The 55,073-nt window shown below is 68.2% G+C and carries 53 protein-coding genes (1 of these 53 cut by a window edge); 18 read left to right on the top strand and 35 right to left on the bottom strand.

Annotation, left to right across the window (positions count from 1 at the left end; all coding sequences use genetic code 11):
* The first annotated feature begins 112 nt into the window (after window positions 1–112).
* The gene (locus ABL844_RS24370; RefSeq protein WP_418129289.1) at window positions 113–1,438 is read left to right on the top strand and encodes a hypothetical protein; all 1,326 of its coding nucleotides are present in this window, start codon (window positions 113–115) and stop codon (window positions 1,436–1,438) included.
* A gap of 111 nt (window positions 1,439–1,549) precedes the next feature.
* Here the strand turns inward: ABL844_RS24370 and ABL844_RS24365 are convergent, their stop codons facing one another.
* Genes ABL844_RS24365 through ABL844_RS24345 form a run of 5 tightly spaced genes read right to left on the bottom strand, consistent with a single transcriptional unit; the run spans window position 1,550 to window position 5,760 of the window.
* Entirely contained in the window at window positions 1,550–2,506 is a 957-nt protein-coding gene (locus ABL844_RS24365; RefSeq protein ID WP_418131945.1) for a 2-hydroxyacid dehydrogenase, read from the bottom strand.
* Window positions 2,503–2,994 (bottom strand): type II 3-dehydroquinate dehydratase, encoded by a 492-nt coding sequence (locus ABL844_RS24360; protein WP_418131944.1) that lies wholly within the window; start codon window positions 2,992–2,994, stop codon window positions 2,503–2,505. The genes ABL844_RS24365 and ABL844_RS24360 overlap by 4 nt, the downstream gene beginning before the upstream one ends.
* Before the next feature lie 11 nt (window positions 2,995–3,005).
* The gene (locus ABL844_RS24355) at window positions 3,006–3,620 is read right to left on the bottom strand and encodes a glutathione S-transferase (protein ID WP_418131943.1); all 615 of its coding nucleotides are present in this window, start codon (window positions 3,618–3,620) and stop codon (window positions 3,006–3,008) included.
* 5 nt (window positions 3,621–3,625) lie between these two features.
* Entirely contained in the window at window positions 3,626–4,657 is a 1,032-nt protein-coding gene (locus ABL844_RS24350; protein WP_418129288.1) for an NAD(P)H-quinone oxidoreductase, read from the bottom strand.
* Window positions 4,654–5,760 (bottom strand): ABC transporter ATP-binding protein, encoded by a 1,107-nt coding sequence (locus tag ABL844_RS24345; protein ID WP_418131942.1) that lies wholly within the window; start codon window positions 5,758–5,760, stop codon window positions 4,654–4,656. Before ABL844_RS24345 ends, ABL844_RS24350 begins: the two co-directional genes overlap by 4 nt.
* Before the next feature lie 321 nt (window positions 5,761–6,081).
* On the opposite strand from ABL844_RS24345, the gene ABL844_RS24340 reads away from it, so the two are divergent.
* Window positions 6,082–7,341, top strand: a complete 1,260-nt coding sequence (locus ABL844_RS24340) for a flavin-containing monooxygenase (RefSeq protein ID WP_418129287.1) — start codon at window positions 6,082–6,084, stop codon at window positions 7,339–7,341.
* 126 nt (window positions 7,342–7,467) lie between these two features.
* Here the strand turns inward: ABL844_RS24340 and argE are convergent, their stop codons facing one another.
* From argE to ABL844_RS24320, 4 genes are all read right to left on the bottom strand, one after another.
* The gene (argE, locus tag ABL844_RS24335) at window positions 7,468–8,640 is read right to left on the bottom strand and encodes an acetylornithine deacetylase (RefSeq protein WP_418129286.1); all 1,173 of its coding nucleotides are present in this window, start codon (window positions 8,638–8,640) and stop codon (window positions 7,468–7,470) included.
* Window positions 8,637–9,629 carry a LysR family transcriptional regulator gene (locus ABL844_RS24330; protein WP_176662888.1) on the bottom strand — a complete coding sequence of 331 codons (993 nt, stop codon included), beginning with the start codon at window positions 9,627–9,629 and terminating at the stop codon, window positions 8,637–8,639. Before ABL844_RS24330 ends, argE begins: the two co-directional genes overlap by 4 nt.
* Window positions 9,630–9,696: 67 nt before the next feature.
* Complete coding sequence (locus tag ABL844_RS24325) at window positions 9,697–10,371, bottom strand: DUF1028 domain-containing protein (RefSeq protein ID WP_418129285.1); 675 nt, start codon at window positions 10,369–10,371, stop codon at window positions 9,697–9,699.
* A gap of 5 nt (window positions 10,372–10,376) precedes the next feature.
* Window positions 10,377–10,790: a RidA family protein gene (locus ABL844_RS24320; protein ID WP_019656931.1), complete on the bottom strand. Its 414-nt coding sequence runs from the start codon at window positions 10,788–10,790 to the stop codon at window positions 10,377–10,379.
* Window positions 10,791–11,104: 314 nt separating this feature from the next.
* On the opposite strand from ABL844_RS24320, the gene ABL844_RS24315 reads away from it, so the two are divergent.
* The 4 genes from ABL844_RS24315 (at window position 11,105) to ABL844_RS24300 (ending at window position 14,946) form a co-directional block, all read left to right on the top strand.
* Complete coding sequence (locus ABL844_RS24315; RefSeq protein ID WP_418129284.1) at window positions 11,105–12,133, top strand: ABC transporter substrate-binding protein; 1,029 nt, start codon at window positions 11,105–11,107, stop codon at window positions 12,131–12,133.
* Window positions 12,134–12,248: 115 nt separating this feature from the next.
* Window positions 12,249–13,097, top strand: a complete 849-nt coding sequence (locus ABL844_RS24310; RefSeq protein ID WP_418129282.1) for an ABC transporter permease — start codon at window positions 12,249–12,251, stop codon at window positions 13,095–13,097.
* 4 nt (window positions 13,098–13,101) lie between these two features.
* Window positions 13,102–13,917: an ABC transporter permease gene (locus tag ABL844_RS24305; protein ID WP_418129281.1), complete on the top strand. Its 816-nt coding sequence runs from the start codon at window positions 13,102–13,104 to the stop codon at window positions 13,915–13,917.
* A 210-nt stretch (window positions 13,918–14,127) separates the two neighbouring features.
* A complete protein-coding gene (locus ABL844_RS24300) occupies window positions 14,128–14,946 on the top strand; it encodes a class I SAM-dependent methyltransferase (RefSeq protein ID WP_418129280.1) in 819 nt (272 codons plus the stop codon).
* 70 nt (window positions 14,947–15,016) lie between these two features.
* On the opposite strand, the gene map is transcribed toward ABL844_RS24300, so the two are convergent.
* The gene (gene map / locus ABL844_RS24295; protein ID WP_418129279.1) at window positions 15,017–15,763 is read right to left on the bottom strand and encodes a type I methionyl aminopeptidase; all 747 of its coding nucleotides are present in this window, start codon (window positions 15,761–15,763) and stop codon (window positions 15,017–15,019) included.
* Window positions 15,764–15,965: 202 nt separating this feature from the next.
* Between map and ABL844_RS24290 the strand changes: the two genes are divergently transcribed.
* The 4 genes from ABL844_RS24290 to ABL844_RS24275 all read left to right on the top strand — a co-directional run bounded on the left by ABL844_RS24290 (window position 15,966) and on the right by ABL844_RS24275 (window position 18,139).
* On the top strand, window positions 15,966–16,592 hold the full coding sequence (locus ABL844_RS24290; protein WP_418129278.1) for a DUF938 domain-containing protein: 627 nt from the start codon (window positions 15,966–15,968) through the stop codon (window positions 16,590–16,592).
* 100 nt (window positions 16,593–16,692) lie between these two features.
* Window positions 16,693–16,962, top strand: a complete 270-nt coding sequence (locus ABL844_RS24285) for a hypothetical protein (RefSeq protein WP_418129276.1) — start codon at window positions 16,693–16,695, stop codon at window positions 16,960–16,962.
* Between the two features lie 197 nt (window positions 16,963–17,159).
* Window positions 17,160–17,447: an HU family DNA-binding protein gene (locus ABL844_RS24280; protein ID WP_125946996.1), complete on the top strand. Its 288-nt coding sequence runs from the start codon at window positions 17,160–17,162 to the stop codon at window positions 17,445–17,447.
* A 134-nt stretch (window positions 17,448–17,581) separates the two neighbouring features.
* On the top strand, window positions 17,582–18,139 hold the full coding sequence (locus ABL844_RS24275) for a C40 family peptidase (protein ID WP_418129275.1): 558 nt from the start codon (window positions 17,582–17,584) through the stop codon (window positions 18,137–18,139).
* Here the strand turns inward: ABL844_RS24275 and ABL844_RS24270 are convergent.
* The 13 genes from ABL844_RS24270 to ABL844_RS24210 all read right to left on the bottom strand — a co-directional run bounded on the left by ABL844_RS24270 (window position 18,136) and on the right by ABL844_RS24210 (window position 32,993).
* Window positions 18,136–18,834: a DUF2894 domain-containing protein gene (locus tag ABL844_RS24270; protein ID WP_418129273.1), complete on the bottom strand. Its 699-nt coding sequence runs from the start codon at window positions 18,832–18,834 to the stop codon at window positions 18,136–18,138. The genes ABL844_RS24275 and ABL844_RS24270 overlap by 4 nt on opposite strands.
* Window positions 18,827–19,483: an OmpA family protein gene (locus ABL844_RS24265; RefSeq protein WP_418117512.1), complete on the bottom strand. Its 657-nt coding sequence runs from the start codon at window positions 19,481–19,483 to the stop codon at window positions 18,827–18,829. Before ABL844_RS24265 ends, ABL844_RS24270 begins: the two co-directional genes overlap by 8 nt.
* Window positions 19,480–22,113, bottom strand: a complete 2,634-nt coding sequence (locus ABL844_RS24260) for a DUF802 domain-containing protein (RefSeq protein WP_418129271.1) — start codon at window positions 22,111–22,113, stop codon at window positions 19,480–19,482. The genes ABL844_RS24265 and ABL844_RS24260 overlap by 4 nt, the downstream gene beginning before the upstream one ends.
* Entirely contained in the window at window positions 22,110–22,826 is a 717-nt protein-coding gene (locus tag ABL844_RS24255; RefSeq protein ID WP_418129269.1) for a DUF3348 domain-containing protein, read from the bottom strand. Before ABL844_RS24255 ends, ABL844_RS24260 begins: the two co-directional genes overlap by 4 nt.
* 135 nt (window positions 22,827–22,961) lie before the next feature.
* A complete protein-coding gene (locus ABL844_RS24250) occupies window positions 22,962–24,254 on the bottom strand; it encodes an FAD-dependent oxidoreductase (protein ID WP_418129268.1) in 1,293 nt (430 codons plus the stop codon).
* An 85-nt stretch (window positions 24,255–24,339) separates the two neighbouring features.
* A complete protein-coding gene (locus tag ABL844_RS24245; RefSeq protein ID WP_418129267.1) occupies window positions 24,340–25,707 on the bottom strand; it encodes a DUF5666 domain-containing protein in 1,368 nt (455 codons plus the stop codon).
* Window positions 25,704–26,528 (bottom strand): DUF6502 family protein, encoded by an 825-nt coding sequence (locus ABL844_RS24240; RefSeq protein ID WP_126023409.1) that lies wholly within the window; start codon window positions 26,526–26,528, stop codon window positions 25,704–25,706. Before ABL844_RS24240 ends, ABL844_RS24245 begins: the two co-directional genes overlap by 4 nt.
* 144 nt (window positions 26,529–26,672) lie before the next feature.
* Window positions 26,673–27,188 carry a GspH/FimT family pseudopilin gene (locus ABL844_RS24235; protein ID WP_126023410.1) on the bottom strand — a complete coding sequence of 172 codons (516 nt, stop codon included), beginning with the start codon at window positions 27,186–27,188 and terminating at the stop codon, window positions 26,673–26,675.
* 20 nt (window positions 27,189–27,208) lie between these two features.
* Window positions 27,209–30,280, bottom strand: a complete 3,072-nt coding sequence (locus ABL844_RS24230; protein WP_418129266.1) for a pilus assembly protein — start codon at window positions 30,278–30,280, stop codon at window positions 27,209–27,211.
* A gap of 43 nt (window positions 30,281–30,323) precedes the next feature.
* The gene (locus tag ABL844_RS24225) at window positions 30,324–30,896 is read right to left on the bottom strand and encodes a hypothetical protein (protein ID WP_418129264.1); all 573 of its coding nucleotides are present in this window, start codon (window positions 30,894–30,896) and stop codon (window positions 30,324–30,326) included.
* Window positions 30,893–32,038 (bottom strand): PilW family protein, encoded by a 1,146-nt coding sequence (locus tag ABL844_RS24220; protein ID WP_418129262.1) that lies wholly within the window; start codon window positions 32,036–32,038, stop codon window positions 30,893–30,895. The genes ABL844_RS24225 and ABL844_RS24220 overlap by 4 nt, the downstream gene beginning before the upstream one ends.
* A complete protein-coding gene (locus tag ABL844_RS24215) occupies window positions 32,035–32,592 on the bottom strand; it encodes a prepilin-type N-terminal cleavage/methylation domain-containing protein (RefSeq protein ID WP_184641154.1) in 558 nt (185 codons plus the stop codon). Before ABL844_RS24215 ends, ABL844_RS24220 begins: the two co-directional genes overlap by 4 nt.
* A complete protein-coding gene (locus ABL844_RS24210; protein WP_418129261.1) occupies window positions 32,586–32,993 on the bottom strand; it encodes a type IV pilin protein in 408 nt (135 codons plus the stop codon). The genes ABL844_RS24215 and ABL844_RS24210 overlap by 7 nt, the downstream gene beginning before the upstream one ends.
* A gap of 218 nt (window positions 32,994–33,211) precedes the next feature.
* On the opposite strand from ABL844_RS24210, the gene ABL844_RS24205 reads away from it, so the two are divergent.
* The 6 genes from ABL844_RS24205 to ABL844_RS24180 all read left to right on the top strand — a co-directional run bounded on the left by ABL844_RS24205 (window position 33,212) and on the right by ABL844_RS24180 (window position 40,069).
* Window positions 33,212–35,287, top strand: coding sequence for a carbon starvation CstA family protein (locus ABL844_RS24205; protein ID WP_126023416.1), 2,076 nt, complete (start codon window positions 33,212–33,214; stop codon window positions 35,285–35,287).
* Between the two features lie 4 nt (window positions 35,288–35,291).
* Entirely contained in the window at window positions 35,292–35,498 is a 207-nt protein-coding gene (locus tag ABL844_RS24200) for a YbdD/YjiX family protein (RefSeq protein ID WP_124462312.1), read from the top strand.
* Between the two features lie 126 nt (window positions 35,499–35,624).
* The gene (locus ABL844_RS24195) at window positions 35,625–36,428 is read left to right on the top strand and encodes a class I SAM-dependent methyltransferase (RefSeq protein ID WP_418129260.1); all 804 of its coding nucleotides are present in this window, start codon (window positions 35,625–35,627) and stop codon (window positions 36,426–36,428) included.
* A gap of 241 nt (window positions 36,429–36,669) precedes the next feature.
* A complete protein-coding gene (locus ABL844_RS24190) occupies window positions 36,670–38,835 on the top strand; it encodes a TonB-dependent receptor (RefSeq protein ID WP_418129259.1) in 2,166 nt (721 codons plus the stop codon).
* Between the two features lie 120 nt (window positions 38,836–38,955).
* Window positions 38,956–39,384: a sel1 repeat family protein gene (locus ABL844_RS24185; RefSeq protein WP_418117498.1), complete on the top strand. Its 429-nt coding sequence runs from the start codon at window positions 38,956–38,958 to the stop codon at window positions 39,382–39,384.
* A gap of 163 nt (window positions 39,385–39,547) precedes the next feature.
* Window positions 39,548–40,069, top strand: a complete 522-nt coding sequence (locus ABL844_RS24180) for a lipocalin family protein (RefSeq protein WP_418129258.1) — start codon at window positions 39,548–39,550, stop codon at window positions 40,067–40,069.
* A 4-nt stretch (window positions 40,070–40,073) separates the two neighbouring features.
* Here ABL844_RS24180 and metC read toward each other — a convergent pair whose 3' ends face one another.
* The 4 genes from metC to ABL844_RS24160 form a co-directional block, all read right to left on the bottom strand.
* A complete protein-coding gene (gene metC / locus ABL844_RS24175) occupies window positions 40,074–41,285 on the bottom strand; it encodes a cystathionine beta-lyase (protein ID WP_418129257.1) in 1,212 nt (403 codons plus the stop codon).
* A 44-nt stretch (window positions 41,286–41,329) separates the two neighbouring features.
* A complete protein-coding gene (locus ABL844_RS24170; RefSeq protein ID WP_126023422.1) occupies window positions 41,330–42,349 on the bottom strand; it encodes a Bug family tripartite tricarboxylate transporter substrate binding protein in 1,020 nt (339 codons plus the stop codon).
* 59 nt (window positions 42,350–42,408) lie between these two features.
* Window positions 42,409–43,992, bottom strand: a complete 1,584-nt coding sequence (locus ABL844_RS24165) for a rhodanese-like domain-containing protein (protein WP_418129256.1) — start codon at window positions 43,990–43,992, stop codon at window positions 42,409–42,411.
* 88 nt (window positions 43,993–44,080) lie between these two features.
* The gene (locus tag ABL844_RS24160) at window positions 44,081–44,674 is read right to left on the bottom strand and encodes a hypothetical protein (protein ID WP_418129255.1); all 594 of its coding nucleotides are present in this window, start codon (window positions 44,672–44,674) and stop codon (window positions 44,081–44,083) included.
* Between the two features lie 108 nt (window positions 44,675–44,782).
* On the opposite strand from ABL844_RS24160, the gene ABL844_RS24155 reads away from it, so the two are divergent.
* A complete protein-coding gene (locus tag ABL844_RS24155) occupies window positions 44,783–45,661 on the top strand; it encodes a LysR substrate-binding domain-containing protein (RefSeq protein WP_126023425.1) in 879 nt (292 codons plus the stop codon).
* 5 nt (window positions 45,662–45,666) lie between these two features.
* Here the strand turns inward: ABL844_RS24155 and ABL844_RS24150 are convergent, their stop codons facing one another.
* From ABL844_RS24150 to ABL844_RS24115, 8 genes are all read right to left on the bottom strand, one after another.
* On the bottom strand, window positions 45,667–47,211 hold the full coding sequence (locus tag ABL844_RS24150) for a diguanylate cyclase domain-containing protein (RefSeq protein WP_418129254.1): 1,545 nt from the start codon (window positions 47,209–47,211) through the stop codon (window positions 45,667–45,669).
* Window positions 47,212–47,359: 148 nt separating this feature from the next.
* Window positions 47,360–48,178 (bottom strand): GNAT family N-acetyltransferase, encoded by an 819-nt coding sequence (locus ABL844_RS24145; protein WP_184641163.1) that lies wholly within the window; start codon window positions 48,176–48,178, stop codon window positions 47,360–47,362.
* Window positions 48,179–48,192: 14 nt separating this feature from the next.
* Window positions 48,193–49,290: a hypothetical protein gene (locus ABL844_RS24140; RefSeq protein ID WP_418129252.1), complete on the bottom strand. Its 1,098-nt coding sequence runs from the start codon at window positions 49,288–49,290 to the stop codon at window positions 48,193–48,195.
* Window positions 49,290–50,237, bottom strand: coding sequence for a methyltransferase (locus ABL844_RS24135; RefSeq protein WP_418129251.1), 948 nt, complete (start codon window positions 50,235–50,237; stop codon window positions 49,290–49,292). The genes ABL844_RS24140 and ABL844_RS24135 overlap by 1 nt, the downstream gene beginning before the upstream one ends.
* Window positions 50,234–51,136 (bottom strand): iron-containing redox enzyme family protein, encoded by a 903-nt coding sequence (locus ABL844_RS24130; protein WP_418129250.1) that lies wholly within the window; start codon window positions 51,134–51,136, stop codon window positions 50,234–50,236. The genes ABL844_RS24135 and ABL844_RS24130 overlap by 4 nt, the downstream gene beginning before the upstream one ends.
* Before the next feature lie 117 nt (window positions 51,137–51,253).
* The gene (locus ABL844_RS24125; protein ID WP_418129249.1) at window positions 51,254–52,084 is read right to left on the bottom strand and encodes an urease accessory protein UreD; all 831 of its coding nucleotides are present in this window, start codon (window positions 52,082–52,084) and stop codon (window positions 51,254–51,256) included.
* Window positions 52,085–52,220: 136 nt separating this feature from the next.
* Entirely contained in the window at window positions 52,221–52,754 is a 534-nt protein-coding gene (locus ABL844_RS24120) for a nucleoside deaminase (protein ID WP_184641168.1), read from the bottom strand.
* On the bottom strand, window positions 52,751–53,791 hold the full coding sequence (locus ABL844_RS24115) for an ABC transporter substrate-binding protein (protein ID WP_418129247.1): 1,041 nt from the start codon (window positions 53,789–53,791) through the stop codon (window positions 52,751–52,753). Before ABL844_RS24115 ends, ABL844_RS24120 begins: the two co-directional genes overlap by 4 nt.
* A gap of 346 nt (window positions 53,792–54,137) precedes the next feature.
* Here ABL844_RS24115 and ABL844_RS24110 point away from each other — a divergent pair, with 346 nt between their 5' ends.
* Window positions 54,138–55,073, top strand: the 5' portion of a protein-coding gene (locus ABL844_RS24110; RefSeq protein WP_418129246.1) for a Rieske 2Fe-2S domain-containing protein. It continues 150 nt past the right edge of the window; 936 of the gene's 1,086 nt are visible here — the first part of the coding sequence; the start codon lies at window positions 54,138–54,140; the stop codon falls past the right edge of the window.

Genomic DNA, 55,073 nt, shown 5'->3' with positions numbered 1-55,073 from the left:
CCTAAGGCAAAATTTGACTAGGTCATGATTAAGCCTATGGTCAGTACGGGACGCCTTCAAATAGAAAGACCGCCGTCTACCGTCAGAAGAATCAATGTGAGGCACCAAGAAGATGATTGCTGCTTTCTTGTCGGCTGCGGACGCATGGGTGTGCGACGGTTACTGGGTGGATATCCGGTATGTCGCTGAGAGAGCCTCGGCTGGAGTTGTCGTGTGGCAAGCATCAATTTCCTTCAGCCCAGTTCCGCCAAAGGTCGATTCGAACTTTCGAATCAGCACCGCTCGCTTGATTGCGGGGCAGCTACAAAGGGCCATCTCGAAGAAAAAACAAGCGTTAGATTTGCTTCGGGCAGCCGTTGATGGTCGCATTGAGGTTCATGACCAGAAGCTAGCGCTTCACGTCATTGATTCCTCTTCGGATATGAGTCTTCGGGACCGGTGGTACTCCATACTTCAACTGTCATTGATTTCGGATCGGTCTAATACGCCGCTAACCACTGACCTCGCGGAAATTGACAATGCATTGAGGACGCAAGTTCTCCCCTTCGATGGTTTGGCAGATCTTTGTGGGTGGCTTGGTTTACTCGCCCCTGGGTCTGGATCGGCCCCACAGATCCATTTGCAGGTCGGGCCACCCTGTGATCTTGTTTTAGGGCAGACCACACTGGCGCAGAACAAATTTCAGCTGACGTTCCATGCCCATCCGAAGTTTGATATCTCTCGAATGGATGCGGCGATCCGTGCGGCACCGGGCCGAGGACTGGACGCAAGAAAACAAATCACTGAAAAAATTCGCTGGCGCAGACCAAGGGATGGGCTGCGTATCGGCGTGGCCGAGGTCGACGTGTCCGAGGCTGATAACGCTCTTGCTATGTTGATGATCGGCGGGGCAATTGTGCGCCGTCATTGGTTTATTGATCCGGCCAAAGCTCGTAATGGCCGGCTGTTGACCATGCAGCATTTCGACAAGGATCTTCGAATGATCCGGGCTGCTGTGTTTGAAGCAACTGAATCCGCGAGATTTGAGAGGGGTGTTGCGGCACTCTTGTTCCTGTTGGGATTCACCGCAGCAATTCCATTGGAAACCGACTCTCCAGACATTGTGGTGACTACGCCTGGAGGAAGGGTCGTGCTTGTCGAGTGCACCATTCGAATCGCCGACTTCGCGTCGAAGGTCGGTAAGCTGGTCGATCGACGAGGTTCAGTGGTACGCGCGTTGACCGAGAGTGGGCATCCGAACCCAGTCTTGGCGGCACTTGTGTGCAGGGTTCCTCGTGGACAGATTGCGATCCAAGACCAGGTCCTTGGGCACGGTCTGCTGCTGATAACGAACGAAGATCTTGTCACCGCATTTGAGCGAGTTCGCACTCCGAGCGATCCCGACACCTTGCTCCAGGACGCGATGGCACGCGTGCCTGAAGGAGTGAATGCGCGCTAGCGAAAGCAGACCGAGGCCTTTAACGATGGCATCCCGTGGCCGAAACTGACAAGGTATTCGTTCGATCCCGAGGTTCTACGACACGCTCTGCCGGCCCCTCAATCCAAACCCTCAATACCCCCGCCCCGGATCAACCACATCCGTCGGCTCCTCCCCCTCCGCCACACGCAAGATATTCGCCGCAATCTGCCGCGCAGAAGAGGAGGGAATCGCAACCGAAGCCAGATGCGGCGTGATCAGCACCTGCGGCATGCCCCACAGCGGATCATCGGAAGGCAGCGGCTCACGCTCGAACACATCGAGCGTCGCGCTGCCGATGCGCCCGCTCTGCAGCAGTGCAGTCAGCGCCGCCTGATCGACCAACGCCCCGCGAGCCACGTTCACGAAGGCGGCGCCGGGCCGCAGGCGCTCCAGCCGTGCGCGGTCGAAAAGGCCTTTGGTCTGCGGCGTGAGCGGCAGCATCAGCACGACGATGTCGGCCTGGCCGAGCACGGTGTCCAGCGTCTCCATGCCCGAGACGCATTCCACGCCTTCGATAAGCCGCTGGCTGCGCGACCAGCCCAGCGTTCTGAAGCCCTGGCGCTGCACTTCGGTCGCGGCCATGGCGCCGAGATGGCCCAGGCCGAGCACAGCCACCGTGATTTCCTCGGGCGAGCGCGGGTGGCGGTAGGCCCATTCGCCGCGCCGTTGGGCCTGCTCGAAGTGGGGAATGTCGCGCGCATGGCGCAGCACGGCGAACAGCACGTAGCCGGCCATCATGCGAGACATGTTCGGATCGGTGATGCGCGTGATGGGAATGCCGGCCGGCAGGTCGCTGCGCGAGACCAGCGCGTCGACGCCGGCGCCCAGGTTGACGATGAGGCGCAGGTTCGGCATCTGCTGGAAGAAGCCCTCGGGCGGCTTCCAGACCATGGCGTAGTGCACGTCCTCGGGCCGCTCGAGCGCGCTGGAGTGGACCACCTGCAGGTCGGGCAGCTGCGCCTGCAGTGCCTTTTGCCAGGCGCTGAAATCGTCGAAGTCGCTGTAGAAGACCAGGGTGCCGAGGCGCTGCTGTTGTGCCATCTTCAGGCGCTCTTCTGCTGCTGTTCGCTGGCACTGCGAACCAGGCGTGCCACTGCTTCGATCGCGAACTCGTAGCCGTCGCCGCCCAGGCCTGCGATCACGCCATGGGCTGCCTTGGAGATGAAGGAGTGGTGGCGGAAGGGCTCGCGCTTCCAGATGTTGCTCATGTGGGCCTCGATGATCTTGCCGGGGAAGGCCAGCAGTGCGTCGAGGATGGCGATGGAGGTGTAGGTGAGGCCGGCCGCGTTGATGACGATGCCGTCGGCCACGCCGCGTGCCTCCTGGATCCAGTCGATCAGCTGGCCTTCGTGGTTGGACTGCAGAAAGCGCAAGCTCACGCCCAGCGACGCGGCCTTCTGCTCGCAGCGCGACTGCAGCACCGGAAAGCTGTCGCTGCCGTAGGTCTTGTTGGCATCCAGGCCATAGAGGTTGGCGTTGGGCCCGTTGAGGAACCAGACCGTGAGGCTAGGAGGAAGCGTGGTGGTGTTGCTCATCATGGGTGCTCTCAGGCTTCGTGGGGAATGGTGGCCTGCATTGCGGGCAGTTGCGCGAACTCGGCATGCCAGCGCGTTGCGGCGGGATGGCTGGCGCGCCAATCCAGTTCGGGAAAGCGGAAGTCGAGGTAGCCCAGGCCGCAGCCGATGGCGACTTCGCCGATCGTGGGGCCGGCCGTTGCCAGCTCCGGCGCAATGGCCTCGATGGTGCCCAGGCAGGCCGTGACCTTGGTCAGCAGGGCCTGGCGCCAGACGGGCCATTGCATTTCAGTGGGCCGCGCAGTGAGTTCGTAGCGCGCGAGCAGCGCAGCGTCGAGCAGGCCGTCGCCCATCGACTGTCGCGTGAGCGCCTTCCAGCGCGCAGGGCCGGACGGCGGAAAGATGCCGGCGCTGCCCAGGCTGTCGATGTACTCGCAGATCACGCGGCTGTCGTAGAGCGACTCGCCGTCGTCCAGGATCAGCGTGGGCACCTTGGCCAGCGGGTTGTGCGCCGCGATGCGGCTGTCGCGGCGCACCGGATGGGCGGCGCTGTCGAGCCACTCGATGCGTTCGGCCTGGCCGCTCAGGTGGGCACAGACCATGACCTTGCGCACGAAGGGCGAGGTGGGGGCATACAGCAGTTGCATGATGCTCAAGGCTCCAGGACGAGTTTGCCGAACACTTGGCCGCTCTCCAGCAGCGTGTGGGCCTGTGCGGCCTGGGCCAGCGGCAGCCGCGCATGCAGGCGCGGCGCGATGCGTCCACTGGCGAGCAGCGGCAGCACGTGGCGCGCGATGGCCTGGGCCATGCGCGTTTTCTCGGCATGGGTCTGCGGGCGCATGGTGGATGAATGCAGGCTCAGCTGGCGCTGCATCAACGTGAGCAGCTCCACCGTGACGGCGGAGCCCTGCATGAATGAAAGGCTCACGTGCCGGCCACCGAAGGCCATGGCCTGCAGGTTGCGGCGCACGTAGTCGCCGCCGACGATGTCCAGCACCACGTCCACGCCGCGCCCGCCGGTGAAGTCGAGGCAGGCCTGCACGAAGTCGGTGGTGGGCCAGCAGATTGCGAGGTCGGCGCCCATGGCTTTCAGCTCTGCGAAGCAGGCCTCGTCGCTCGCGGTCGCGATGACGGTGCAGCCGGCCGCATGCGCCATCTGCACCGCCAGCGAGCCGATGCCGCCCGTGACGCCGTGGATCAGCACGGTCTCGCCCATGGTCAGCCGGCCCAGCTCGAAGAGGTTGTGCCAGACGGTGAACAGTCCTTCAGGCAGGGCCGCGGCCTCGGCGTCAGTCAGCCGCGCTGGCACTGCGAACGAATGGTCCACCGCGGCCACGCACCAGGGCGCATAGCCGCCGCCGGGCACGAGCGCCATGCGCCGCGTGCCGCGCAGCGCGGTGTCGACGCCCGGGCCGCAGGCGACGACCTCGCCGCAGACTTCGAGCCCCAGCACGTCGGTGACGCCGGGCGCAGGCTTGGCGATGCCCTGGCGCTGCATGATGTCGGGCCGGTTGATGCCGGCGGCCAGCACGCGCAGCAGCACCTCGCCGGGGCGGGGTTGCGGCACGGGCCGCTCGGCCAGCACCAGCACGCTGGCATCGCCCGGTTCGCGGGCCACGATGGCCTGCATGGTGGAGGGCAGGGCTTCGGTCGTCGCTTCGGTCATGGGGCTCACGGCGCTCATGGCTGCGGGCTGAAGACGCTCACGCCCTCAGGAGCCAGCGCCAATCCTGCGACCGAACCCACAGGCCATTGCCGCATGGCCGTGAGGCCCGGGCTGCGCACGGTGACGATCTGGCGTGCCGTCATCGGCAGGTCCACGTCGACGAAGGTGTTGATGTGGTCGCCCTGGAACACATGGTTGACCACGGTGCCGCTGAGCACCGAGGCCGGGTGCAGGTTCTCCAGCCGCAGGTGCTCGGGCCGCACGTAGACGTCGAGCCGCTCGCCTTCATGCGAGGCGTGCACGAGCCGGTCCTGCGACAGGCTGATGAGCCCCGAGCCCAGGCGCAGCTGCACGTCGCCCGCGCCCTTGCCGTGGTAGTGGGCCGGCAGGATGTTCACGTCGCCCAGGAAGGACGCGACGAAAGGGTCCTGCGGGCTCTGATAGAGCTCGGCCGGCGGCGCGATCTGGCGGATCACGCCTGCCGACATCACCGCGATGCGGTCGGACATGGCCAGCGCCTCGCCCTGGTCGTGCGTGACGAACACGGTGGTCAGACCCAGGCGGCGCTGGATCTCGCGGATCTCCACCTGCATGGAGCCGCGCAGGCTCTTGTCCAGGGCCGAGAAGGGTTCGTCGAGCAGCAGCACCTTGGGCTGGATGACGAGCGCGCGCGCCAGTGCCACGCGCTGCTGCTGGCCGCCCGAGAGTTCGCGCGGCTTGCGGTGGCCCAGGCCGTCGAGCTTGACCATGGCCATGGCCTCGCGGATGCGCCTGGCCGCCTCGTCGGTGGGCACGCCCTGCATGCGCAGGCCGTAGCCGATATTGCGCTCCACCGTCATGTGCGGGAACAGCGCGTAGTTCTGGAACACCAGGCCGATCTTGCGCAGGTGCGGCGGGTCGCTGGTGACGGGTCGGCCTTCGATGAAGACCTCACCGCTGTCTGCCTCGGCAAAGCCTGCGATCAGGTTCAGCAGCGTGGTCTTGCCGCAGCCCGAAGGCCCCAGCAGAGTGAGGAACTCGCCGCGCCGGATCTTCAGCGAGACATCGCGCAGCACGGTCTGGTCGTGGTACTTCTTGACCACGCCTTCGATGCTGACGGCCACGTCGGACACATTGGCCATGTTGGCCGCATTGGCCGCAGCAGGGCCGTGCTCGGAAGGGACAGGATTCATGGCCGAAACGATAAGCCCATCGGCTGCCATCGGGCCTTTGCAGATATTGAGGCTGCCCCTCGGAAAAAACGAAACAGGCGATTCGTACAGCGCGATTGCGCCGCCTTCGCAGCGTTGCGGCCGCGCTTCGCTTTTTCCTAAGCCTTGCGTCTGAAAAACATGATTTTCAAACGCGGTGCCCTTCATCAGACTCGCCCCCCAATCGGTGCACTGGCAGTGCCGGCCCGCTCGGCCGAAAGCGCCGGCGCCGATCATCCTGAGGAACATCAAATGTCAGTGGAGTCAGTGGAGAAAATCAACACCCTCGTGGTCGGCGCAGGCCAGGCCGGCATCGCGATGAGCGAGCATCTGGCGGCCATGGGTGTTCCGCACCTCGTGCTCGAACGCAATCGCATCGCGGAGCGCTGGCGCTCGGAGCGCTGGGATTCGCTGGTCGCCAACGGCCCGGCCTGGCACGACCGCTTTCCGGGGCTGAAGTTCGAAGGCATCTCGCCCGAAGCCTTTCCGCCCAAGGAGCGCATGGCCCAGTACTTCGAGAACTATGCGGCCATGCTGAAGGCACCCGTGCGCACCGGCGTGGAAGTGAAGCGCGTGGAGCGCCATGTCGGCCGCCCGGGTTTCAAGGTGACGACTTCGCAAGGCGTGATCGAGGCGATGAACGTGGTCGCGGCCACCGGGCCGTTCCAGATACCGGCCTATCCCGCCATCGTGCCGACCGATGCGCCGGTCGCGCAGCTGCATTCGTCGGCCTACAAGAACCCGGGCCAGCTGGCCGATGGTGCCGTGCTGGTCGTGGGTGCCGGTGCCTCGGGCTCGCAGATCGCGGAAGAGCTGCGCCAGGCCGGCCGCAAGGTGTATCTCTCGGTGGGCGAGCATTACCGTCCGCCGCGCTCCTACCGCGGGCGCGACTACTGCTGGTGGCTGGGCGCGCTCGGCCTGTGGGACGAAGTGCGCATCAAGCCCAAGAAGAAGCACGTGGCCTTTGCCGTGAGCGGCTATGAAGGTGGCCGCACGGTGGACTTCCGGCGCCTTGCGCACGCAGGCATCGAACTGGTGGGCCTGACCGAGTCCTACGAGAACGGCGTGATGCGCTTCGCCGAAGGCCTGGCCCGCAACGTGGCCGAGGGCGACCAGGCGTACTTCGACGTGCTGCGCGAAGCCGATGCGTACATCGAGCAGAACGGCCTGCCGTTCCCGCCCGAGCCCGAGGCCTGGGAGCTGCTGCCCGACCCCGCATGCCTGACCGAGCCCACGCTGAGCCTGGACCTGCGCGAGGCCGGCGTCACCACCGTGCTGTGGGCCACGGGCTTCAAGTTCGACTACAGCTGGCTGCAGGTCAATGCCTTCCACGAGAACGGGGAGCCATATCACAAGCGGGGCATCTCGGCTGAAAGCGGCATCTACTTCCTCGGCCTGCCTAACCTGGTGAACCGCGCTTCGTCGTTCATCTACGGCGTGTGGCACGACGCCAAGTACATCGCCGACCACATCCTTTTGCAGCAGGGCTACATGTCCTACGAGAAGAGCTGATCGCGCGGGCTGCATGAATGCAGCATCAATGAGAAGGCCGCCGGATGCTGCGATCCGGCGGCCTTCGTCATTCGATGCGCGCCTGGGGCCGCAGCATCGTGCGGCGTGGCTGATCTATCTATCCATTCAGCGGCAGAGAAAGTCGACGAGCCCGGCCAGCATGCGGTCGCAAGCTTGCAGCTGCGACAGCTCCACGTATTCGTCGGCCTTGTGCGCCACGGTGATGCTGCCGGGGCCGCACACCAGCACGGGTGTCTGCTGCCAGCTCTGCTGGAACAGGCCGCCCTCGCTGCCGTAGTCGACCTTGGTGGTGGGCGTGCCCTCGGGCAGCAGCCCGCGCAGCAGGCCGATCGCCGGCGCATCTTCCGGTGTCGACAGGCTGGGGTAGCTGTTCTGCAGCGTGACCTCGGGCAGCGGTGCATCGGCATGCTGGGCCTCGCGCTTCACGCGTGCGGCCAGGTTCTGCAGGATGCGTTCGAGGATCTGCGCCGGCTCGTCCTGCGCGACGTTGCGGATCTCGAAGCTCAGCGTGCATTCGCTGGGCACGATGTTGAGTGCGCGGCCGCCCTGGATGGTGCCGACGTGCACGGTGGAGTAGGGCACACCGTAGCCTTCTTCGCGCGGGCCGCTCTCTGCCAGCTCGCGCTGCACTTCGCGCGCCGAGGCCACGAGGTCGCTGGCCATGTGGATGGCGTTGACGAACTGCGGCGCCAGGCCCGAGTGCCCGGCCTCGCCGCAGCAGACCGCGCGGTAGGCGGCCTTGCCCTTGTGGCCGGTGCCGATGCGCATCAGCGTGGGTTCGCCGACGATGCACAGGTAGGGCGCCGGAAGATGACCTTCGAGCCGGCGCAGCAGATGGCGCACGCCGACGCAGCCGATCTCCTCGTCGAAGGACAGCGCCAGCTGCAGCGGACGTTGCAGCGGCCGCCCGGCGGCAGCCACCATCGCGGTGACCGCGCAGGCGACGAAGCCCTTCATGTCGGCCGCGCCGCGTCCGTAGATGCGGCCGTCCCTGTGGGTGGCCTCGAAAGGCGACGAGGTCCAGGGCTGACCTTCCACGGGCACCACGTCTGTGTGGCCCGACAGCAGCACGCCGGGCACGCCCTCGGGGCCGACCGAGGCGAAGAGGTTGGTGCGGCGCGGGTCCTCGGGGTCCGGCGCGCGCGTGGAGGCGATGCCGGCGGCCGAGAGGATCTCCTGCACTGCGGCGATGAGTCCGTCGTTGGGCTGGAGCGAGACGGAGGGAAAGGCGATCAGCGTCTCCAGCAGGGAGACGCTGGCGGAAGGTGCAGGAGTCATGGTTGTTGCGCGGGTGGCGCGTCGGAGGCATCCGGCGCCACGGGATGGGGATCGAAGAAGCTGGCCGCGCTCATGCCCGGGATGTACTGGTCGGAGATGTAGGCGCGGCAGCGGTCCATGAAGGCCTGGGTCAGCCGCGACTGCTTCATGGGCTTGTAGGTGGCCAGCCCCAGGAGCATGGGGCGGTTCTTGCCGGCCAGCCGCACGCGCACCAGCCGCTTGCCGTCCAGCGAGAGGTTGGACTTGGGCCGCACGTTGAACAGCGCATAGCCGATGCCGTTGGCGGCCATGGAGCGCACCACCTCTTCGGAACGCGAACGCGCCACGATGTTGGGCGTGAGGCCGACGCTGGCGAACAGCGATGTGAAGTAGTCGCGGCTCATGGGCAAATCGAGCAGCACGAAGGGCTGCGGGGCGAGCTCCTCGAAGGTGACGGCCTTCTGCTGCGCGAGCGGATGCAGTTCGCTCACCAGCACGTAGGGCGGCAGCGTGGCCAGGCTCTCGAACTCGATGTCGTCGTCCAGGCGCAGGTCGTAGGTGAGGGCCACGTCGATCTCGAGCGACCGCAGCTTGTTCATGAGCACTTCCTGGTCGCCCTCCACCATCTGCATCTCGACCCGCTCGAAGGCACGTGCGAAGCCGAAGATGACCTCGGGCGCGATCATGGCCGTCAGCGACTGGAAGCTGCCCACGCGCAGCGGGCCCTGCATCACGTCGCCGGAGTCGGAGGCGATTTCGTAAAGGCGCGAGGAGCGTTCGAGCACGTCCTGGCACTGGTTCAGCACCAGCGTGCCGATGGCCGTGAGCCCCAGCCCCTTGGAGGGATGGCGCACGAACAGCTGGACGTTGAGTTCGCTCTCGATGTGGGCGATGGCCGCGGAGATCGAAGGGGAGGAGATATGGATCTGCGCGGAGGCCGCGGCGATGCTGCCGTGCTTGGCCGTCGCGACGAAGTACTCCATCTGGCGCAGGGAAACGCGGTTGAGCATGTCGGTACAGGAAGGCGCGCCACGCGCGGCGCGAAAGCGAGCGCGCCAGTGTAGCGACACCCCTGCGTCAGGGATTGCCGGGCACACCGAAGCTGGGGGCTGCGCGCGGGTCCAGCGCCCGCGTGATGTAGGCCTCCTGCTGTGGCGCGTAGATCTTCCAGGTGGCGTACAGCGCCTGCACGGGGTCGGATTCCACCCAGTCCAGCCGCAGGTCGACCACGGGCCAGTTCTGCGCTTCGTAGACCAGCAGCCCGGCCGAGTGCACCGGGCCTTCTTCCCCGCCGGCCGCCTGGCCGGCGAGCATGGCCTGCATCAGGCGCTCCGCCAGCGCGCCCTCGGCTTTCTCGAAGGCCGCCAGCATGGCCGCCGGCACTTGGCGGTTGCGCAGCATGTTGCCGGCGCAAGCCGCGTTCGTGCCGACCACGCTCGCCAGGGTGCCCAGCGCGTTGGCCCCGGTGAACACCACCGGCGGGTTGTGTGCGTCGATGGCCATGAGCTGGCGGTAGTCGATGAAGGGCCGTTGCTGCTGCAGTTGCGCCACGGCCTGCGCGGGCGTGTTGCCGGCGGCCATCAGGTCGAGCAGCATCGGCCCCAGGTCGGGGTCGGTGATGTTCTGGCTGGCGGCTGCCCCCACGCCCCGGCGGCCGCGCACGCAGCGCGATGCCACGGCAGGCGAAGAAGAGGCCACGGCCGCACCGAACTGGCCGGTGGCGGGGCAGCGCGCGACGATGGAGAAGGTCATGGCGTTCAGTCGGGAATGACGGCGGTGGCGTCGATCTCCACCAGCCATTCGGGGCGGGCCAGGGCCGAGACCACGATGCCCGTGGACACCGGGAACACGCCCTTGAGCCAGCGGCCGACGACAAGGTAGACGGCTTCGCGGTAGCGCGGATCGATGATGTAGATGGTGATCTTGCAGATGTCCTGCAGTTCGCCGCCGGCTTCCTCCAGCAGCATCGCGATGTTGGACATGGCCTGTTCGGCCTGCCCGGCGACGTCGCCGATGCACACGCTCTCGGAGGTTTCCAGGTTCTGGCCGATCTGCCCGCGCAGGAACACGGTGCGGCCGCGCGCGACGACGGCCTGGCAGAGGTCGTTGTCCAGCTTCTGTTCCGGGTAGGTGACCTTGGTGTTGAAAGGACGGATGCGGGTGTGCTTCATGGTCGCTGCAGGGGCTGGGGGCATGAGACGCCGATGGCGCCGGGACCGGCATGGTCGTTGGCGCCGGCCGTCGGCGCCATTTGTTTTTTCCGTGCGACCGTTTAGGAATTTCCGAGCGGCGCCCGTGCCGGGGCCCTCGGAAAATTTGAGCCACCTGTACGTAAAAGGCGATTAGGCCGCGGCAGTAAGCCATTCCTATGATCCGGCCCCGTGATGCAGGTGCTGCACACGCAGAAGGTGTGTTGCAGGTGTTTCAGGGCATCTGCAGCCGCAGTACCGGCAGATGTTCAACTTTTACGATCGAGGTTCAATCAATGTTTCGCAAGCTTCTGACTTTGTGCGCGCTCTCCGTCACGCTGGGCGGCACCACCGCCTGGGCACAGGACAACGCGCTTGTGGTGAGCACCTGGGGCGGCAGCTTCCGTGACCTCATCGACGACAACATCGGCAAGGAATTCACCCGCCAGACCGGCGTGCCCGTGAAGTACGTGACGGGCGGCACCATCGACCGCCTGAACAAGGCCAAGCTGGCCTCCAAGCCCGAGAGCGACATCACCTTCACGACCTCGCACGTGGGCTGGCTGTATGTGAACAGCAACCTGTTCGAGCAGATCGACACCGCCAAGGTCCCCAATTACGCCAACCTGGTGGACCGCGCCAAGATCAGCCCGTACCACATCGGCAGCTGGGCCTACGTCTACTCCATCGGCTACCGCCCCGACCTGGTGCCCGCCAGCATCAAGCTCGAAAGCTGGAACGACCTGTGGAACCCGGCGCTCAAGGGCAAGCTGAGCGCGCCCGACTTCGACCCCAGCCACATCATCACGGTGTCGGCCATGCTCTCGGGCGGCGACGCCGCCACCTGGGAGAAGGGCCAGGACAAGCTCAAGGCGCTCAAGCCCAACTTCAAGGCCTTCTATACCAACGACGCCAACGCCCAGCAATTGATTGCCACCGGCGAGACGCCTGTGGAGGTGATCCTGTCGATGAACGCGTACTACATGGCCAGCCAGGGCGTGCCGATCAAGGTCGTGATGCCCAAGGAAGGCGCCGTGCTCGGCGTGGACACGATGGCCATCATGAAGGGCACGACCAAGGCCGACCTGGCCTACAAGTTCCTGAACATCGCGCTGTCGGCCGACGTGCAGTCGAAGATCGTCGCCTCCAAGAAGGCCAGCCCGGTCGTCACCAACGCGAAGGTCTCGGCCGAGGACGCCAAGCTGCCCGGCGTGTTCACCACCAAGGAACAGTGGGACACCCAGGCCATCGTGATCGACAACAAGCTGCGCGCCGAGAAGACCGCCGAATGGCGCAAGTGGTTCACCGAGAACATCATGAACTGATCCCTCGCGGGAACATGCAAGCCGGGGAGACCGGCGCGGCCCTCGCCGCGCCGGTCTCCCCGCGACGATCGAGCATCTGAAGAAGAAGTTGTTGATGTTGTTGGGAAGGGCAGGAATGCGTTCCGATCTACGGGCCTGGCTGGTGTCCCCGGCCGTCATTGTTGCGGCGGGCATCGCCGTGTCGCTGTTGGCCGTGCTGCAGTTCAGCTTCCGTGCCTTCGTGCCCGGCTCGCTGGACGTGGGCGGCCTCACGCTGGAGAACTTCAGCGGACTGACCAAGTCGATCTATCTGGCCGCGTTCGCCAACACCCTGCTGCTGAGCGTGGAGACGACGGTGTTCTCGCTGCTCGTGGCCTATCCGCTCGCCTACGCGCTGGTGCGGGTGCGCAACCGCGCGCTCAAGTCCTTCATCCTCGTGGTGTCGATCACGCCGCTGTTCCTGGGCGAGATCGTGCGCACCTACTCCTGGATCGCGGTGCTGGGCAGCAACGGCTTCATCAACGGCGTGCTGCGCCATTTGGGCCTCATCGAGTGGCCGCTGGAGCTCATGTTCACGCACCTGGGCGTCCTCGTGGCGCTGGTGCACGTGACCATCCCGGTGGTTGTGCTGATGCTGGCCACGGCCATCTCCCACATCGACCGCGACTACGAGAAGGCCGCCCAGAGCCTGGGCGCGGGCCCGGTCAAGACCTTCCTCACGGTCACGCTGCCGCTTTCGATGCCCGGCATCCTGGCCAGCATCACCACGGCCTTCGCCTGGACCTTCAGCGCCTTCGCCACGCCGCAGATGATCGGCGGCGGCCGCGTGCCGACGGTGTCCACGCTGGTCTACCAGCTCGGCTTCTCGTCGATGAATTTCCCGCTTGCCGCGAGCCTGAGCGTGGTCGGCCTGCTGCTGACCGCAGCCGCGCTGCTCGCGCTGGGCCAAGTGACAAAGCGGCTGAAGGCCGTCGGAGGACACTGACACCATGAAGATACAGAGCGCCCTGCCGCTTCCGCTGCGCATCGCTGGCCCCTTGCTGATCGCCATTCTGCTGGGCTTCGTGCTGCTGCCGGTGGTGGTGGTCACCATCGCCGCGTTCAACGAGAAGGCCATCCTCAGCTTCCCGCCCGAGTCGTATTCGCTCCAATGGTTCGCGCGAGTGTTCAGCTACCCCGACTTCCAGCACGGCTTCAAGGCCAGCCTGGTCATCACCGGCTGGTCGTCGTTCCTGGCGCTGGTGATCGGCACCTGCCTGGCCATCGCAGCGAAGCGGATGGAGTTCAAGGGCAAGCAGACCCTGCTGGCCATCCTGCATTCGCCGCTGGTGGTGCCGCACTTCACGTTGGGGCTGGGGCTCCTGATCCTGGTGTCGCAGGCCTCGGTGCAGCGCGGCTGGGGCATCGCCATCCTGTGCCACGTGATGCTGGTGCTGCCCTTCGTGATGCGCAGCGTCTACGTGTCGATGGAGAACCTGGACGAGCGCCTGGAGCAGGCCGCGGCCAGCCTGGGCGCATCGCCGCTCAAGGTGCTGCTGACCGTGACGGTGCCGCTGCTGGCGCCGGGGCTGTTCGGCGGCTGGCTGTTCGCGGCCATCATGTCCTTCAGCGAGTTCACGGCTTCGCTGTTCGTGACCACGCAGGACACGCAGACGCTGCCCGTGGCCATGTACAACTACGTGCGCGAGTTCGCCGACCCGACGCTGGCGGCGCTGTCGGTGGTCTACATCGCGGTCACGGCCACCGTCCTGGCCCTGGCCAACTACTTCCTCGGCCTGGGCAAGATCCTGAACATCGAAGAGTGACGAAGGCCCTTGCGCACGCGGCTGGGCCGTGGCGTTGACTAGGCCTGCGAACAGGGCCACCATGATGTGGCGCCGCCGATGCCCGATACGGTTGCGCGCCTGTCGAGGCCGCACGGCTCGCACCTGAACTGGGTAACTCGAACAGGGCACCCAAGGGCGCTCAAGGGCTTCCTGCGTACCAGGCAGGCCCAGCTTTCAAGGAGCCATTCCATGACCGAAAGCGACAAGCTCTTCGCAGGCTCGATCCCCCGGCTCTACGACACGCTCATGGTCCCCTTGATCTTCGAGGCCTACGCTGCCGATACGGCCGAGCTGGTCGCGGGGTTCTCGCCAGGCGCCGTGCTCGAGACAGCAGCCGGCAGCGGGGTGGTCACGCGGGCGCTGGCGACCAGGTTAGGTAGGGGTACGCGCTACGTAGTGACCGACCTCAACCAGCCCATGCTCGACTACGCCGCCACCCGCCAGGGCAGCAGCAGCGATATCGACATCGAATGGCGGCAGGCCGACGCGCTCAAGCTGCCATTCGAGGACGCCTCGTTCGACGTCGTCCTCTGCCAGTTCGGCGCGATGTTCTTTCCCGACCGAACAGCCGGCTATGCCGAGGCGCGCCGCGTGCTGAGGCCGGGCGGGCGCTTCGTGTTCACCGTGTGGGACCGCATCGAGGACAACGCCTTTGCCGACGAGGTCACCAGCGCCGTCGCCGAGATCTTTCCGCAAGACCCTCCACGCTTCCTGGCTCGTACGCCGCACGGCTATCACGACGTGGCGCTGATCCGCAGCGACCTGAGCCGCGCGGGCTTCACAAGCATCGAGATCGAGACGCGCGAGAAGACGAGCCGCTCACCCTCGGCGCGCGACGTTGCCACCGCCTATTGCCAGGGAACGCCGCTGCGCAACGAGATCGAGGCGCGCGATGCCGATGCGCTCCAGGCGGCGACGGACCGGGCGGCGCAGGTCATTGCCAGCCGGCATGGCGAAGGCCCGGTGGCCGGCAAGATCCAGGCGCATGTGATCGTGGCGGCGGGGTAGCGGAGTAGCGGGGCAGGGCGGGAGGCGAGGGCGCCGCCTTCAGCGCGGGGGCCGCCGATCAGCCCATCAATCAATGCGTCGTGACGACGATGGGCGCGCCCTTGGTGATGATCATCGTGTGCTCATACTGCGCCGACAGGTTGCCTTTGACGCCCGCAAGCGTCCAGCCGTCGGAAGTCTCGGTCACGATGCGGCTCTTGGTCGACAGGAAGGGCTCGATGGTGATGACCATGCCTTCGTGCAGCGTGCGCGTGTCCGAAGGATCGAAGTAGCCGGGAATGTGCTCGGGCTCCTCGTGCAGCGCGCGGCCGACGCCGTGGCTCGCGAGGTTCTCGATGATCTTGAAACCGTACGCCTTCGCAGTGCGCTCGATGGCGGCGCCGATACGGTTGATCGGCTGCCCGGCCCTGGCGGTCTTCATCGCTTCGGCCAGCGCAGTGCGGGTGGCGTGGCACAGGCGGGTTTTCTGCGGAGTGGTGGGCGGCACCACGGTGGTTCCGCCGGTGTCGGCGAAGTAGCCGCCGAGCTCGGCCGACACGTCGACGTTCAGCACGTCCCCGGCGCGAATGACGCGGTCACCGGGAATGCCGTGCGCGGCCTCTTCGTTGATGCTGATGCAGGTCGAGCCCGGAAAGTTGTACGTGAGCTTCGGCGCAGACCGCGCACCGTGCTCCTCCAGCAGCCGCTGGCCGATCAGGTCGAGCTCGCGCGTGGTCATGCCGGGCTCCGCCGCGTCGAGCATCCGCTGCAGCGTCAGCGAAACGATGCGGCCGATGCGCTGGAGGGCAATGACGTCGTCTTGTGTTTCGATGGTCATGTCTGTCGGGTCCTTGTGAAAGATGGGCGCGGGCTGATGATGGATGGCCCGCCGGGCAGGGGGCCGTCGATGCGGAGCGGGGCGGCTGCAGTGCATTGTTATATGCCGCATCGAATTTCCGGGCATCTTCGCCAGTCATTCGAATATTCTTGCTCGCTCCGGCGTACTCGCTCCCATTCACCCCGTTCAGGTGCCTTCCCAAATGCCAGACCTTCCCCACAGCCCCGCCGCCGAACGCAACAAGCAGCCCATCCTCGATGCACTGGCCGGCATCCTCGGCGAGCAGGGTGCCATGCTGGAGATCGCATCCGGCACGGGCCAGCATGCCGTCTGGTTCGCCACGGCGTTGAGCGGATGGACCTGGCAGCCTACCGACGCCGATGCGCGTGCGTTGCCTGGGATTGCCGCTCGAATCGAGCAGGCCGCGTTGCCCAACCTTCGCGCGCCGCTTCTGCTCGACGTGACGGCACCCCGATGGCCGTCGCAGGGGTTCGCCTTCGCTGAAGGAGATGAGAGGTTCGACGCGATCTACTGCGCGAACATGATCCACATCGCGCCCTGGGCCGCGTGCGTCGGCCTGATGCAAGGGGCTGCGCGGCATCTGCGTCCTGGTGGGGTGCTGGTCACGTATGGGCCTTACTTCGAGGATGGAGTGGCTACGGCGCCGAGCAATCTGGCGTTCGATGAGGATTTGCGTGGGCGCAATGCTGCGTGGGGGATACGGCGTATTGAGGACGTGGCTGCGCAGGCGCAGCGGGTGGGGCTTGTGTTGCGGGAGAGGCATGTGATGCCTGCGAACAATCTGCTGCTGGTGTTCGGTCTGCCCTGAATGCTTCACTGGCAATTCCTGGGAGTCGGGTAGCCTGCTTGATCTGTGATTGAGGCCTCAGAAGAGTGAACAATGCCCCAACAATTTCAGGGAGGATTCAGTGTCGACGTTTACGCAAGCGCGTGCCATGCACGCAGGGCTTCGATTTCTTTTCATTGCCGGCGGTGGATTGCTGCTTGGGCTCATCTCCAATTTCATGCTCGTCGCGATGGGCCATTGGTACGAGATGAACATGGCGCGCAGCGAGTACGACCTCTCCGATGCCTTCATGATTGCGCTGCTCGTGCAGGCCCTTTGTATTGTCGTCGGTGGATTCATCGGCAACTGGCTGTATCGGCGGAGACGCAGCAAGAAGAGCAGCGAGATCTGACGGGCAATTGGTGGCTGTCTGCTTTGCCAACAGCTGCCGAAGTTTCGCCCACCCCCGTGCATCGATCACGATGTTTCACTTTTGAAACGCATCGGCGCTCCATCGCTTCCCGCGAGCGCGATTACATTCAAGCCCGGTGCGCATTCGCGCCACCGTTTTTTTCCACCGTTTGATCCAAGCAAGAAAGACCATCCGTTTTGAACAAGACCGACCTCATCGCCGCCATCGCCACGGACACCAACCTCAGCAAGGCCGATGCCGCTCGCGCGCTCGACTCCGCCATCGACAACCTGTCGCGTGCCCTGGCAAAGGGCGACACGGTGCAACTGATCGGCTTCGGCACTTTCGCCGTTGCCAGCCGCCCCGAGCGTGAAGGGCGTAACCCCTCGACGGGCGAGAAGATGACCATCAAGGCCAGCAAGGCTCCCAAGTTCACCGCCGGCAAGGCGCTGAAGGACGCGGTCAACGCGCCTGCGGCCGAGTAAGCCTTCCGTCTTCCTTCCCTCATTCCCTCCGTGGCGCCCGCGCAGCAGTGCGGGCCGCGGAGGGCCGGCATCTTCAGGAAACCGCGGCATTCCGCGCTAGAGTTTGTGCACGTTCACAAGCCCAGCCCTCTGACATGCACGACCACGCGCCTGCTGTGCCGACAACGCCGACATCTTTTTCTTCTTCCTCCTCCGCATTGCAGCGCTGGCTGCTGCGTCTTCTCTCTTCCATCGGGTTCTGTCTTCTCATCGTGGGCTGCGCCGGGCCATCGGGGCCACGTCAGGGCGGTGCGACAGGGCCCGCGGTCAGCAGCTCGCTGACGCCCGAACAATCGAACAGCATCGCGATCCATGCACTGGGCCTGGTGGGCACGCCGTACCGCTACGGCGGCAACACGCCCGACGGCGGCTTCGACTGCAGCGGTCTCATCGGCTACGTGTATCTCAACAGCGTGGGCGAATCGCCGCCCAGAACCGTGGCGCGCATGACGGGCTTCGGCAGCCCGGTGCCGGTGTCGGAGCTTCGCACCGGCGACCTCGTGCTCTTCGGCTTGTCCACACCTTCACATGCGGGCATCTATGTGGGCGGCGGCCGCTTCGTGCATGCGCCTTCGACCGGCGGCGTGGTGCGGCTGGATCGGCTCGATGGTGTGTACTGGTCGCGCCAGACGGTGCAGGCGCGGCGGCCTTAGCCCGATTTGCTTCTGCTGCTCTTCTTCGCGGGCTCGCCGCGTGAGCCTGTCGCGCTCGCTGGTGTCGCTGCAGCAGCGCCACCGCCAGCGTTCAGCTGATCGACCCACGACAGCGCATCGACATACGCCATGAACCGGTTGAGGTATTCCGGCGACAGGTTGTGCATCAGCGTGAGCGAGCGGTGCACGAGGTGGTGCGAGTTGAGCGGGCCCGCGTTCTCGGGCACTTTCGACAGCGACTGCGTCAGGCGCCGGTCGGCGCTGAGCTTGGACCAGGTGCTCTGGAAGTAGCGGATCGATTTGAGTTCGGGCGCGGGAGGCGCAGCAGAGGCCTTGGTGGTGGCTCCGGCCTTTGCTGCAGCAGCAGGTGCAGCCGGGGCGTTGCCGGGCATCGGTGCATGGCGCGCGATGTGCTCGGCGAGTTCCGCGAACGGGCTGGGCTCTGCAGCGGTCTCCTGCTCCGCCGTGCTTGTAGGCTGCGCCTTCGCACGATCCTCGTCGTAAGCCGCAAGAAGCGTCGCCACCTTGTCGTCCAGCATGCGCCGCGCCTCGCCGCCATGCGCGGTGGCACGCTTCGCCATCGCCTCAATGAAGCGGAAGCGCACGGGGTCGAAGCGCTGCTCGCCGCGTGAGAGGGCGGCAGCGACCATCGCGCCGATGTCGCGTGCGGCTTCGCTGCCTTCGGCCTCAGTCACGGGGCTTCGCGTTCGCGCTGCTGGAGGGGCGCGGCGTGGGCGCCATTTCCACGCGCCGGTTCTTCGACCGGCCGTCGGCGTCGGCATTCGATGCGACGGGCTGCTCGGAGCCGAACGCAGCCGCGAAGATCGACGACGACGGAACGCCGGATTCGATCAGCGCGCGCGTCACGGTCAGCGCGCGCTGTGCGGAGAGCTCCCAGTTGTCGGCGAACTGGCGTGCGTTGTCGCGCATCTGCCGGTCGTCGGTGAAGCCGCTCACCATCAGGATCTCGTCGCGCGACTTGAGGTAGCTGGTCAGCGGCGCTGCAAGGCTCTTGAGCAGTTGCCGGCCTTCGGGCTGCAGCTCTGCGGAGTTGAAGGCGAAGAGCACGTTGCCGCTGATGCCGATGCGGCCGTTGTTCAGGGTCACTCGGCCCGCCGCGAGCGGCGCAGCCAGGGCCTGCTCGAGCGTCTGCAGGCGCTTGGCTTCGGCCTGCCGTTGCTTGACTTCGGTTTCCAGCTTCGAAGCGAGTTCGAGCTGCATGCCGATCGCGCACACCAGTATCAGCACGAAGGCGCCGAGCAGGCCGGCCATGAGGTCGCCGAACACGGCCCACACGGGCACGCCCGGTTCGTCGAAGCCGGCCTCGATGTCGTCGCGGATCATGCTTCGCTGTCCGCGGGCGCTTGCTGATGCTGCAGTTGCTGCTGCCGGTTGGCGATCTGCTGCATGTCTTCGACGATCTGCTTCTGCGACATGATGCTCAGGTCGATCACCTCGCGCGCCTGCGCGACGTAGTAGGCCAGCTGCTCGTCGCTGCGCGCGATGGACTTGCCCAGCGCGCCTTCGATGCGCTGCAGGTGGCCCGCGAGCTTGTCGTTCGACTGGCTGAAAAGCTGCACCGCAAGGCCGAAGGCTTCGCCCAGGCTGGCCACCTCGACGGCGCTGCCGGTGATCTGCGCGGCAACGGAGGCCATCTTCTCGGACTCGGCATCGGCCCGCTCGGTGAAGCGGCTGCCCACGCGCTCCAGCATCTCGGCCGACGCCGACACCAGCGTGTCGATGGCGGTGCGCTGCTCGGTGGAGGCGTGGTTCACCGCGTCGAGCAGGGTGGAGAGCGTTTCGAGGATGCGGCTGCGCTCTTCCAGCATCGCGTTGTCGCGGGCCATGCCGTCGGCGAGCTTCTGGCGCAGTTCGGTGATCACTTCGGCCGCGGCGCGCGGCGCTTCCGCTGCGGCCTGCAGCAGCTGGGCGATTTCGGCGACGGTGCTCTTCGCATGCGCCTCGGACTGGGCCGACATCTCGCGCGCGGTCTGCGCCATGGTGTCGACCAGCTGCTTCTGCTGGCTCGCGCTGTGCTCGCCGGCCTGTTGCCATTCCTGGCGCAGCGAGGCTGCCATGTCGGTGAGCGACTGCGTCCAGGCCGAGAGGCGTTGTTCGTCTCGTGAAGTCATCTGCGACACGATCTCGGCAGCGGCGCGCGGTGCTTCGGCCGCCGCCTGCAGCAGTTGCGCGATCTCGGCAATGGTGTTCTTCGCGTGCGCTTCGTGCTGGGCCGACATCTCGCGAGCGGTCTGCGCCATGGTGTCGAGCAGCTGTTGCTGCTGGCTCGCGTTGTGCTCGCCGGTCTGTTGCCACTCCTGGCGCAGCGACGCGGTCATGTCCGCGAGCGACTGCGTCCAGGCCGAGAGGCGCTGTTCGTCGCGCAGCGTCATCTGCGACACGATCTCGGCCGCGGCGCGCGGCGCTTCCGATGCGGCATGCAGCAGCTTCGCGATTTCGGCGATGGTGTTCTTGGCGTGCGCTTCGGTCTGCGCCGTCATGTCGCGCGCGGTCTGCGTCATGGCGTCGAGAAGCTGCTGCTGCTGGCCTGCGCTGTGCGTGCCGGCCTGCTGCCATTCCTGCTGCAGCGATGCGGCCATGGCGGTGAGCGATTGGGTCCAGGCGGCAAGGCGCTGTTCGTCGCGCGATGCCAGTTCGGCCTGCAACTTCGCGTGCGATTGATCGACGGATTGAAGCAGCGATGCGGAGTGCTGTTCGAAGGCGGCCGCAGCGGTCGACAGGGCCTGATGCGCATCGCCGGAGAGCTTCTCGCTGACCTGCTGATGCCGGGCCAGGGCGTTGTCCCAGGTGCTGGAGACCTTGCCGACGGCGCTTTCGAGGCGGGCGGACACGGCGTCCACCAGCGCGGTCGAGCGCTGCTCGAAGCTCTGGGCGAACTGGTCGTGCGAGCCGCGCATGTCGCCGGCAAGTGTTTCGCTGGTGCGCTGGTGCTCGGCGAGCGCGCTCTTCCAGGTGTCGGCCACGTGGGTGGTGGTGGCCTCGAAGCGGCCGGAGAGACCGTCGAGCTGCTGCTGCACCGTCTTCGAAATGGTGTCGTGCAGCGCGACGGTTTCGCGTGCGATGCCGGCCATGGTGGCTTCGACCACGGGCTGGATCGCCGCGCCCGCGACGCGCGCGCTCTCGGTCAGGCTGTGCTTCAGCGACTGGTCGACGGAAGCGGCGAGGTTGCCGTAGACGGCTTCGGCCTTGCTGTGGAAGCTGTCCTGGCCGGCGACGAGGCGCTCGTTCAGCGCCTGGCTCTGCCGCTCCATCGCCAGCATCATGGCCTGCAGCTGGCCGACCAGCTCGGGCATGGCGTGGGCCTGCTGCTGCAGCAGCTTGAAGGATTCGTCGCGCTGGTGCGTCTGCGAGAAGACGCGCAGCACGGTGGCGATCTTCGTGTCGAGCAGTTGCGCGGCCTGCAGCCTTTCGCGGCGGCTCAGGGCCGAGGCCAGGCCCAGCATGGCCGATGCGGCCACGCCGGCCACCGAGGTGCCGAAGGCCAGGCCGAGGCCCTTGACGGGGGCCGAGAGCGAATCGCGGATGGTCTGCAGGTCGGTCGAGCTTTCGAGCGCGATGCCGGTGCCCCGGAGCGTGACCACCATGCCGACGAAGGTGCCCAGCATGCCCAGCAGCACCAGGAAGCCGGCGAGATACGGCGTCAGCGCCGGGCCGGGCAGGCCCACGCGCTCGCCCTCGATGCGCAGGCGCACGGCGTTGCGCAGCGAGGGATGCAGGCGGTCGAGCCACGCGCCCAGGTTGTCGGGCGGGGCGGACAGGCCGGAGACGGCCCCGGTCAGCGTGGAGGTCGCCTGCTGGAAGCGGTGCAGCTCCAGCGCGCCCATGATGTAGAAGGCGCCGACGATAAAGGTGACGGCCAGCGCCAGCGTGTTGGTGCCGATGTATCCGGCGCCCACCCAGCCGACGACGGCCAGGCCGGCGGCAAACACAGCGTATTGAAGGAATCGGGTCATGGGGTCCTGGTGGCCTGGGTGCGAAGGGCATCGAGCAGCCCTTCGACCGGTTGGAATCGAAAATCAAGTTCGGCGAGCAGCACGTCCTGCGCGTCCTTGCGGAACACGTCGAGCCATGCGTCGGGGGGCGGGGCGGCGGTGTCCGGCGTTTGCGCTTCTTCTGCTGCCGGCGCTTCGCCCGCTTTGCGCAGGCGCTCGAAATGCCGCTCCAGCAGCCCCGGCACGGCCGAAAGCAGGCTGTGCTCGCGCGCTTCCAGCACCTGCGCCATCACCACGTCGACCGAGGCCAGCCGCGCCATGGCGGGCGACCTGGCAGCCATGGCCGAGCGCAGCCTGCTGCGCAGCGAGCCCACGCCGGCTTCCATGGCCTGCTGCCGGGCGAGGTAGCGGCGGCGGTAGGGGGCGAAGTCCGAAGTGGCGTCCTTGCCGGCGCCGAAGGTGTTGTCTTCGACGATGGCGTTGGCCAGCGCGCTTCGCACGCGGTTGCATTCGCTTTCTTCGGTGTTGCGGGGAGCACGAATGCTGGCCTGCGCCGTTGCGGGCGTGCCGTCGAGCGCGGCTGAAAGCGAGATGGCGTCGGTCCAGCCGAACCACTGGCTCAGCCGGTCGGCGGTGGGGTTTGCGGGTTCGCGGACGTCAGCCTCGGCCAGTCGGGAAAGCAAGCGAATGAGCGCCGAGCTGTTGAAACCTGAGCGCTTGAAAACTTGCCCCATAACCTCCTGGATCCGCCTGAACGCGCCTCTTCGAAAAACCCGGCAGTCTACAACAGCGCCCTCTGTCCGGGCCCCTCCGGACGACAGCTCAGGACGCCGGCTGTGTAACGAAATGCCAGTTTTTCATTGCCGTTTTCATTGGGGCGTGCGCGGCGAATTCGGCGACCGGACATGCTCCGGCCGCACGCCCAGCCCTACGGCCCTTGCCGGCAGCCGGCGCAAGAGCGGCCAGCGCGCCAGCAGCCGCAGCGGCAAGGGCAGGCGACGCCCCGGCCTGGCCGTAGCCGCGCCGTCGAGCACGGCCATGAGCACGCGGTCCTGTATGAAGCGCTGCACGGCCTGGGTGACTTGCACCGGCCACTCCCTGCGGCGCTGCAGCTGGGGCAGCAGGGCGTCGATTTCCTTGTCGGTCGCTTCGCCGGCCAGGGCGGGGGCCAGCAGGTTGGCGGCAGCCACCGCGTCCTGCACCGCGAGGTTGATGCCGACGCCGCCCACGGGCGACATCGCATGCGCGGCGTCGCCGATGCACAGCAGGCCACGGCACGACCAGCTTTCGAGCCGGTCGACCGTCACTTCGAGCAGCTTCACCGAATCCCAGTCGGGCAGCGCCGAAGGCAGCCTTTCGGCGAGGAAGGGCGCGATTCGGCCGATTTCTTCGTGGAAGGCGGTCATGCCCCGCGCCTGCAGCGCATCGTGGCCGCCCTTGGGTATGACGAAGGCGCATTGCCAGTAGTCGCCACGGTTCAGCGTCACCAGGATGTGGCCGCCTGCGATGTGGCCCGCGGTGGCGTCGGGGTCGCTGGCCAGCCTCGGAACGGCCATCCACAGCACGTCGATGGGTGCGCCGTAGCTGATGTGCGGCAGCGCCGCCGCATCGCGCAGCGCGGAATGCCGGCCGTCGGCGGCCACCACGAGCGAAGCATGCAGCTCGACCTCGCGCGGCTGGCCGGCGCGGCGGTCGCGACGCACCTTCACGCCGTTGACGCGGCCTTTTTCCTGCAGCAGGCCGATGGCCTCGGCGTCGGTCCACAGCTCGAAGCCAGGGTAGCGCCGGGCCTCGTCGTACATGAAGTCCAGGAACTCCCACTGCGGCATCAGCACGAGAAACTTGCTGTGCGAGGGCAGGTGGGTGAAGTCGGCCACCGGCACGGTGCGGCCCTCGTAGCTGGCGCGCAGCTCGTCCACGCGGTCGTGGGGGCGCTGCAGGAAGGCGTCGAGCAGTCCCAGTTCGTGGAGGATTTCGAGCGTGGACGGGTGCACCGTGTCGCCGCGGAAGTCGCGCAGGAAGTCGAGATGCTTCTCCAGCACGACCACCGGCACGCCGGCACGGGCCAGCAGCAGGCCCAGAACCATGCCGGCAGGGCCACCACCTGCGATGCAGCAGCGTGGCGTCGGGGATTCGCTCGCTTGGGCGGTTGGCGTTTCCATGGCTCCGATCGATCGATCCGGTCGCGCCGCGGACGACGTGGCCTGTGTTGCGCGGCGCCGCCCGGTTTACCGGGCCCAGCCCGGCTCAGGGCTGCGCGAAGGTGACGCGCTGGGCGATGAGCACGCCGTCGACCACGCGGTTTCCGACGACTGTCACGCGCTTGCCGTTGCCCAGGTCCGCGGGGGTGCCGTTTTCGAAGATGGTAGCGGAGTCACCGGCGTTCACGTGCTGGCCGCGCACGATGAAGTCGGAAACCGACTGGTAGCCGGCGACGGGGCCGATCACCGTGAACGAGGCTGGCCCGCCCGTGCCGGGCACGTAGCGGATGCGCAGCTTCTTCGCCACGAGTACCTGCCCCGAGAGGAAACCGTCGACCTCGACCTTGACGCCGTTGCCGATGGAGCCGGCCGGGCCGCCGGTGATCTGCGCGTTGCGCGCGTCGATCTTGTTGCCGAGCACGCGGAAGTCGCCGAGCGAGGCGAAGTCGGTGGCGACGCCCGCGAGCTGCAGCGCGATGCCGTCGGCGGTGGGGATGGCGTACCAGCCCTTCACCGTGGTGGCGGTGAAGCGGCCTGCCACCGGCGCCACGGTGCCGCGCACGCGGACGATGGCGCCTTCGGCCAGGCTGGCGGTGTCGACGCCGGGGCCGAAGTCGACGGTGAGCAGGCCGAGCGTGAACTGCCGGCCGACGAGGTCGAGGTTCTGCACGGTGCCGGTCGCCAGCGGCTCGGCGGAGGCGGGCGTGACGTTCACGCGCGTGGCGCGCAGCGTGCCCGGCGAGGCGGGCAGGCCCCAGACCTGGATCACCGCGCCGTCGCGCAGGTCGGCCGGGCCGCTGGCGTCGCCCCAGACGGTGGCGGTGTCGGTGGTCACGCGGCTGCCCATGACGGTGAAGCTGCCGTCCGCGAGGTTGATGGCGGAGACGGCGCCGCGCAGCTCGGCGGCCGAGACGACCTGCGTGGCGACGCCGCTGGTGAAGTCGGCGTCGACCTTGCCGGCGACGCGCGCGCTCATGCCGATCTGAAGTTCGCTGGTGTCTTCGAGGCTGAAGGCGGCGCTGTCGGTGTTGTAGCGCAGGCCGTTGAGGATGATGCTGCCCAGGCCGTCCGCCGCGCCGATGCCGGCCGCGTCCGCGCTCACGCCGGTGCCGCCGGAACCCACGCCGGAGCCGTCGCCGTTGGTGTTGCCCGCGGTGCTGGTGCCGTCGCCGCCGCTGCCTGCATTGCCGCTGGACACGCCGGAGGCGCCGCTGTTGCCGCCACCGCCGCCGCCCGTTTCCGTGGCGGTGCCGGAGCCGGATACGCCTGAAACGCCCAGGCCGGACGCGCTGCCTGCGCCACCGCCGCCGCCTCCGCAAGAAAGAAGCATGGCCATGCCGCCCGCAAGCAGCAGGCCGCGAAGGAGGCGCTGCGCGAGCCGGAAGGAACGCGGGAGGGTAAGGATCGTGTTCATCGTGAGGGCGGCCCGCTCTTCTTCTGCGCGGCTTCGTCGTCTTCGTAATAGGTATAGATGCCGACGCGGATGCGGGCCTTGCTGTCGGCGGGCGCGCGATCGACGGCCTCGGTCATCTCGCGGGCCAGTTCGTGGTGCAGGGCGGTCCAGCGCTCGCGCGCGAGAAGCTGGATTTTCTCGCAATCTTCCAGCGTGAGGCCGCGCGCGTACACCGAGCGCTCCAGCATGCGGGGCGTTTCGCCCAGGGTGTTGGAGACGGCGGCCAGCAGGTGGTCGCGGCCGTTGTCGCCCAGGAAGGCGAGCATCGACTGCAGGTCTTCGACCGGCACGAAGCCGTCGGCCATGAGCTCGGCGGTGCCGTTGCCTTCCGCGACCATGTTCAGGCGCACCAGCTCATCCAGGATGGTGCGATGGTGGATGTTGCCGCGGCTGGCCAGCCGGGCCACGCGCTCGAAGGAGGGCGCCTCGTCCTCGGTGGTGACCGGAATGCGGCGCAGGTCCTCGTTCTCGACCGTCATCTGCAGCCAGAGCGTGAAGGTCTTGGCGGCGGCCGAGAGTTCGGTGTGGGGCAGCGGATCGACGGTGGCTCGGACCTTGGCGGTGACGGCCTTGCGGTTCAGGCCGGTGGTGACCGAGATCTGGCTGAGGTTGGGCCGCTTCACGCCCTGCTGGCGCCAGGAGCGCTGCGCCTCCTCGATGAGCAGGTCGCGCAGCAACTCTTCGAGGTGGGGGTGCTTGACGCCCATGGCGAGCGCCAGCCGGACCACCGGACGAAGGATGCGAGCGCAGGCGGCAAGGGCCCAATCCAGCCGGTGTTCCATGAATGCGGTCGTTGCTCCTGGTTCTGTGCGTGCGGGACAAGAGGAAGGATGGAGAAGGGGGCCGGGCCGCCGTCCGGGCTCCTTCGCAGCTGGCTATTGTCGTTCGTCCGCGAAGATGGCCTTTCCGGGGTATGCGGAGGGCGGCTAGGTCGCGGTGCAGGTACCGTCGTTCGACCTCGTGATGTTGGTGCGCCCGGTGGCGCTGATGCTCACGGCGCGCGACTGGTTGGCGCTCGGGGTGCTGCGGCAGATGGTGATCCGGCTCTGGCTGGCGCCCACGCCGGTGGCCTGGAACACGATGGCGCTCGCGCCGCCCGCTTCCCGCAGCAGGTAGCCCGTGGCCGCGGCGCTTTCCGCGCGCAGCACCTGCGTGCCGCTGAGCACGATCCAGCCGGCCTCCCACTGGCCGTTGGTGCTGCAGCTGCTGCCGTTGGCCGAGGCACAGAGGGTGACCGGCGCGTTGCGCTTGATGGCCTCGCTGCGGGCGAGCTGGCTGCCCGCCACCAGCGAGGTGGCGTAGTTGCTCAGGCGCATGGAAAGCCGGATGCCATCGAACGAAGGCACGGCGATGGCGACGAGCACCACCAGCACGGCCACGGTGACCATCAGCTCGATCAGCGTGAAGCCACGCGCGCGGGCGGTGCGGGGGCGGTTGCGCATGCTGCCGGTGCTCCAGGGGCTCACTTCTGGATGAACCAGTAGACCCGGCCCTTGGGCTGCTTGAACGCGGCCTTGGGCGAGGTGCCCTTGGGGCTCAGGAAGGAGTCGGGGTTGGCGCCGATCACCACGTCGCGCATGGTGCCGTTGTCGAGCTGGACGCGGCCCACCACGGGCGAGGGCGCGAGGCCGCCGCCCACCACGTTCTGGAAGCGGCCGCCGGGCCCCTGGGGCGCGGCATTGACGTACGACACGTTGTAGACGCGCGCGGTGCCGAGGTCGGCGCGGCAAGTCTGCGTGTTCGGGTTGCTCGGCGTGTGGGTGTTGAAGGTGGTGACACCGTAGGCGGTGACCGAACTGGTCACCACCTGCTCGCCGGCGGCAAGGGCGAGATACCAGCCCTTCTTGGTGGCAAGGTCGGAGGAGGTCGGCGTGGAGGTGTCGGTGATCGGCAGCAGCGAAGCCTGGCACAGCAGCCCGTTGCCGGCGCCGCAGTTGCTGGTTTCGCTGCTCAGCCAGGTGCTGTCGGTGGGCTTGTCGACCAGCATGTAGAAGCGGTTGGCCACGCCGAGCGCGACGTTGTAGTAGCGCAGCGGCTTCTCGCGGTCGCCCGAACCGAGCAGGATGACGAAGGAGCCGTTGTCCTCCACCACGTCGGGCGCGAACATGAACTTGCGGTTGGGCGTGCAGGTGGTCACCGTGTCGCAGCCCAGAGAGGCGATCTGCGTCATCGTCCAGGCCGAAGGTGCGCCGCTGCCGAGCGCGATGCGATAGACGTTGCCGCCCAGGTCGGCCGCGTAGGCGATGCGGGCGATGCCCAGGGAATCGGTGACGACGGTGACCTCGCCGGCCACCGGCCGCGCGGTAGGGAACATCTGCAGGCGCGCGCCGGTGTCGGCGTCGAGCACGTAGATGCCGCTGCCCTTGGCGGCGGTGCCGCAGGCCTGGACTGCGCTGTTGGTGTCGACGTCCTCGCACTTGTCGTAGCCGCCGCCGAAGATCAGCAGCGGGCTGTTGCCGCCGCCGTAGCCGCTGGCGCGCATCACCTTGGGAGCCGACCAGGTCTGGCCGATGCCCTCGAAGCCGCTGTCGCAGCCGGTGTCGTCGCCCTGGTTGGGGCAGCCCTTGCGCCACTTCAGCGTGGGCGCGGTGGCGGAGGAGACGTCGAAGGCGTAGATCAGCCGGCCGCCGCGACGCATGCTCGCGTAGAGCCAGGCGGTGCTGCCCTGGCGATAGGCCGAGACGGGGCCGTCCATGCCGTAGGGCTTGGGCGCCACCGCACCGATGGTGACCGGCAGGCCGGGGAAGTTGATGCGCGTGGTGTCGTCGTACAGCCGCTTGATGCTCCCGTAGAACTCCGGCGGCATGAAGGACCAGAGCTCGTCGCCCGCGGCGGCCGAGCCGATGGCGTCGGTGCGATTGCCGTTGACGGCGCGCAGCACGCCGTCGTTGCCGCCGTAGAACACCACCACCTGCGGCGCGGCGTCGGTGCCGTAGTTGATGGCCACCGGCCGCGAGTGCACCACGTCGCCGTGCACCGAGGGGCGCATCGAGTTGGAGGTGACGGGATTGCCCTGCGCGTCGGGCCGCTCGTCGCCCTTGTTGTCGAGGCCGCGCGCCCAGTTGATGAGCGTGGTGCGGTCGGTGTCGGCGGTGACGCCCAGCGCGGCCTTGGTGATGGCGGCGTTGCCGTCGGCGAAGGCGGTGAGGGCCGTGCAGCTGCCCGGCGTGCAGGTCTTCATGTTCCGGTTGGCGACGACCATGCGCCGCAGCATGTAGCCCTGCGCGCCTTTTTCCACCACGTTGCCGTCGGGGCTGTCGGCGGCTTCCTTGCCCAGACAGTCGCCGGAGGGCCGGAAGCTCCAGTACAGGTCGGTGTCGCTGGGCGCGGGCGTCCAGAAGCTGCGCGCGCAGGGCGCCACGAAGCCGGTCTGGTTGTTCACCGCGTTGTTGTCCGCTGCATCCTGCAGGATCAGCTGGTTGCTGCTGTCCAGCCCGAGCTTGTATTGCTTGAGGTTGCCGTTCCAGCGCGGGAAGGCATCCTGGTCGGGGCGGAACATGCCCACGAACACCTGGTTCAGGTAGGTGCCCTGGGTGTTCACGCTCACCGGCAGGCTCACCGAGGAGAACACGCTGTTGACCGACTGGATCTTGCTGAAGATGTCGTCCAGCGCCGCGCCGAGCGCGCTGCCCAGGTCGGGCTTGGCCGAGATGTCGTAGTACTCGCCCTTGCTCTGGGTGGCCATGCTCTTGAGCAGCGAGGTCCAGCCCGGGCCCTGGCCGCCGGTCGCCTTGGCGGCCTCGATGGTGTAGACCTTCACGCCCATGCTGGTCTGCAGGAAGCGCGACCATTCGTCGGCCGTGTTGTCCTGCGAGCCGCTGGGGCTCAGGGCGATCTGCGTGGTGTCGCCGCCCGCGGCGCGCAGGGCGGCGTTGGAGGTCTGGCTGTCGCTGGTGTTGTCCTGCGCCGCGCCGTTGCTGATGTAGATGACGTAGGTGCCGGTGCAGTTCTCGGTGCTCGGGCCGACGTAGGTGGTGGCGGAGAAGCCGCTGAGCGCGTTGCGCGTGAGCGCGTAGATGGCTTTCGAGGCCGTCGTGCCGCTCGTGTTGCCGCTGTAGTCGGCCTTGACCTTGCCGTTGCCCGCGATCGGCGTGCCGCTGGCCAGGTAGCGGTAGACCTCGGCCATGGTCTTGCCGGCCTTGCCGCCGTTGGACTTGTCGCCGAGCTTGTCGAGGCTGCGGATGAGCGCGCCGTACTTGATCTTGGTGCCGTCGTCCAGCGTGCGCACCGCTGCGCGCACGTAGCCGCCGTCGGAGTTGGAGTTGCCCTGGCCGGTCTCGGTGAACATCATCAGGCCGACCTTGAACTTGTTGGCCTTCAGGCTTTCGAAGGCCGAGGCGAGCGCGGTCATCTCGGCGGTGAAGGGCTGGTTCCAGTTGGCCGTGTTGTCCAGCACGAAGAGCACGTTCGGCGCCTGCGCCGCGCTGGGGTTGTAGCCCACGAAGAGGTCGATGTCCTCGGCGTGGGCCGGGCCCGCCGTCAACGCGGTGAGCGCGGCGGCCGTCCACAGCGAAGCGAGAAGTTTTCGGATCATGGTGCGGGCCTGTTCGTCGTCGGGTTGTCTTGAATTGGCATGCCTAGGAGGCGCAGAACGCTTCGAACTGCGCCTTGTTGAGCAGGGCGCGCACGCCTTGGCGCACGGAGGTGGTGGCGCCGTTGCCGTTGCGGGCGTCGGTGACCGTGGTGCTGATGTCCCACACGGAGTTGTATTGGTCGGGCAGCGTCGAGAGCCCCGAGCCGCTGCTCGATGCGCCGCCGGTGACGCCGCCCGGGCCGGTGCTGCCGCCGCTGCCGGTGTCGAGTGCCTTGGTGGCGCGCACGCAAACGGGGGGAGCGACGTCCACCCTGTAGTCGGCGATGCCGTCGTTGTCGATGTCGACCATGCTCACGGTCTGCTGTGGCGGCGCGAGCGTGGGGCTGCCGTCGCTGCCGGGCACGAGCAGGCTGGAGGCGACTTCCTCGATCGCGCGATTGGCGGCGGCCACCGCCTCGTTGCGCGTCTGCAGGTTGCCCACTGCCTTGAGGTTGGCGTTGCTCAGGTTGAAGGCCGCGGTGACCACCAGGGTGATCAGCAGCAGCATGATCATTCCGATGAGCAGGGCCGCGCCGCGCTGGCCGGCGCCGCGGGCGAACGGCACGCTGGTGTTCATGGCGTCTCCCTTCGGCCGGTGACGTTGCTCAGGCGCACGGAAGTGGAGAACGCGTGGCGCTTGTAGTGGTCGTTGAAAGGCCCGAGCGTGGCGCCGCCGAGCTGGTAGGTGCGCGTATCGGTGTGGCCGGGCGAGGCCTCGGAGCTGCGCGCCAGCACGAAGAGCTTGACGGCCACCACGTTGACGAGCTGGTCGGCGGTGCAGGCGGGGCTGGTGGTGCAGTGCACGAAGTTGCCGTCGGGGCTGCCGTCGCCCCGGTTGGCCGGCGTGGACTTGTTCGCCGGGTCGGCCCAGGCGATGGCAGCGGTGTAGTCGACGGCGGCGCCGGTCTTGCTCAACGTGTCGAGGCCGAGTTCGACGCGGAAGCCCTCGACGCCTTCGATCAGCGGCGTGGGCGGCTGCTGCGCCAGCGTGCCGCCCACGAAGTCGAAGCGCGAGCGCGCCAGCGTTGGAATGCCGTCGCCCACGGTGTCGGCGTAGTCGCGCACGTAGTAGATGTCGGCGACGAGCTTGCGCTTGGGCGAGGGGGTGGTGCAGTCCTTCTGGAACATGTTGCCGAAGCCGACGGTCGACAGGTCGAACGAGGAGGGCTTCTGCGTGCCGCACAGCGACGACTGGAAATACATCGCGCCGCTGGTGTCCGCCTCGCAGTTGGGCGTGCCGGGCAGGCAGGTCTCGGCGTGGCGCACCACGACGATGTCGGTGCCGGCCTTCTTGTTCTTCAGCAGGTCGGTACAGCTGGCGGGGACGCTGTCGTAGGTCTGCACCGGCAGGTCGAGCAGCTGGCGCTTGTAGTCGTCGGTCCAGTTCGCGACGGAGTAGGGCAGGCACGGGTCGGGCAGGGCGCCGGTGGGCACGTGCGTGGGAGCGCCGGTGACGGTGAGGTCGTCGAACTCGGGCATGTAGTTCTCCCAGAAGCCGGCATGGGAGAGCTCGTTCTCGAGCACGAAGACGCTGAGGCGGCCGCTTTCTATCTGCCGGTTGACCCGCTCCAGCTCGCGCTGGGAGTTGTTCACGTTGAGGAAGAGCGCGAGCAGCGCGGCCACCACGATGAGCGTGATGGTGATGGCCACCATCAGCTCGATCAGCGTCAGGCCGCGCTGGGCGTGCCGGACGTGCTGCAAGGCGCGCAGGCGGCTCATGAGAGCGATCCGATGCGCACCAGCGTGGTCACGGCGCGGCGGCACTTGTCGTCGGTACACGTGGTGCCGCTGTCGTACTGGCCCTTGCCGCAGGCCACGCCGGCCGGCGGCGCCGAGATCGGCCCCAGCCCCTGCCAGGCGACGGTGACCAGGTACTCGTTGTTGCCCATGTCCTCCACGCAGCCGCGCCCGCCGATCACGGTGCCGAGCTTGCTGCCGCCGGAGACCTCGGCGGCGCCCTGCAGTGCGTCGCACCACTCCTTGGCGTCCACCTGCTGCCGCGTGCCGGTGGCGGTGGGGCAGGCGGCGTCGGCGCCCAGCGGTGCGCTGGTGACGTAGCTGGCCGCGGCGCGGCGGTTGATGGCGATGCGGCTGGCCATGTCGTTCAGCAGGATCAGCGCCTGCGAGCGCTGGTACGACTCCATCTCGGAGGCCTGCATGCGGGCCTGGAGGCCGACGAGGCCGAACAGCCCGAAAGCCACGACGAGCAGCGTGACCAGCACTTCGATCAGCGTCGTGCCGCGCTGGCGGCGCAGGGGACGGTTTTTCACCATTTGCCGGACGGCGACTTCACGCCTTCGCTGGTGAGGGTGAGATCGCCGTCGCCCTGTTGCGCGCCCGTCGGTCTGAAGGTGAGCGTGTAGCCCGGCGCGCCGGAGGTCGAGAGGGTGACGTCGTAGCTGTAGTTCGCCGAAACCTCCGACGGCAGGCTGTAGCCGCTGGCGGTGAGCGCCGCCTTGTCGGCGTAGACGCGGTTGGCGATGAGGTACTGCTGCTGCCGGTTGGCGATGTCCATCATCTGCGCCTGGGCCGCCGAGCGCTTGGAACGGATGACGTACTGCTGGTAGCTCGGCAGGGCGATGGCGGCCAGGATGGCCACGATCGCCACCGTGACCATGACCTCGATCAATGTGAAGCCGCTGCTGCGTCTGCGTGCCTGCGAATGCTGGTTCATCGTGGCTCGAAAGGAATGTTTCACATTGTTAATTATGTGAATTTATCACATTTGAGCGAAATGCAAGGGCCGGAATGCGCCGGTGTGCGGTGCCCGCCACGGGTGGATCCAGGGTTTTCCATTACGCAAAGCCACGCGCCCGCCCTGCGCGGTCCGACGGATGCGCGGGCGCCCCCGCGCGGCAAAACTCCCGGGTTCAATTCCGAGGAGACATCCGCATGCACAGCATCCGCCGCCATCTGGTGTGGCTGGTCGTGGCCGTGGTCGGCGCGTTCGCGCTCGCCACCGTGGCCCTGACCCGCGGCGAAAGCGTCAACGCCCTCTGGGTGGTGGCCGCCGCGATCTGCACCTACCTGATCGCCTACCGCTACTACAGCCTCTTCATCGCCGACAAGGTCCTGGGCCTGGACGGCAACCGCAAGACGCCGGCGCACCGCCACAACGACGGCCTGGACTACGTGCCGACCGACAAGAACGTGCTGTTCGGCCACCACTTCGCGGCCATCGCGGGCGCGGGCCCGCTGGTGGGGCCGGTGCTGGCGGCGCAGATGGGCTACCTGCCCGGCCTGCTGTGGGTGCTGGCCGGCGTGGTGTTCGCCGGCGCGGTGCAGGACTTCATCGTGCTGTTCATCTCAACGCGGCGCGACGGCCGCTCGCTGGGCGACCTCGTCAAGCAGGAGATGGGGCCGGTGCCCGGCATGATCGCGCTGTTCGGCACCTTCATGATCATGATCATCATCCTCGCGGTGCTGGCGCTGATCGTGGTGAAGGCGCTGGCCGAATCGCCCTGGGGCACCTTCACGGTGGCCGCGACGATTCCGGTGGCGCTCTTCATGGGCGTGTACCTGCGCTACATCCGCCCGGGGCGCATCGGCGAGGTGTCGGTGATCGGCTTCGTGCTGCTGATGCTGGCCATCTTCGGCGGCCAGGCCGTGAGCCAGAACCCGGAATGGGCGCCGCTCTTCACCTTCGACGGCAAGGCGCTCACCTGGATGCTGGTGGGCTACGGCTTCGTCGCCGCCAGCCTGCCGGTGTGGCTGCTGCTCGCGCCGCGCGACTACCTCTCGACCTTCCTGAAGATCGGCACCATCATCGCGCTGGCCATCGGCATCGTGTTCGTGATGCCCACGCTGCAGATGCCTGCCGTCACGCAGTTCGCGCAGGGCAACGGCCCGGTGTGGTCGGGCAGCCTGTTCCCGTTCCTGTTCATCACCATCGCCTGCGGCGCCGTCTCGGGCTTCCACGCGCTCATCTCCTCGGGCACCACGCCCAAGATGCTCGACAACGAGCGCCATGCGCGCTTCATCGGCTACGGCGGCATGCTGGCCGAGTCCTTCGTCGCGGTGATGGCGCTGGTGGCGGCCTCGTGCATCGAGCCCGGCATCTACTTCGCGATGAACAGCCCCGGCGCGCTGGTCGGCACCACCGCGCAGCAGGTGGCGGCCACGGTGTCGGGCTGGGGCTTCGTGATCACGCCCGAGATGCTGCTGCAGACCGCCAGGGACGTGGGCGAGACCACCATCCTCGGTCGCACCGGCGGCGCGCCGACGCTGGCCGTGGGCATGGCCCACATCCTTCACCAGGCGATCGGTGGGCAGGCCATGATGGCCTTCTGGTACCACTTCGCGATCCTGTTCGAGGCGCTCTTCATCCTCACGGCCGTGGACGCCGGCACCCGCGCCGGCCGCTTCATGCTGCAGGACCTGCTGGGCAGCTTCGTGCCCGCGCTCAAGCGCACCGACTCGCTGCCGGCCAACCTCGTCGCCACCGCGCTGTGCGTGGCGGCCTGGGGCTACTTCCTGTACCAGGGCGTGGTCGATCCGCTGGGCGGCATCAACACGCTGTGGCCGCTGTTCGGCATCTCCAATCAGATGCTCGCCGCCGTCGCGCTGATGCTGGGCGTGGTGGTGCTCTTCCGCATGAAGCGCGAGCGCTATGCCTGGGTGGCCATCGCGCCGGCCGCGTGGCTGCTGGCGTGCACACTCACCGCGGGCTGGCAGAAGATCTTCTCGGCCGACCCGAAGATCGGATTCCTCTCGCACGCGGCCAAGTACACCGAGGGCATCGCCAACGGCGTGCTGGTGGCGCCGGCCAAGACGCCGGAGGCCATGTCGCGCATCGTCTTCAACGACCGCCTCGACGCCGCGCTGTGCGCGCTCTTCATCTTCGTGGTGCTGAGCGTGCTGGTCTACAGCATCAAGGCCTGCATCGCTGCGCGCGCGGCCAACCGGCCGACCGCGCAGGAAACCCCGTTCGAGCCGATGGGTACCGCCGCCGCGACGGCGGCCCACTGAAGCCATGGGCCTCGCATTGCCGGAAGCCGGGCGCTATTTCGCGCGCTCGCTCAAGCAGTCGCTGCGGCTCATGGTCGGGCTGCCCGACTACGACGCCTACCTCACCCACATGGCGGCCACTCATCCCGACCAGCCGCCGATGAGCTACGAGGCCTTCTTCCGCGAGCGGCTGGAGGCGCGCTATGGGGCGGGCAAGGGGCGCTGTTGCTGAGCCTGGCGCGGGATTGCGTTACAGCTCTTTCCGATCGAAGCCCTGTCCCGCGGGATGGACGGGCCCATCCCCCGGGCCTAGAGTCCCCTCCATGTCCGCAGCCCCGTGGCTGGAATGGAGGGTGATATGTCCCTGGATCCCTTTGCAGAGTTCAAGAGCCGGCAGCGCGAGATGTGGTCGACCTTCGCGCCGACCGCCATGTTCACGACGCCGGTGGCCGGTCATCTCGTCAGGTTCGCGCAGGTTGCGGAAGGCGAGACCGTGCTGGACGTGGGCACCGGCACCGGCGTGGTGGCCGTCACGGCGGCGCGCCGCGGCGCACGCGTCACGGGGCTCGACCTGACGCCCGAACTGATCGAGGCCGCGCGCGAGAACGCCGGCATCTCCGGGCACGGCGACATCGCCTGGACCGAAGGCGACGCCGAGAACCTGCCGTATGCCGACGCCTCCTTCGACGTCGTGCTCAGCCAGTTCGGCCACATGTTCGCGCCGCGCCCCGAAGTGGCCGTGGCCGAGATGCGCCGCGTGCTGAAGCCCGGCGGGCGCATCGCCTTCGCCACCTGGCCGCCCGAGCACTTCGTGGGGCGCATGTTCGCCTTCATCGGGCGCAATTCGCCGCCGCCACCGGCCGGCGCGTCGCCGCCGCCTCAATGGGGCAACCCGGCCATCGTCACGGAGCGCCTGGGCCAGCACTTCGACGCGCCGTTCTTCGGCCGCGGCACCATGCACTTTCCGGCCCTGAGCCTGGGGCACTTCCGCCTGTTCCTGGAGCGTTCGGTCGGCCCGATGCGCAAGCTGGTCGAAGGCCTTGCCGAAGACCCGCAGAAGCTGGCAGCGCTGCGGGCCGAGTTCGATGCGCTCGCCGAGCCTTACTACGTCGACAACGTGGTGCACCAGAGCTACCTGCTGACGCGGGCCCGCGCGCGCTGAGCGCCGCAGCGGCGGCCGGAGAGCCGGCCTGGAACGCGGTTGCATTTATTTAGAATTCGCGGGTCGCGCGACGCGATCCCTCGTCCGAAGCCCCGGCCACCGCGCCGGTGCGGGCCGGCGAAGGCACCCAACCCAGATTCGTTCAAGGCAGGGCACACACGGTTTCTCCGTCGAAGCGATGGAGGCGCCGGCGTGGCGCTTCGCGATTTCAAAAACAAATCGCCTTGAGGGAATTCCTGCCATGTCCGTCCGTTCTCGCGCGCCGCGCCTTCAGCTTCGCCTGCGCAATCCGTCCCTGATCGTCGCCGCCCTGGCCGCTGCCCACTGCGCGGCCCAGGCCCAGGGCACCGACGCCACGCTCAAGGAGGTGACCGTCACTTCCGAACAGGATGTCGGCTACGCGCCTTCCGTCGGCAGCACGGCCACCAAGGGCAGCGCGCCGCTGCGCGACATTCCGCAGGCCGTCAACGTGCTGCCGGCGCAGCTGCTGCGCGACCAGGGCGCGACCTCGATGCAGGACGCGCTGCGCAACGCGCCCGGCGTGTCGTTCAACGCGGGCGACGGCCAGCGCGACCAGGTGGTGATCCGCGGCTTCACCGCCATTGCCGACTGGTTCGTCGACGGCGTGCGCGACGACGCGCTGTACTTCCGCGACCTGTCGGACACCGAGCGCATCGAAGTGCTCAAGGGGCCGGCGGCCGTGCTGTACGGCCGCGGCTCGTCGGGCGGCCTCGTCAACCGCGTGACCAAGAAGCCGATCTTCGAGCGCCCCTTCGGCGAGGTGTCGCTCGGCCTGGGCTCGCACGACTTCAAGCGCGCCACCGCAGACCTCAACACGCCCATCGGCGAGAACATGGCCTTCCGCCTCAACGTGGCGCGAGAGAAGTCGGGCAGCTACCGCGACCAGCAGTTCATCGACCGCTACAACTTCGCGCCTTCGCTGGCCATCAAGTTCAGCCCGCAGACGGACCTGCTGCTGCAGTACACCAACGCCCACGACCAGCGCCTCACCGACTTCGGCATCCCGGCGCTCAACGGCCGCCCCGTGAACGTGCCCATCGGCACCTACTACGGCTCGGCGTTCGCGAAGCGCGACGACACCACCACGACCAAGGTGCAGTCGTTCACCGCCACGCTCAACCATCGCTTCAGCGATGCGCTGACCCTGCGCAACACCACGCGCTACTACAGCTACAAGCTGGACCGCTTCAACACCCTGCCCAGCGGCACCACCGACCCGGTGCGCCTCACGGTCGGCCGCACGCGCGGCTTCGTCGACCGCGACGAGAGCGGCTGGTTCAACCAGACCGACCTGACCTGGCGCAACGAACTCGGCGGCTTCAGGCAGGAATGGCTGGTCGGCGCCGAGTTCGGCCAGCAGGACAAGCGCCTGTACTCGGTGAGTTCGGCCACCGGCTACGAGCGCGTGAGCATCCTGAACCCGGTGGCCGTGCCGGCGCCGCTGCCGCTTTCGAGCTACACGGCCGCCAGCGCGATTCCGAGCAACTCCACGTTCAAGACGGCCGCGCTCTATGCGCAGAACCAGATCACGCTGGCACCGCAGTGGAAGGCGCTGGTGGGTGGCCGCTACGACGTGTTCGGGCAGGACACCTCCTTCGAGCGCACGCTCGCGCCGCTGTCGCGCACCGACCGCAAGTTCAGCCCGCGCGCGGGCCTGGTCTGGCAGCCGAGCGAAACCCAGTCGTACTACGTGTCGTACAGCCGCTCGTTCCAGCCTTCGGCCGAGACCTTCGCGCTGTCGGCCAGCAACACCGCCAACGACCCCGAGATCACGGTGAACAAGGAGATCGGCGCCAAGCTCGACTTCCTCGACGGCGCGCTCAATGTCACCGCGGCGCTGTTCAACCTGGAGCGCTCGGGCATCAAGAACACCGACCCGGCCAACCCCGCGCGGCAGATCAACGTCGGCACGCAGCGCACCAACGGCATGGAGCTGGCGCTGGCCGGCAAGCTGCCGGGCCGCTGGGACGTCAGCGCGGGCTACGCGTATCTCGACGGGCGCATGACCAAGTCGCTGGCCACGGTGAGCTCGCTGCAGTTGCCGATCGGCCCGGCGATGCCGGTGCAGGGCAAGATCGCGCCGCTCACGCCGCGGCACTCGGCCTTCGTGTGGCTCATGAAAGACCTGGGCAACGGCCTGAGCGCCGGCGGCGGCGTCAACTACGTGGCCTCGCGCTACGCGTCGCTGAGCAACCTCGTCACGCTGCCCTCGTACGTCACGGCCGACCTGGCCGCGAGCTACAAGACCGGGCGCTACGAGATCTCGGCGAACCTGAAGAACATCACCAACCGCAAGTACTACGTGTCGGCGCACGGCAGCGTGGACAACCTGATCATGCCGGGCCCGGGGCGCGAACTGCAGGTGATGCTGACCGCGAAGTTCTGATCCCGGATGCGGTTGCGGGCTCAGTCTGCGGCTGAGCCCGCCTGCGCGAATTCCTGCTTTTCCGTTCGGCGCCGCGGCGCGACGATGCCTCCACGACAACAACGTCCGTGGAGCCCATCGATGCCAACCGAACAACTCGACCTCGGCCGGATGACCGGCCTCTCGCTGCGCCTGCGTGTGGTGCTCTCGGGCGTGCTGATGCTGGCGGCCGCGATCAGCGCGGCGCGTCCTTCGGGCGCGGACATCGACCTGCAGGCCGAGCAGCGCTTCCAGCTTGCGCTGGAGGCCCAGGCCGCTCGCGACTACCGCGCCATGCTCCAGCACCTGCGCGATGCCGCCACGCACGGCCACGCCGAGGCGCAGGAGATGCTCGGGATGGTGCTGATGACCGGCCCCGCGCTCTACGGCACCGCCGTGAAGGCCGACCGCTGCGAGGCCGGCGAATGGATGCGCCGCGCGGCGGTGCAGGGCAGTGAGACGGCGAAGGTGCAGCTGACCTTCCTGAACCGCCTGCGCAGTTCGCCCGACGGGCGCCGCGCCTGCGGCTGAAGGGCCGGGCGCCCGATCATGGGCGAAGGCGCCGTCCGACGCAGGCCTGCCGGGGAGGTCGCTAGGCTGGGACTCTTCCATCGGAGGCATGAGCAAGATGAAGCGACACCCGAAACACCCATTGGCCGGCCCGGCTCTTCTCATCGCGGCAGGCGTGGCGGCGATGCTCCTGGTTACCGGGTGCGCGGTGTCGCCGCCCACCATCCCGACGGCGAAGCAGGTCGACCTGCAGCGCTTCATGGGCGACTGGTACGTGATCGGCAACATCCCGACACGGCCGGAACGCGATGCCTTCAACGCGGTGGAGTCGTACACGCTGCAGCCCGACGGCCGCATCGACACGCGCTTCCGCTACCGCGAAGGCGGCTTCGACGGCCCGCTCAAGACCATGGACCCGGTGGGCCGCGTGGTGCCCGGCACCGGCAACGCGGTGTGGGGCATGCAGTTCGTGTGGCCGGTGAAGGCGGAGTACGTGATCGTCGACGTCGACAAGGACTACGGCCTGACGATCATCGGCCGCAGCAAGCGCGACTACGCGTGGATCATGGCGCGCACGCCGAGCATTCCCGAGCCGGCCTACGAGGCGGCGGTGGCCCGCCTCAAGGCGCTGGGCTACTCGGTCGACAACCTGCGCCGCGTGCCGCAGCGCTGGCCCGAGGAGCAGGCCGGCGCCGCGAAGCAGTAGCCATTCAGGCGCCGCTGGCAGAGGCCATCGCCTCGAAGCCGCTCGCCAGGTCCGCCGTCAGGTCCCGCGGTGACTCCAGCCCGACGTGCAGCCGCACCACCGCGCCGCGCCCGCTCCAGTCGGTCACGCTGCGCGCGGCACGCATGTTGGTCCAGGCGACGAGGCTCTCGTAGCCGCCCCATGAGGAGCCGCGGCCGAAGAGCCTGAGCGCATCGACGAAACGCTCGACCGCCGCGTTCCCGACGCCCGGCCGCAGCTCGATCGACAGCAGCCCGTTCGTGCCGCTGCAATCGCGCTTCCAGATCTCGTGCCCCGGATGCTGCGGCAGCGCGGGGCAGAACACGGTCGCCACTTCGGGCCGCTCCTGCAGCCAGTGCGCCACTTCCAGCGCATGTCGCTCGTGCATCTGCAGCCGCGCCGAGAGCGTGCGCATGCCGCGCAGCACCAGCCATGCATCGTCGGGGCTCACGGTCATGCCGAAGGCGTCGCAGCGTTCGTTGAGCGGGCGCCATGCGGCCTCCGTGGTGGCGACGGTGCCCATCATCACGTCGGAATGGCCCGAGAGGTACTTGGTTGCGGCCATGGTCGAGATGTCGGCGCCCAGCGCGAGCGGGCGGTACTGCACGCCCGATCCCCAGGTGTTGTCGGCCGCCAGCAGCGCGCCGCGCGCGTGCGCCAGTTCGGCGAGCCTGGGCAGGTCGCACATCTCGTAGACCAGCGAGCCGGGGCATTCGGCGTACACGAGCCGCGTCTTCGGCTCGAACAGCTCCTCGATGCCGCTGCCGTCCGCCGCGAAGAAGGTGCTGCGGATGCCGTAGGGCTCCAGGAACGAATGCACGAGGTTGCGCGTGGGCTCGTACACGCTGTCGGACATCAGCACGTGGTCGCCCGGCTTCAGGTACGACAGCAGCACCATGCCGATGGCCGCGAGGCCGGTCGGGAAGAGCCGTGTGCGGTGGGCGCCTTCGAGCTCGCTCACCGCGTCCTCCAGCGCGAAGGTGGTGGGCGTGCCGCGCGCGCCGTAGCTGAAGATGCGCTCCTCGTCGCGGCGCAGGCGCGCGTCGCGCATGGCGCCCACGCTGTCGAAGAGCACGGTGCTGGCGCGCACCAGCGGCGTGTTGACGGGCACGCCGCCGGCATGGGACGGGGCCTTGCCGGTGCGAGTCAGCCGGGTGTCCAGCGTCTGGCCGGAGGAAGCGTGGTGCGAGTCGGGCATCTTGTTCTGCGGGGAGGGGGGCAGGGGCCGCTATGTTGCTTCAATCAGTCGGCGCGCGCACCCGAAAGCTTGACGATGCGCGACCAGCGCTCGATGTCCTGCTTCAGCTGCGCAGCAAAAGCATCGGGCGTGCTGGCCACCACTTCGCTGCCGCCGTCGGTGACGAGCTTGGTCACCTCGGGCAGGCGCAGGGTGCGCACGATGGCTTCGTTGAGGAAGGCCACGCGCTCCGGCGGCGTGCCGGCGGGGGCGAAGAAGCCATACCAGTCCTCGAAGCGCGCGCCGGCATAGCCCAGCTCTTCCAGCGTGGGCACCTTGGCGAACACGCCGATGCGGCGCGGGCTGGTCACGGCCAGCACGCGCAGCTTGCCGCCTTGCACCATGCCCGCCACCGACGCGGTGGATGTCACCATCACGTCCACCTGTCCGCCGATCAGGTCGGTCAGTGCCGGCCCGGCGCCCTTGTAGGGCACGTGCGTCATCTCCACGCCGTTGTCCTTGGCGAGCACCACGCCCACCAGGTGCGACAGCGTGCCGTTGCCCGGCGTCGCGTAAGTCACTTTGCCGGGGCTTGCCTTGGCCTTGGCGGCGAGGTCGGCGAAGCTCTTGAGGGGCGAGTTGGCCTCCACCACCAGCGCGAGCGGCGCGGCGTTGATCTGCGTGATGGGCACGAAGTTCTTGATCGGGTCGAAGCCCGGCGAGGCATACAGCGAGGGGTTCACGGCCATGATCGACACCTGCGAAGTGAGCACGGTGTAGCCGTCGGGCTTGGCGTCGGCCACTGCCTTGGCGCCGATGTTGCCGCCCGCGCCGCCGCGGTTGTCGACCAGGGCGGCCTGTCCCATGATCTCCGGCAGCTTGGTGGTGACCAGGCGCGCCGTCGCGTCGTTGCCGCCGCCCGGCGGGAAGGGCGAGATGAACTTCACCGGCTGCGACGGGAAGCCGTTGCGCGGCGCCATCGGCTCGGCGGTGGCTGGCTGGAGTGCGAGCGCCGCGAGCCAGGCGGCTGCGGCGGCAAGTCTGGCGATATGGGCGATGTGCGGGATGCGGCTGGCGAACGACATGACGGAACTCCTGGAATAGGAACTGACAAGGACGAACAGAAAGCGGGACCGATGAGGGCTCAGGCGTGCGATGCGGTGCCCGGCAGCCGGAAGGCCGCGCGCTCCTGCGCGTCGAGCTGCGCGACGAGGCCGGTCTCCCAGGCGAGGTAGCGGCGCGCGGCCTCCTTGTTGCCGTCGTGGCGGTCGTGCACGAAGAACAGGTAGTCGATGCAGTCCGCGTCGGCGGGCAGCGCGGGCGTGGCCTTCACGGGCAGGCCTGCGGCGCTCCAGGCGGCCATGCCGCCGGACAGCAGCAGCGGGGCGGGCGAGACGCCGGTGAGCTCGCAGGAGGCTGCCCATGCGGCGAGCGCCGCGTCGTCGGCAACCAGCACGAGCTGGCGGGGCTCGCCTTTGAGGTCGGCGGCGAGGCGCGGGCGGATCGACCAGCGCGCCTGCGCGATGTGGCCGGCGCGAAACTGCATGCTGCCGCGCAGGTCGATCACGGCCACGTCGTTGCGCTCGATGCGCGCTGCGAGCGTCTTCGCGTCGATGGTGTCGAGCGCGGGTGCGGCAGGCGCCTCAGCCGGCGTGAGAGCCAGCCCGCTCGCCAGCCCGCCTTCGAGCACGCTCGCGTCGTGCCCCATCTGCCGCAGCCAGCTCGCGATGGTGGGCGCGCGAACGCCGTCGCTGTCGAACAGCACCAGCCGCGCGCCGCGCACGCCGAAATACTGGTCGCCGGCCTGCATCAGCTGGCCGCCAGGCGTGTGCTGCGCGCCGGGCAGGGTGCCGGCGGCGAATTCCTCCGGCGTGCGCACGTCGCAGAGGAAGAGGCTGCGGCTGGCGTCGTCGGCCCATTGGCGCACCGTCTGCGCGTTCACGCTGGGAACGTCGAAGCGCGCTGCGAGCGCCTTGGCGGCGGGGCGCAGGTCGGTGTTGCCGCTGTCGTCGGCATAGCGCTGCGTGCCGCCGTGCTCCAGCTTGTGGTCGTTGAGGTACCAGCCCTGCGTGCCGTTCTCCAGTGCATACACCGGGTTGGGCAGCCCGAGGTTGATGAGCGTCTGCGCGCCGATGATGCTGCGCGTGCGGCCCGCGCAGTTGATGACGATGGGCGTGGTGGTGTCGGGCACCAGCCGGCGCACGCGGTAGGCGAGCTCGCCGTTGGGGCAGCAGGTGGCGCCGGGGATGTTCATCTTGCGGAACTCGCTGGTGGGGCGGCCGTCGAGCACCACCACCTTGTCCTTGCGCGCCAGCATGTCGGCCAGCTGGTCGGCGCTGACGCGCGGCGTGTGATAGACCTCCTCGGCCAGTTCGCCGAAGGTCTTCGAAGGCAGGTTGACGCCCGCGAAGAGCACGTAGCCCGCGGCCTTCCATGCGCGGGCGCCGCCCTGCAGCACGTGCACGTCGGTGTAGCCCAGCGCGGCGAGCCGTGCCGCGGCGCGCTCGGCGACCTCGCCGCCGTCGCCCTCGTCGTAGACCACCGTGCGCACGCCGCGTCGCGGCACGAGGCGCGGCGCGTCGATCTCCAGCCGGCTGAAGGGCAGGGGAATGCCGTAGAACAGGTGGGCTTCGCCGTACTGGCCGTGCTCGCGCACGTCGAGCAGCGCGATCTCGCCGCCGTCGTGCAGCCAGGATTTGAGGGTCTTCGGGTCGATGGTGTGGGTCATGGAGGCGGGTTGGCGGGACGAATGAGGTCCTGCGAGGCCGCTGCGCGCGGCCCGCATGAACAACGAGAAAAGGCGAAAGAAGAAGCGGCTAGCGGCGCGTCTGCACGCCGATGCCCATGGTCTGGTACGTGCCCGCTTCCAGGTCGTAGGCAGTGCGGCTGTTCAGCGTTTCGAGTGCGCGGCCGTACATGTGCAGGTGGCGGATGACCTGCTCGCCCTGGATCTCCACCGAGTGGATGTCCTCGGGCATCAGCGCGATGCCCTTGCCCGGCGCGACGACCACCAGCTCGGTCTGCTTCAGCTTGCCCACGCCCGGCACGCTGCCGTCGTCGGTGCGCTCGTAGACGCGGTTGTGCTCGGTGCCTTCCACCGCCGCGATGCAGGCCCAGGTGGTGTGGTTGTGCGGCACGATCTTCTTGCCCGGGCGCATCACGTTCAGGTAGAGCGCGTAGCTCTGGTCGGCGTCTTCGGCGATCAGGTAGCGGGCCTGGTGCTCGCCGGCCTCGGGTGGGGGAAAGTCGGTGGCGCCCCAGTACTCGGTGTGCGCGGCCAGGCCCTGCAGCGCATCGAGCACCACGCCGAGCTTCTCGCGGGTGGGCTCGCCGCCGCCGATGGCCTTCTTCATGGTGGCGATGGACGCCTCGACGGCCTGGCTGCGTTGCTCGGACGGGGTGCTGCTCATTCGGTCTTTCTCCAGTGGGGTTGCCTGTTCGATGTGCGTCCACTGTAGTGACGGGGGCGTGACGCAACAATCCAGCTGGCGCAGGAAACACTTCAATAAAATTAATACATGCCCACGCTCGATCTCGAACTGCTGCGCTCCTTCGCGGCCGTCGTCAGCCATCACAGCTTCGCGGCGGCGGCGGTGCACCTGGGGCGCACGCAGTCGGCGATCACGCAGCAGATGCAGCGGCTGGAGGAGCAGATCGGACACCCGCTCTTCGCCAAGCAGGGGCGGCAGAAGCGGCTGACGGAGCACGGCGAGAGACTGCTGACCTACGCGCACCACATGCTGGCGCTGAACGACGAGGCGCTGCGCAGCCTGCGGCAGGGCCAGCTCGAAGGCAACCTGCGCATCGGCGCGCCGCACGACGTGGCCGAGACCATGCTGCCGCTGCTGCTGGCCGAGGTGGCGCGCACATCGCCGCTGCTGCAACTCGACATCCACATCGGCCGCAGCCCCTACCTGATGACTTCGCTCAAGAGCGGCGAGGTCGACATGATCATCTCCAACCGCGCCGACGCGCAGTCGCAGTTCGAAGGCGTGGTGCTGCGCAACTCGCCCACCGTGTGGCTGTGCGCCGCAAGCTACGTGCACGACCCTGCCAAGCCGGTGCCGCTCATCATGGCCGACGGGCCCAGCATCTTCCGCCGCATCGGCCACGAGGCGCTCGACACCGCGGGCGTGGCCTGGACGCCGCGCTACACATCGTCGAGCCTGATCGGCATCAAGGCCGCGCTGCGCGCCGGGCTGGGCGTGACTGCGCGCGGCGTGGAGCAGCTCGACGCCGGCCTGCGCGTTCTCGGCGCCGGCGACGGCATGCCGAGGCTGCCCGACCTGGCCTACTACCTCTACGTGCGCAGCCACGTGGTGAACCCGGTCACGCGCCAGGTGTTCGAGACGCTGAAGAAGCAGCTGCGGCTGCCGCGCACGGACATGCCGGCGTAGCTCGATCAACCCTCGGTGGCCGCGCTCGTCATCGCATAGCTGCCGCGCCCGCCCTGCTTGGCCCGGTACATGGCCTTGTCGGCCGCGGCGAGCAGGTCGCGCGGCGCCTCGCTCCCGTTGCCCAGCGCGATGCCGACCGACACGCCGATCGCCATGCCGGCCTGCTCCTGCGGCAGCGGCTCGGTGATCGCGTCGATGCACCGCTGCGCCAGCGCCAGCGCGCCCTGTTCGGCGGGCTCCTTGAGGCCGGTGGCGAGCAGCACGAATTCGTCGCCGCCGATGCGGGCCACCGTGTCCGTCTGCCGCACCAGCTCCTGCAGCCGGCGCGCGATTTCCTGCAAGGCCCTGTCGCCGGCCTCGTGGCCGAAGGTGTCGTTGAGGCTCTTGAAGCCGTCGAGGTCGAGATACAGCACCGCCACCATGTGCCCCTGCCGCCCGGCGTGGGCCAGCGCCTGCTGCAGCCGGTCGTCCAGCAGCTTGCGGTTGGGCAGGCCGGTGAGCGTGTCGTGGTGGGCTAGGCGCTCCAGCGCCTCCTGGTTGTCGAGCAGCTTGGCCAGCAGGCGGTTGAAGGCCTGCGTGAGGTGGCCGATCTCGTCGTCGCGCACCACCTTCAGCGGCGCGAGCGGGAGTTCGCCGCGGGTCATGCGGTCGGCCTGGTCGGCGGCGCGGAACAGCGGGCGAAGCAGCCAGGCCATGACCAGGCCCAGCACGATGAGCACCGCCGACACCGCGGGCCCGCGCTGCGCCAGGATGAAGGACTGCATCCGCCCCACCGGCGCCAGCGCCTCCGCGACGGGCAGCCGCGCCACCACGAACCAGCCGCTCGTCGGCACCGAGGCGATGGCGGAGATTTCGTCGATGCCCTTGGCGTTGCGCGTCGTCCCGCTGCCGCGAAAGCCCGCCATGGCTCGATCGTGCAGCAGGTTCACGCCATCCGGCGGCGTGGGCTTGAGGGACATCGATACGTCCGTGGAAGCGACGAAGAGCCGGTCGCGCGGCGAGATCACGAGAATGCCGCCGGACTGGCCCACCCGCCCATCCTGCAGATGGTCGAGCAGGCCGTCGGCCGTGAGGTCGGCGGTGCCCAGCAGCACCGCGACAACCTGGCCGGCGCCGTTGCGCATGGGCACGGCCATGGGCAGCGCCGAGTGCCCCGAGGGCGTGGCGTGAGGACGGCCCACCGCGCGCTGCCCGGCGAGCGCGGCGGTGAATTCCGGACTGTCCGTGACCAGCTGTCCGGCATCGTCGAGCCGCTTGCCGCTGGTGTCGGCGACTGTCAGTCCGAGGGGAACGAGGGCGCTCAGCGTGCTGCGTTCGGCGAGCCATGCCCGCAGCTGCCCGGGCTGCGCCAGGAGTTCGGGCGGCACGGCGCCCGCCAGCCGCTCCAGGAACGACAGCCGCTCGCCCAGGTAGTTGTCGACGTCGCGGGCCACGTAGGTGGCCAGCGCCGTCTGCTGCGTCGCTACCGACCTGGTGAGGTCCTCGCGCAGGAAGCGGGTGAGCTGGATGTAGCTGGCGGCGGTGCCCACGACCGCCATCACCAGACCCATGACGAGCAGACGGAAAACCAGGCTGTTTGCGGATTTTCGGAGATTCACTCTGGCGTCGGGTCTGGAGGCGGGTAGGTGCGGGACTGTATCCGAAGCGCTGCCCAGGCCCTTCTTTGGGCCTCCTTCCGCCTTTGTCCGTCGGCCGGATTCAGCTCGCCATGCCGAAGAAATGCTGCCGGTAGCGCGGTGCCACGTCGTCCACCCGCAGCATCAGCGGCAAGTCGGCCGTGTTGAAGGCGACGTCGAGCGCGGGTGGCCCGAGCAGGCGCGCGCCGCAGCGCAGGTAGCCCTTGATGAGCGGCGGAGCGGCCGGCGGCGGCGTGTCGCTGTCGGCATCGCTGTCGGGCTCGGCGTCCAGCGGCAGCGCGATGCGCGGCTCCACGCGCCAGCGCTCTTCCACCAGGTGGGTACGGCACAGCCGGTGCCACAGCCGCGCGGCGCTCGCGCCCTGGTCGTCCAGGCCGATGCTGGCGCAGCCGATCATGGTGTCGAGCGCGTGGTCGACCATGTACTGCCCCAGCGCGGCCCACAGCGCCATGATGACGCTGCCCGAGCGCCAGTCGGCGTCCACGCAGGAGCGGCCCAGCTCCAGCGCGTTGCCGCGCAGCGGGGCGAGCGGGGAGAGGTCGAACTCGGTATCGGTGTAGAAGCCGCCGGCCCTGCGTGCCGCGCCCGGCGTGAGCACGCGGTAGGTGCCGATGAGCGGGCCGGGCCCGTTCACAGGGTCGACCGAGCGCACCAGCAGGTGGTCGCAGTAGCTGTCGAAGCGGTCGGCGTCGAGGCCGGGCGGGGTGCCTTCAGGCGGGGTGAGGTGCGCGCCCATCTCCAGTGCGAACACCCGGAAGCGCAGGCGCTGGGCGTCGCGCACATCGTCCTCGCAGTCGGCCCAGCGGGTTTCCAGCGCGGGCATGGCGGCGGGCGAAGTGAACGAACGGTCGGGCCGGGCTTGCGAAGAGGCGATGTCCATGTGCGTGTGGCCACTCAGTTGGAGGGTGGATAGCGGCCGACCAGGCGGTTCTGCCGCCGGTTGAGCCGTGCGAGCGCGAGCAGGCCGATGGGCCGCACGCCGGCCTTGCGCTGCGCCGCGCCAATGGCGAACAGCAGCCGCTGCTTGGCGAAGACCATGCGCAAGCCCTGGATCACGCCGATGTCCGGGTCCCAGGCCTCGATGGCCTCGGAGCCCGCGCCGTTGACTTCCATGATCGTGAAGCCGCGCCCGGCGGCGAGTTCGCGCAGGCTCTCGTAGCGCACGTCGAAGCGGCCGAAGCGGAAGTCGGGCATGTCGCGCGCGACGGCGTCGACGGCGCGCACCAGTTCGGCGGTGATGAGCGCCGCGGCGTCGCGGTAGAGCCCCCCGACGCGGGTGGAGCCTATGGTGGCGAGCCGCACCTGCTGCCCGGCCGCCGGCACGCTGCCGAACGGTACGCTGCATTCGTGGCGCGGCGAGCGCGCGATGCGGCGCGCCCGCACGTCGGCCGCGACAAGCTGGGCCACCGTGCTGCGGCCGTCGCCCGTCACGCGAGGAAAGTAGCGCAGCGCCAGCCCGACGATGCGGCCTTCGCCGGTGACCGGATCGCGCGCGTAGAAGATGCCGGCCTCGCCTTCCTGTGGCAGGTAGCGCTGCAGCACGACCGTCTCGCCATGAGGAAAGACCGCCAGGTACGCCAGCAGGGCAGCCATGTCCGGCAGCAGGCGCACGCCGTAGCCGCACAGGCCGAGGTCGGGCTTGGCGACCAGCGGGAAGCAAAGGCCCTCCGCGGCGATGGTTTGCCGCAGCGATTCCTCCGTCGCCGTGCCGTCGTTGAACACCGCGCAGTAGTCGGCCGTGACCGAGCGCGCCAGCGGCCCCATGCCCCGGAAGTATTCGAGCTTGCCTTCGCCCGCCATGCCGCCCGAAGTGATGTGCGGATTCGCCGCGCAGGGCACGGTGGCGCCGCCATGGCGCAGCGAGAGCCACAGCCACTGCACCACCAGCGGCACGCAGATGAGCCACTTGGGCATGCGCTCCAGCACGCTGCATTCGCGCACCACGGCCAGCCGCGAGGCTTCGGCGCCGCCAAGCTCCAGTTCCGCGGCCATCACCCGGCCTCCGGCCTGCGCGTGGCGACAAGGCCCACGGCGGCGATGCGGTCGATGTGCGCGTACACCGGCCGTTCCAGCTCCTCCCCGAACACGTCGGGGTCGATCTCGGCGTACGACCATTCGAAGGCGGGCGCCGCCAGCAGCGGCTGTATCTCGGCGAGGAAGGGGTCTTCGCCGTCGACCATCGCCACGCCGGTGTAGAGCAGCAGCTGCCCGCCCGGTGCCAGCCGCTTCAGCGACTCGGCCGCGATGCGCGCGCTCAGTGCCCGCCCGAGCCGCGCGCCGCCGTGGCGGTAGGCGCGCTGGGCGGCGTCGTCGAGGTAGGGCGGGTTCGACACGATGAGGTCGAAGTCGCCCTCGACGGCCGCGAGCGCATCGCCCTGCGCGAGCGCGACCTCGACGCCGGCCACTTCCGCGTTGACGGCCGTGTACTGCAGCGCGAGCGGGTTGATGTCGTTCATCACGACCGTTGCGGGCGTGCCCGTGGCGGCCATCGCTCGCGCCACCGCGATGCCGCCCGCGCCGCTGCCGCAGCCCACGTCGAGCACGCGCAGCGGCTTGCGTTGCGCCTGATGCCGGTCCAGCGCATGCCGGATGAAGCGCGCGAAGCGGCTGGTGTCGGGGCCGAAGAACACGGCGTTCTCCTCGACCGTGGGGTAGGCCGAGTGAAGGAACAGGTCGTCCCCCAGGCTGGCGATACGCACCGTGCTGCGCAGCAGCGATCCGGTGCGACGCACGATGCCGGCATGCTCCATGGCGGCCAGCAGTTCCGGCGGCACCGCGCGGGGCTCGAACGACAGGTTCCAGCCGAAGATGTCGCGCAGCGTGGCGCCTGGCTCGCGCCCGCGCCGGGCGAGCACGCGCTGGTGGGTGAGCGGCGTGACGGTGGTGAAGCGATAGCCCGTGCCAGCCACCTGCCGCAGCACATCGGCCGCGTTCATCATGCGGCCAGCTCCTCGGCCACTCGCAGTTCGGTGCTGTAGCGCTCGAAGCAGCGCTCTCCGCAGGCCAGCCGCATCAGCGCGCCTTCGGCGATGAACTGCCCGCAGGACGGATCGGCCTCGACCAGCGGCCGGATCACCTCGCGCAGCCATGCGCGCGAGTGCGACACGTCGAGCGCCGCGTGCAGGTCGAAATAGGCGCGCGCGCGGCCGCTCAGCCCAAGGCGGCGCATGCCGGCGGCCACCAGCTTCACGCGCCCCGGGGCCGTGAGCTCGATGACGCCGAGCGCGCCGATGGAGTGGTAGGCGTAGCGCCGCGTGGTCGCCAGCGCGACCATTGTGTTGGCGAGCGCCAGCGACTCCCACACGGTGGTGTCGATGGCCGGATGCAGGTCGAGTTCGCGCACCATCTGCTCCAGCATCTGGCCGTGCATGGCGCTTTGCTTTCCGTGCCCCATCTCGTCCCAGAAATTGCGCGCGCACTCCAGCTTGGGCTGCGGCGGCAGCTTGACCTGCGTGCAGGCCAGCAGGTCCTCGAAGCCCGCTTCGCCCGCGGCCTCCTGCGTGAGGAACCATCGCATCTGCGCCAGCGTGGCTTCGCCGGCCAGCCAGTCGAAGAGCGGATGGTGCTGGCCCGGCCCGTTCTGCTCCAGCGACTCGAACCAGGCGACGAAGTGGGCCGCGTTGCCGGTGGAAGCCGATGCCGCCGCCTGCACGGTGGCGCGCAGGGCTTCGAGATGCTCGCCTTCCAGCAGGCGGCAGGCGTGCTCGTCGGTGAGCTCGTCCTTCCACCACGGCGAAGGAATGCCGGGCCTCAGCCGCACGGCGTTGAACCGCGCCAGGCGGCGGTGAAGCTGCGTGCTGGTGTCTGCGCTGGCGTCCGGGGTGTCGTCAGTGGACATGGCCGATCCTCGTCATCCGCTGGGCAAAGGGGCAGAGTGCGCCTTTGCGCGGCGGCTGTCCGTCAGACGGCGCCTACAGATTCGGCCCTGGTGGCCGGTGCGCGTAGAGAAACCGCTTCAGGTCGACCAGATGCGCGGCGTGGCCGCAGGCAACTGCCACAGCTCGCCACGCCAGGCCTGCCAGACCTGCCGCAGCAGCTGCATCGCAGGCTCGACCACGGGCGCCAGCACGCGCAGCACCACCACCTCGGCATGCGGGCTGGTGGCACCGGCGCTCTCGGCCAGGGGGCTCGCCTCGAGCAGCGTGCGCGCATGCGCGAGCAGGGCATCGCGCCGGACGCGCGCCACCGGCGATCCCGCCACGAAGAAGAGCGACGCCATGCATCGGTGGCCGCCCAGGCCGATGGGACTCTGCAGCAGCCGGTGGTCGGCCGCGTCGATGCGTCCGCGCTCCAGCCAGATGCCGGGCACCTCGATGTGCTGCAGATAGGTGCCTCGCTCGAAGGGCTGGCCGGCGTTGGGCAGGCCCAGCGCGGTCACGTCCCAGCCGATCAGCTCGGCGCCGGGCTCGACCTCGATGCCGAGCCGGTTCTCGGCCTGGCAACCGCTGTAGCAGATGGCTTCGAGCGGAAGCCATTCGAGCCGCGCGCCTGCCGCAAGGCGGATGCGGGTGCGCTGCAGCGCCAGCTCGCCCTCGCTGCGGTAGAAGCGCGAGGCGCCGGGCGTGGTGATGAGTCCGTGGCTGCCGTCGGCGCCCTCGATGTCGATGTCGAGCGTGTCGCCGCCCACCAGCCCGCCCGGCGGATGCACCAGCACGTTGTGGCAGACGGCATCGCCCTCGGGATAAAGGCTCTGCAGGATGCGCAGCGGGCCGTCATGGCGGAAGCGGGCGACGGTGCGGGCGGATTCCTGCTGGTAGGAGAGATGGAGACGGGCGTGCCAGGGCATTGAGAGAGTCTAGAGCGTGCCAGCCGAGCGGATTTTTCGTGGAACACCGCGGAACCGGCTTTGCCGGGCCGCAGGTGTTGCCCCCGGAAGGGGGTTGGCGAAGCGACACGAAGTGCGCGCAGCCTGGGGGCGAGTCCTATTTCCAGGCGCCGTCGTGGGCGGCGCTGGCTTCATCAATGAGAGCGGGGCCTATGCACTCGATGGGATGCGGCGAGGCGCGGAACACATCGCGGCACGACAGCTCCGCATCGCGCTGGTCCTGCCGCTCGCCGCGGAACACGCGCAGCCGCTCGGCGTCGATGCCGAACACCACGCGGCCGATGTTCGACCAGAAGATCGCGCCCGCGCACATCACGCAGGGCTCGCCCGAGGCGTAGAGCGTGGCGCCGGCCAGTTCCTCGCGAGAGAGCCCGCGCCCGGCCAGCGCGCGCAGTGCGTTTACCTCGGCGTGGGCGGTGCAGTCGCCGGTCTCGGTGTTGCTGTTGCCGGCCTCGGAGAGCACTTCGCCGGCGGCCGAGACGATCACGCAACCGAAGGGCCGGTTGCCCCTGCGGCGCGCCGCGTGCGACCACACGATGGCCTTGCGCAGGTAGCGGCCGTCGCGTTCGTCGAGGGCGGTCTCTGGCGGATAGAAGGTGCCGATGCTGTTGCTGTCGATGGAATCGTTCATGCCTTGGAGGATTTCGGAAGAGTGCGTTCGCTGCGCGATGGGAGCATCGAAGTGTTGAAGATGGCGTCGGACGCGGGCTTGACCTTCAGGCCGAAGACGTCGGCCACCTCGTCGACCTGCTGTTCCAGCGTGAGCTTCCTGATGTCGCCGAGGCCATGGCCCTGCGTGTCGGGTGCGCCGACGTACTGCGCGGTGATGCCCCAGCGCTCGAGTTCGATTTTCTCATCGAGGATGGGCTCGCGCTGCCGCATCGCGGCGATGCTGGGCGCCGGGTTGGCGAAGGTCTCGACGATGGCGCGATTGCTCGCGCGCAGGAAGGCGGCCACCACCTTCGGGTTCTGCGCGATGAGGTTGCTGCCCGCGAGGATGGCGTTGCCATACAGGTTCACGCCCGCGTCGGCGTACTTGAGCACCGAGAGTTCCTCGGGCTTCATGCGCGCGAAGAGCGAGACGGCCGAGTCGTGGAAGTAGGTGGCGGCATCGACGTCGCCGCGCACCATCACGTTGTCGCGCGCGCTGAAGTCCGTGGTCTGCCACTGGAAGGCGTCGGCGCGCATGCCCTGCTTGCGTGCCACCAGCGGCCATGCGCGGCGTGTCGATTCGACGGCGGCGGCCGCGACCTTCTTGCCCGCGAGGCTCCTGAAGTCGCCGGTCACGCCGCGGTCCTTGCGGCCGATGATCGCGAACGGTGCGCGGTTGTAGTACTGGTAGACGGCCTGCACCATCGGCGTGCCGGGGTTCTGCGCGTTGAACTCGACCAGCGAGCTGATGTCGCCCAGCCCCAGCTGGTAGACGCCGCTCGCGATGCGCGTGATGGAGGCGACCGAACCGGCGCCGGTGTCGATGCTCACGTCCAGCCCTTCGTCCTTGTAGTAGCCCTTGGCCAGCGCGAGGAAGAAGGGCGCGGTCTGCCCGTTGATGCGGAAGTCGAGCGTGAACTTGAGCGGGGTGAGCTTGCCGTTCTGCGCAAGCACGGCGGGGGCGGCGATGGCTGCGATGGTTGCGGTAGTGGCCGCGAGGAAGGATCGACGTTGCATGTGGGCCTCGGAAGCTTCGTGTCTTGAATCCGGTCGCCCTTTCCCGGTGAAGGAAGAAAGGCGGCGGGCGTTTCAAGAGCAATTTCCGGGCGGGCGCACAGTCGTGGTGCGTGCGCTGCTGAACGCTTCTACTCTTGCGGGCGGTGATGCACGAGGCATGCCAAGGGCTTTTGCTCGGGATTGGGCCTGGGGCTTGGAGGCGTGGCCGGCCGCGCGCACAATCCGGGCGCGCAACTTGCAAGGCAGCCTGCGCAGAGTAGAAGCGTTCAGCCGCCGGCATCGCCGGGTCCAGGCAGGAAATTGCTCTTTCAGTTCGTCCCCACACGACCACAGAAGGAGTCCGCGCATGCTCGTCACCCGTCAACCCGTCTTCCGCAAGTTCTGGCATGCCGTCATGCCGCTCACCGAACTGGCCAACGGCCCGAAGCCCTTCAGGCTGCTGGGCGAAGACATCGTCCTCTTCATCGATGCCGACGGCCAGCCCGCCGCCTTGCGCGACCGCTGCTGCCACCGCACCGCGAAGCTATCCAAGGGCTGGTGCGTGGACGGCGAAGGCCAGGCCTGCGGCACCGGCGCGATCCAGTGCGGCTACCACGGCTGGACTTACGACCGCAGCGGCCAGGTCATCCGCATTCCGCAGTACGAGGCCGACCGCAGGATCTCGCCCGAGTACCGCACCACCGCCTACCGCTGCACCGCGCGCTACGGCTACGCATGGGTGGCACTGGAGGAGCCCATCGCCGACATCCCCGCCATTGCGGAGTTCGACGACCCGGGCTACCGCACCATCTTCCAGTTCTACGAGGAGTGGCAGACCAGCCCGATGCGCGCGCTGGAGAACTCCTTCGACAACTCGCACTTCAGCTTCGTGCACCGCGCCACCTTCGGCGTGGCCGCGAGCCCGAAGCCGAGCAAGTACGAGCTGGTGGAGAACGACTCGGGCTTCTACGCCGAGACGATCATCGACGCGACCAACCCGGTGAAGTTCCACGCGATCAGCGGCGTGACCGACCCCATTACCACGCGCCACATGCGCAACGCGTACTTCCTGCCGTTCTCGCGCCGGCTCGACATCGAGTACCCCAGCGGCGTGCGCCACATCATCATCAACTGCTTCACGCCCATCGACGACGGCCGCATGCAGCTGTGCCAGTGGCTGTTCCGCAACGACACGGAGGCCGATTGCACCGCGCAGATGCTGATCGACTTCGACGAGGTGATCACGCGCGAGGACAAGGACATCCTCGAATCGACCAATCCCGACGCGCTGGTCGACACGCGC

Source organism: Variovorax sp. 278MFTsu5.1 (assembly GCF_048305045.1).
GTDB lineage: Bacteria > Pseudomonadota > Gammaproteobacteria > Burkholderiales > Burkholderiaceae_C > Variovorax > Variovorax guangxiensis.
This window is presented reverse-complemented; position numbering and strand designations above follow the sequence as displayed.

Excerpts from the sequence above, each read along its gene's own strand:
- ABL844_RS24370 (WP_418129289.1), top strand. The coding sequence starts at position 113 with ATGATTGCTGCTTTCTTGTCGGCTGCGGACGCATGGGTGTGCGACGGT.
- ABL844_RS24360 (WP_418131944.1), bottom strand. The coding sequence starts at position 2,994 with ATGAGCAACACCACCACGCTTCCTCCTAGCCTCACGGTCTGGTTCCTC.
- ABL844_RS24355 (WP_418131943.1), bottom strand. The coding sequence starts at position 3,620 with ATGCAACTGCTGTATGCCCCCACCTCGCCCTTCGTGCGCAAGGTCATG.
- ABL844_RS24350 (WP_418129288.1), bottom strand. The coding sequence starts at position 4,657 with ATGAGCGCCGTGAGCCCCATGACCGAAGCGACGACCGAAGCCCTGCCC.
- ABL844_RS24345 (WP_418131942.1), bottom strand. The coding sequence starts at position 5,760 with ATGGCCAATGTGTCCGACGTGGCCGTCAGCATCGAAGGCGTGGTCAAG.
- ABL844_RS24340 (WP_418129287.1), top strand. The coding sequence starts at position 6,082 with ATGTCAGTGGAGTCAGTGGAGAAAATCAACACCCTCGTGGTCGGCGCA.
- argE (WP_418129286.1), bottom strand. The coding sequence starts at position 8,640 with ATGACTCCTGCACCTTCCGCCAGCGTCTCCCTGCTGGAGACGCTGATC.
- ABL844_RS24330 (WP_176662888.1), bottom strand. The coding sequence starts at position 9,629 with ATGCTCAACCGCGTTTCCCTGCGCCAGATGGAGTACTTCGTCGCGACG.
- ABL844_RS24325 (WP_418129285.1), bottom strand. The coding sequence starts at position 10,371 with ATGACCTTCTCCATCGTCGCGCGCTGCCCCGCCACCGGCCAGTTCGGT.
- ABL844_RS24320 (WP_019656931.1), bottom strand. The coding sequence starts at position 10,790 with ATGAAGCACACCCGCATCCGTCCTTTCAACACCAAGGTCACCTACCCG.
- ABL844_RS24315 (WP_418129284.1), top strand. The coding sequence starts at position 11,105 with ATGTTTCGCAAGCTTCTGACTTTGTGCGCGCTCTCCGTCACGCTGGGC.
- ABL844_RS24310 (WP_418129282.1), top strand. The coding sequence starts at position 12,249 with ATGCGTTCCGATCTACGGGCCTGGCTGGTGTCCCCGGCCGTCATTGTT.
- ABL844_RS24305 (WP_418129281.1), top strand. The coding sequence starts at position 13,102 with ATGAAGATACAGAGCGCCCTGCCGCTTCCGCTGCGCATCGCTGGCCCC.
- ABL844_RS24300 (WP_418129280.1), top strand. The coding sequence starts at position 14,128 with ATGACCGAAAGCGACAAGCTCTTCGCAGGCTCGATCCCCCGGCTCTAC.
- map (WP_418129279.1), bottom strand. The coding sequence starts at position 15,763 with ATGACCATCGAAACACAAGACGACGTCATTGCCCTCCAGCGCATCGGC.
- ABL844_RS24290 (WP_418129278.1), top strand. The coding sequence starts at position 15,966 with ATGCCAGACCTTCCCCACAGCCCCGCCGCCGAACGCAACAAGCAGCCC.
- ABL844_RS24275 (WP_418129275.1), top strand. The coding sequence starts at position 17,582 with ATGCACGACCACGCGCCTGCTGTGCCGACAACGCCGACATCTTTTTCT.
- ABL844_RS24265 (WP_418117512.1), bottom strand. The coding sequence starts at position 19,483 with ATGATCCGCGACGACATCGAGGCCGGCTTCGACGAACCGGGCGTGCCC.
- ABL844_RS24260 (WP_418129271.1), bottom strand. The coding sequence starts at position 22,113 with ATGACCCGATTCCTTCAATACGCTGTGTTTGCCGCCGGCCTGGCCGTC.
- ABL844_RS24255 (WP_418129269.1), bottom strand. The coding sequence starts at position 22,826 with ATGGGGCAAGTTTTCAAGCGCTCAGGTTTCAACAGCTCGGCGCTCATT.
- ABL844_RS24250 (WP_418129268.1), bottom strand. The coding sequence starts at position 24,254 with ATGGAAACGCCAACCGCCCAAGCGAGCGAATCCCCGACGCCACGCTGC.
- ABL844_RS24245 (WP_418129267.1), bottom strand. The coding sequence starts at position 25,707 with ATGAACACGATCCTTACCCTCCCGCGTTCCTTCCGGCTCGCGCAGCGC.
- ABL844_RS24240 (WP_126023409.1), bottom strand. The coding sequence starts at position 26,528 with ATGGAACACCGGCTGGATTGGGCCCTTGCCGCCTGCGCTCGCATCCTT.
- ABL844_RS24235 (WP_126023410.1), bottom strand. The coding sequence starts at position 27,188 with ATGCGCAACCGCCCCCGCACCGCCCGCGCGCGTGGCTTCACGCTGATC.
- ABL844_RS24230 (WP_418129266.1), bottom strand. The coding sequence starts at position 30,280 with ATGATCCGAAAACTTCTCGCTTCGCTGTGGACGGCCGCCGCGCTCACC.
- ABL844_RS24225 (WP_418129264.1), bottom strand. The coding sequence starts at position 30,896 with ATGAACACCAGCGTGCCGTTCGCCCGCGGCGCCGGCCAGCGCGGCGCG.
- ABL844_RS24220 (WP_418129262.1), bottom strand. The coding sequence starts at position 32,038 with ATGAGCCGCCTGCGCGCCTTGCAGCACGTCCGGCACGCCCAGCGCGGC.
- ABL844_RS24215 (WP_184641154.1), bottom strand. The coding sequence starts at position 32,592 with ATGGTGAAAAACCGTCCCCTGCGCCGCCAGCGCGGCACGACGCTGATC.
- ABL844_RS24210 (WP_418129261.1), bottom strand. The coding sequence starts at position 32,993 with ATGAACCAGCATTCGCAGGCACGCAGACGCAGCAGCGGCTTCACATTG.
- ABL844_RS24205 (WP_126023416.1), top strand. The coding sequence starts at position 33,212 with ATGCACAGCATCCGCCGCCATCTGGTGTGGCTGGTCGTGGCCGTGGTC.
- ABL844_RS24200 (WP_124462312.1), top strand. The coding sequence starts at position 35,292 with ATGGGCCTCGCATTGCCGGAAGCCGGGCGCTATTTCGCGCGCTCGCTC.
- ABL844_RS24195 (WP_418129260.1), top strand. The coding sequence starts at position 35,625 with ATGTCCCTGGATCCCTTTGCAGAGTTCAAGAGCCGGCAGCGCGAGATG.
- ABL844_RS24190 (WP_418129259.1), top strand. The coding sequence starts at position 36,670 with ATGTCCGTCCGTTCTCGCGCGCCGCGCCTTCAGCTTCGCCTGCGCAAT.
- ABL844_RS24185 (WP_418117498.1), top strand. The coding sequence starts at position 38,956 with ATGCCAACCGAACAACTCGACCTCGGCCGGATGACCGGCCTCTCGCTG.
- ABL844_RS24180 (WP_418129258.1), top strand. The coding sequence starts at position 39,548 with ATGCTCCTGGTTACCGGGTGCGCGGTGTCGCCGCCCACCATCCCGACG.
- metC (WP_418129257.1), bottom strand. The coding sequence starts at position 41,285 with ATGCCCGACTCGCACCACGCTTCCTCCGGCCAGACGCTGGACACCCGG.
- ABL844_RS24170 (WP_126023422.1), bottom strand. The coding sequence starts at position 42,349 with ATGTCGTTCGCCAGCCGCATCCCGCACATCGCCCATATCGCCAGACTT.
- ABL844_RS24165 (WP_418129256.1), bottom strand. The coding sequence starts at position 43,992 with ATGACCCACACCATCGACCCGAAGACCCTCAAATCCTGGCTGCACGAC.
- ABL844_RS24160 (WP_418129255.1), bottom strand. The coding sequence starts at position 44,674 with ATGAGCAGCACCCCGTCCGAGCAACGCAGCCAGGCCGTCGAGGCGTCC.
- ABL844_RS24155 (WP_126023425.1), top strand. The coding sequence starts at position 44,783 with ATGCCCACGCTCGATCTCGAACTGCTGCGCTCCTTCGCGGCCGTCGTC.
- ABL844_RS24150 (WP_418129254.1), bottom strand. The coding sequence starts at position 47,211 with ATGGGTCTGGTGATGGCGGTCGTGGGCACCGCCGCCAGCTACATCCAG.
- ABL844_RS24145 (WP_184641163.1), bottom strand. The coding sequence starts at position 48,178 with ATGGACATCGCCTCTTCGCAAGCCCGGCCCGACCGTTCGTTCACTTCG.
- ABL844_RS24140 (WP_418129252.1), bottom strand. The coding sequence starts at position 49,290 with ATGGCCGCGGAACTGGAGCTTGGCGGCGCCGAAGCCTCGCGGCTGGCC.
- ABL844_RS24135 (WP_418129251.1), bottom strand. The coding sequence starts at position 50,237 with ATGATGAACGCGGCCGATGTGCTGCGGCAGGTGGCTGGCACGGGCTAT.
- ABL844_RS24130 (WP_418129250.1), bottom strand. The coding sequence starts at position 51,136 with ATGTCCACTGACGACACCCCGGACGCCAGCGCAGACACCAGCACGCAG.
- ABL844_RS24125 (WP_418129249.1), bottom strand. The coding sequence starts at position 52,084 with ATGCCCTGGCACGCCCGTCTCCATCTCTCCTACCAGCAGGAATCCGCC.
- ABL844_RS24120 (WP_184641168.1), bottom strand. The coding sequence starts at position 52,754 with ATGAACGATTCCATCGACAGCAACAGCATCGGCACCTTCTATCCGCCA.
- ABL844_RS24115 (WP_418129247.1), bottom strand. The coding sequence starts at position 53,791 with ATGCAACGTCGATCCTTCCTCGCGGCCACTACCGCAACCATCGCAGCC.